Below are 41371 nucleotides of genomic sequence, written 5' to 3' on the forward strand. Positions count from 1 at the left end.
GTGAATAATGGTCCCGTTTATGTTCGCGTAGGGCGGCAAGAGTTGCTATATGGTTCACAAAGATTGATTTCCACTTTGGATTGGGTCAATACCCGTAGAACCTTTCAAGGGGTCAAAAGCTTCTGGCGCACACCGGAGTGGGATGTTGATGCATTCTGGGTACGTCCGATGATTACTGAAAAAGGTAATTTTGATAATTGGGATACACAACAGAATTTCTTTGGCTTATGGGCTACACACAAACCGAAACCCGGCCACTTAATCGATCTCTATTTCCTCAGTCTGGAAAACGATCGGAATCTTACGCCAGCCAATGTAGCGCGAGGAAACATTCTGCAGGGTGATTCCCATGTTCATACATTGGGTGGCCGCTTTGCCGGGAATTTTGACAACCTTCTTTATGAATTGGAAGGTATGTATCAATTCGGGCGACGCTCCAATCTGGATATTTCCGCCTTTGCCGTGGCTACTGGTGTAGGCTATCGTTTACCACTGCCGATGAATCCGCAAGGCTGGATACGTTATGATTTTGCTTCCGGCGATGGCAGCTCTACCGATGGCAGAAGCAATACATTCAATCAACTTTTTCCATTCGGTCATTATTATTTAGGTTTCCTGGATCGGGTTGGGCGCCAAAATATGCATGATATCAATGCGCAAATTACCTTGAACCCCATGCCATGGATTACCTTTATCTCCCAGTACCATCGATTCTATCTGGCGAATAATCGTGATTATTTATATAACGCGGCTGGCGTGGCCACACTCAGAGACATTACAGGTGAATCAGGTAGCCATATCGGGGACGAAGTAGATTTCCGGCTAAACCTGCATGTGAACCGTCATCAAGATGTATTGGTTGGCTATTCAAAAATGTGGAGTGGCGATTTCCTGAAAAAACAAGTCCCGGGAATCTCGCCTGACCTTTTCTATGTCCAATACAACATCCGTTTTTGATAATTTAGACAAGGAAATTTTAAATGATGCGCTGCTTTATTCTATTGGTATTTTTCTATATCACTGGTGTGGCAAATGCTCATGGCGGCACACCGGTTAAAGTGCCTGATACGATGGCCGAGCGTGTTAAGGCTTGTATCATTTGTCATGGCGCTGAGGATAAAGTAGGGCGCGATGCCTATTATCCTCGCATAGCAGGTAAACCCCAGGGGTATTTGTTTAATCAGTTACGCGATTTCAGGGATGCTCGGCGCTATTATCAGCCGATGGCCACTCTGCTGGAGAATATGACAGACGAGTACTTGTTGGAAATAGCTCAATATTTTTCTGCGCTACAGTTGCCCTATCCTGCACCTGAGCAGATTCATATGCAACCCGAAGAAATCAAGCTGGCAGAACGGCTTATCTATTCGGGGAAGCCAGAGAAGGATATTCCGGCATGCAGCGCCTGTCATGGCGATATTTTAATGGGCGTGGAGCCTGCTATTCCGGGTTTGCTAGGATTGTCTCGCGCGTATATTACGGCACAGCTCGGCGGATGGCGCAACGGAGGCATTATGCGGGGTCAGGCAGCGAATTGCATGTCTGAGATTGCGCAGCAGTTGACTGACGAAGAAGCCAATGCAATTGCGAAATGGCTGGCGAGTCAATCTGTTTCAGGAAAACCCAGTCCATTCAATGTGCTTTCATCTGAACTGGCACATCGTTGCAGCCAAACCATTCTGGAAAACGGAGGTGAGAAATGAGGCGTCTAACGATGATACTCATGGCCAGTAGCTGGATATGCGCTGCTTTGTTGTGGGGGGGGATCGTATTTGCTGCAGATACGGTTGCTGACGAACCTAAACACCCCACCGGAACGCAACAAGTAGTGCATGGCGCTTATTTGGCCCGCGTTGGCAATTGCATGGGATGCCATACGACTAAAAGTGGTCAGCCGTTTGCGGGTGGACGTCGCTTGTCGACATCATTCGGTATTTTTGTGACACCCAATATTACGCCCGACAAAGAAACGGGAGTTGGCCTTTGGAGTGAGGAAGATTTTTGGCAAGCGCTGCATCAGGGCAAGTCGCGTGATGGGCGGCTGCTTTATCCTGCTTTTCCCTATACCGAATATACTAAGGTAACGCGGCAAGATGCCAATGCAATTTTTGCTTATCTGCAATCGCTACCGGCTGTTTCGCAATCCAACCCGCCGCATGATATCTCCTTCCCCTATAACTTCCAACCATTGCTAGCCATCTGGCGCGCATTGTATTTTAAGGCAGGCGTTTATGAACCGAACCAATCCCAGAGTGAAGTCTGGAATCGTGGCGCTTATCTGGTGCAGGGATTAGGTCATTGTAATGCCTGCCATAGCACTCGTAATGTATTAGGCGCCAGTCAGGACGATGCGCTGACGGGAGGACAAATCATGGGTATGAATTGGTATGCGCCATCCCTGTCTTCGCAATTGGAAGCGGGTGTGGGCGATTGGGCTATCGAAGAAATCGTTGCATTGCTAAAAACGGGCATAACAAAACGCGCTGTAGCTTCAGGTCCCATGGCCACTGTCATAAGACAAAGCCTGCAATATGTATCGCAAGAGGATATTCACGCCATGGCAGTGTATCTAAAATCACTTACAGAAAATGAAAGCGGTAATGCACCTGGTGTCAGTTTCTCGGTGATGTCGGGTAGCTTACGGAAACATTTAGATTTGGGTGGGCAATTGTATGAAAAATATTGCCAAACATGTCATGGCGCTGACGGCAAAGGCATGCCGGGCATTTACCCTGCGCTGGCTGGTAATCGCAGTGTGACGATGAAGTCGCCATTGAACGCCATTCGCAGTGTGTTGAATGGTGGCTATCCAGCCACAACGACGGAAAATCCCCGGCCCTATGGAATGCCACCGTTCCAGCAGATTTTGCGTAATGAAGAAGCAGCACTCGTGGTGTCGTATATCCGCAATGCCTGGGGAAATCGTGGCAGCTTGGTGACGGCAGTGGATGTTGACCGAAGTAAAGGTGGGGAATATTAGTAGAAAACTAACATTGTATTATTGTTAGTAGGTCGCTGAAAAACTATCTGCGTAGCCGCTGCGGTGTTAAAAACAGGCTCAAAATGCTCATTTATTAAGCATAAACTGCGCTTTCTCGCCCGTTCTTGCCTTGCATCGGCTGCCTCGAATACGTTTTTCAACGGCCTGTTAGCGCTTAACTGACTCAGACAATCCCCCGACGATGCAGGGGACTGTCTGATTCACTCACCGGGTTGCAACGTAACCGGCACCTCAACTGTCTCACCTTTCCGCAGCACGGTGATCTTAACGGTATCGCCAACTTTATAACTATCGATGCGTGCAAGCAATTTATCCACTGAATCAATGGATTTTCCTTCAACGGCAATGATAATGTCGTTTGCGATGATGTTACCTTCCGGCGTGAGTGTTGCGCCTTTGAGGCCGGCTGAATCGGCTGCTGATCCAGGACTGATACTCAATATCACGACACCGGCTATTTTCAAGCGTTCTGTCAGGCGGCTATTGAGTTTTCCATCGACGGTAATGCCCATCGCCGGGCGAATATATTTGCCTCGGCTGATAACCTGGGGCACAACACGATTGACGGTGTCGACGGGTACGGCAAAACCAATGCCGGCACTGGCGCCGCTGGGGCTGTAAATGGCGGTATTGATGCCGATCAGACGGCCTGCGGAATCCAATAATGGGCCGCCGGAATTGCCCGGATTGATAGCAGCATCGGTTTGGATCAAGTTGTCGATGGTGCGTCCGTCGCCGCTGGGCAGCGCTCTATCCAGCGCTGAAATGATACCGGTTGTCAGTGTCCAGTCCAGACCGAAAGGGTTGCCGATGGCGAATACTTTCTGACCTACCTTGAGATCATGGCTGCTGCCGAGTGGAACGGGGGTCGGCCGTTGGAAGCCGACACCGATCCTTAGCACGGCAATATCATGTGCCGGGCTGGCGCCGACCAGGGATGCCTTATAATCGCGTCCGTCGGCCAGGCGCACAATGGCCTCGCTGGCGCCTTTAATGACATGAAAATTGGTAATGATATGCCCATGATCATCCCAGATAAAACCTGAGCCGTTACCGCTCGGGACGGAAAAAATATTGCGCGTCCATGCATCCATGACGCGCTGACGAGTGGTGATAAACACGACTGAGTCGCGTGAATTTTCAAATAACTCAATGGTGCTTTTTTCGTCTTCAGCCAGATTGCCACGTGCCTGGACTACCCGCGGTTCGGTATTTTCCTTGTCTTTGCCGGTAAAGTAATCCGGGTGAAGCGCATCCGGAAAGTAGTGATACAGGAAACTGTGCAGAAACAGCGTCAACAATACCACCGACAATGAAATCCAGATTAAACGGGGTAGAAATCCGTTATTGGGCATGAATGTTAGCTCCTTTATTTTTTGTTGATATTGACCATTGCGGTTATTTATTTGCTGTCTGTGCCCATCGCACCAGATCGTGTTCACTCATGGCGCCTGATTGCCGAGCAATTTCCCGGCCACCGTTAAATAGTACCAAAGTCGGGATGCTGCGAATGTTGTAACGAGCGGCCAGTCCCTGTTCTTCTTCCGTATTAACTTTAACCAGACGCATCGCCGGTTCCAGTGTGGCGGCTGCTTTGGCAAATGCCGGTGCCATCATGCGGCATGGACCGCACCACGGCGCCCAGAAGTCGACCAGTATCGAAATATTATTGTTGGCAATGTGCCGATTGAAGTTGCTTTCAGCGAGCTCAATCGGTTGCGCGGTAAACAATGTCTGATGGCAAGCGCCGCATTGGGGCGAGGCATCGAGGCGATCAGTCGGTACGCGATTGGTGGCATGGCAGTGTGGGCACACGATATGTAAAGACATGAGCGGTTTTTCCTTTTTATTTGTATTAAGGAGCCTTCTAAATAACGGTCATTTCGAGCATAGCGAAAAATCTATCGTTAACTCCAGAGAGATTCCTCGCTGTCGTTTGGGTTTGGAATGACAAAATGTGGATTATTTAGAGGCGCCTTACAAGCATTTTCCTAATCTTCATCCAGTTTAGTTGCTTTCAGGCGGGTGCGCAGTAGCTCAATTTCTTCGATCATATCGGCAACCAAGCCAGCCAATTCCGGATTGCATTCGAAATTTCTTTCAACCGTGATGATTCTTTTGACACGAATGAAGCTACGACTATCGAATAGCCATGAGGCAGGATCAGCAGTGCGTGGATCTTCATTCAGCAACAGGCCCCATTGAACGCGCTCAATCACCCATTCACGGCTGACCTGACAGCTTCTTGCCAGCTCATCCAGACTGAGCCTGGTATCCTCAAGTAAAATGACATCAATTTCGTGCGACATGGCTCAGACTCCGAGATGTTGGCGCGGATTGAACGCTAATTCCTGCGCCATGGTTTGGTAGAACTCGCGTTCTTTGGATGTGGTAACAGGTGGTAGCACAACTTCCAGCACCAGATACAGGTCGCCGGGATTGGCGGCAGGGATGCCGCGTCCTTTTAATCGCAGCTTGCGGCCTGATTGGGAATTTTCCGGCACTCGCACTTCCACCAGGCCGTCCGGCACTGGTATTTTAACTGTAGCACCCAGCGCAGCTTCCCAGGGCGCGATCGGCAGTGCGGCATAGACATCTTTGTTTTCAATCCGATAACGGCCGTGCGGTTTGAAGTGAACTTCCAGGAACAAGTCTCCGGCGGCCTCTCCAGCATGGCCTGGGCCACCCTGTCCGGCCAACCGGATTACCTGTCCGGCATGAACGCCTTTGGGAATGCGGACGTTTAGTGTACGTTCGGCGAGCACAGTGCGTCCTTGGTCGTCGAGTTTGGGCATGCGCAATGTCAGGCTGCGGGTTGCGCCGTGATAAGTATCTTCCAAGTCGAGCATGATTTTGGCGTGATGGTCTTCGCCGCGCATGCGATGGTGAGCCTGCCGGGCACCTCCGCCCATTTGTTTGCCGAATAATTCTGCAAAGAAATCACTGAAATCTGCAGTCTGGGCGCCGCTAAATCCCTGTCCGCTGAATTCAAAACCTGCGTCCCAGCCAGGTGGCGGTTGAAAATCGCTACCCGCCTGAAATCCTCGTTGTCCCAGTTGATCATAAGCCGCGCGTTTTTCCGGATCGGAAAGCACTGTATACGCTTCATTCACTTCTTTCATTTTGTGCTCGGCGTCGGTTTCCTTGGAAACATCCGGGTGATACTTACGCGCTGAACGGCGAAATGCTTTTTTGATTTCTTCTGCCGTTGCATCGCGTGAAACGCCAAGTGTCTGGTAATAGTCCTTGAATTCCAAATCGATTCTCCCTGTTTGTCACGCTGTCACATCAATATTATGATGGCTTTAAATCGGATCGTGAAGCTTATTTGCGAACATTAAATCTGCTATGTATTTGCGTTCAAATGGGTCCGCTGTGCTGATTTATCAAGTACATCAAGATACGCTTGTCATTAGCGAATGGTTAACTGGAATAAAGAAGCGCCTGCTTTCGATGTTCAGAACGGTCCGGTTATTTCGAATATCACGCCGTCTTCAGCCAACCCGGTTTTGCCGCGCTGTGAGCTGAAATATAAGCGCGAGCCATCGGGACTGAAGGCCGGCCCGGTGATTTCCGAATTATCATGACCGATGACTTGTAACACCGGAGCAATCTTATCCACGGTCAAGGCAACGATCTGCATGTTGCCTTTATCTTCGGTTACCAGCAATTCACCCGCCGCATTGCCGGTGATATTGTCAACACCCGTGAGTACAGGCCGTAAAAATAATGCTGCATTGTAAATAATCATGAGATGACGATAGCGAACATGATATGCCCATACGCGATCATCGCCTTTGGTCGCAAAGTAAACAACATCCTGGTGATACCAAATGCCTTCTCCGCCATTAAACCGAGTGCAATGGGCGATCTGTTTGCGCGTCGGTGTCGTGGTTGCCAGTGGATCGGGGAGAGGGTGCCAACGTACTTCACCGATACTTCCATCAATGACTTCAGCGACTTCTAAAACTCCGGTGTTCAAATCGGGATTGCCTGCGGCATCCAATGCATGTGCGGTATAACGGTACAGGCATCCATCCGACTCATCTTCAGTGAGATACAGCTGTTTTCTTTGCGTATCGACCGCCACTGCTTCATGCCTGAATAGCCCCAGCGCGTTTCTCATTTGCGCCGCTTTCTGACCAAACGGATCACATTCCCACACCCGGCCTTTTTCAATTTCCTCGCACGATAGCCAGGTTTGCCACGGCGTCTGCCCGCCTGCACAGTTGCGATTGGTATGACTCAAAATACTATAGGCATCAATGATTTCTCCTTGGCGACTGAACCGTAGCGCACCTACACCGCCTGTTTTATTGTCGATCTCGCTATTCGAAACATAAATCCATCCGCCCTCTGCGGTGGCAAAGATAGCTCCGCCATCTGGAGCCGCATGCCAACGATAGCCAAAAAGCGTTTGACCGGATTGCGCCACGATACGGGAGGTAAATCCTGCGGGCAAACGCACGCCGTTTGGATCGGGCGGCAGAAGCTCACCTAATGATGCTAGCGACAAAGAGGCCGCTTGGATGGGATTGGGTAACAGTGTGTTACCAAAAAACGCGCTTAATCCAATAAAACCGTATTGCAATAACCTGCGTCGTTGTGCGTCAAATGTGTTCATGGTATCAGTAACCTTAGTGAGCCATCCCACGAGTCATCGTTCTTGTGGTTATAGATAGTTTACAATACCGAATTATTAAATGACCATTAATTATGAGAATGATTCACAATGATTCAACTACTTAAACCGCTGGTATCTTTCTTGATGTTTTTGATTGTTACGCTGGCGATGAGCACGATTTTGTCGATCACGACCAGTTATCCAACTTGGTTATGCGCGATTTTTTCGCTAGTTTGTGCAGTACTGGTAGGTCGGTCTGCATGGAAACTGGTTGCCGGAGAGAAAATGAGTGTCGGGATTGCAGTCGTCAGCGGTGCGCTGATGCTCGGCGGACTATGCTTTGTGATTGGCTTTTTTGGTCCCATGGTGTTTGCTAAGGATACCAGTCAAGGGCCATTGATTGGGCTATTCATCGCTGCGCCACTAGGCGTGATTATGGGGGCAGTCGGTGGCTATCTCTATGTTTCTAGACAGTATGGCGACTGATAACACCTCGCTGCTTGCGGCGGGGTGCTTTATTGAATCTCGTTTTAGAAAAACTGGCAGGCCGTGAAGCTTAATTAACAGGCATGAACAAACACATCGCATCAACGTGGGTGTTTGATATGTCTTATCCCTACAAGGGAACAACTTTAAGGGAATAATTAAGCTAAAACATAAAAGTGGAAGAGATTAGCATCGGTATTGTCCTACATAATGGGTTGTGTTATTCTTTAAATTTTCATGCCAGTTCTGGCGTAACATGTTGAATATGTTATTATTGATCATGTTTTTATATGAAGTGGAATGGACGGTGTGAGTAGGGTCTGCAAATAAGTATGGTATTCTCGATTCCTTTATTCTTCCGGCATTAGAAAAATAAATCATATTTCCACATAACAACTGTCATAAGATGATGGGCTGATTGAGGTTGGTATTTTGAATGGGTGAGCGCGATTAATATGTCATATATTAGCAGGCCATTGAAAAACGTTTTTAAGGTGGTCGGTAGAAAACAGAAACAAACGAGAAATCACAGTTTATGTGTGATCAATGCACGTCTTGAGCCCGTTTTTAACACCGGTGAAACAGCAATGCAGATAGTTTTTCAACAGTCTGTTAAGTCTGATGCAGCGCCGTTGAGAGTCCATTCATCCAGAAAGAGTCATTGGCGTGACCGTCTGATGCGCCGATTGGTATTGTTTTTGAGTGTGTTGCTAGCCGGTTGTGCGATGGGGCCGGACTATCTGCGTCCTAAAATCGAAGTTGCCGAGAAATTTCGCATTCCGCATGCAGAAGGGGAATCTATCGCCACCATCGCATGGTGGGATGTATTTCAGGATGAAAATTTACAACGACTCATCAATCAAGCGCTATTAGGCAATAAGGAACTTAAGCAAGCCGAGGCCAGCATCGAGGAAATGCAAGCCCGCTTAAAAACCGCATTCATGGATTTTGTGCCCAACTTAGACGCAAGCGCATATGGACCTTTTATGGGTGACATGGGTGGATTTTCGCGCCCCGCTTTTCCAACCCCCTATAGTTATTATGGGATGACTACCATGAATTGGGAAATTGATCTGTGGGGTCGGATTCGCCGTTCGAATGAGGCTGCTCGGGCAGACTTGATGGCACGTGAAGAATATCGCCGTGGAATCGTTTTGTTGTTAATCAGCAATGTTGCGCAGTCATATTTTGATCTGTTGCAATTTCAAACTCAACTTGAAATAGCGCATCGCGCATTAGCTTCCTGGAAAGAATCTGTTGATATTTCTCGTGCGCAATTGGAAGGGGGTATTATCTCTCGATTGGATCTCGATCAATTTGATGCAGAATATTCGAATGCCGCAGCTCGAGTAGCTGAGATCGAACGACAGTTGACGCAGAAAGAGAATGAATTGAGCGTTCTACTGGGAGAAAATCCGCATACTATTCCACAGGGACATTCTTTGATAGAACAGACCGTCTTAGTTGAAGTGCCCGCGGGCATTCCCTCCGAATTGTTACAACGTCGCCCGGATATCCTGCAAGCCGAGCAAACACTAGCGGCATCCACAGCAAGAATCGGCGTAGCCAAAGCAGGGCGTTTCCCAAAGTTTTCGGTTACTGGGTTATTAGGTGTTGCGAGTCCAGCAATTTCTAATTTATTAATGTCTAACAGCCAGTTTGGTGTGGGTGGTTTAGGTCTGGCCGTCCCAATATTAAACGCCACTAGTCTCGGTTTTGAGCAACGCGCCGCAGAAGCGAGAGCACGGCAGGCTTTGGCACAATATGAACAAGCTATTTTGGTTGCATTCAAAGAAGTAGAAGATGCGCTAATCGCCATTCAAACGGTAAAAAGCCAACTGATAGCACGTAAAAAGCAAGTCGATGCCTTGCATTCAGCGCTGTATATTGCAGATCTGCGTTATAAAGGGGGTATTACGAGCTATGTGGACGTATTACTTGCCAAACGAAATTTATTCGATGCGGAATTTTCTCTAAGCGCTACACAACGCTTTCATCTGGTTTCCATTGTGCAGCTTTATAGAGCATTAGGGGGAGGGTGGTTACCCGAAAACTCATCTTCTGCGGTTCCGGTGAGTGTTAATAGCATTGAGGACAGGCGCACTTTTGAACGAGTTGCTGATCCTAAAATGATATCGCAATAAGGAGATTAGTATGGCGCACTATCAAATCGCAATCATTGTTGGCAGTTTACGGAAAGATTCCTATAACCGTAACCTTGCAACCGCCATTGCAAAACTGACACCCGTAGAATTTTCATGCAAGCAAGTATCAATTGGCGATTTACCGCTCTATAATCAGGATGATGATGTAACCCCAGCGGACTCAGTGAAGCGATTAAAAACCGAAATTTCTGCCGCCAATGGTTTGATATTTGTAACACCAGAATACAATCGTTCCATACCAGGAGTACTCAAGAATGTACTCGATCACGCCTCACGTCCTTATGGAGAAAATGCATGGAGTGGTAAACCGGCCGGTATATTAGGAGTTTCCATAGGCAGCAGTGGTACTGCAATGGCACAACAACATCTGCGCAATATTCTGGCGTATTTAGATGTGCCAACCATGGGACAGCCTGAAGCGTTTTTACAATTACGTGATGGAATGTTTGATTCTAACGGAGATCTTGGTGAAAGCAGCAAAAAACTGATGCAAAATTGGATTGATCGTTATGTTTTCTGGGTAAAAAAATATGGTAGCTAATTTTGTATCCAACTAGAAAATGTTAGTTTTAACTTCTCAGTCTACGATTCGAGTTATCGATGCTATTCCTTTAAATCAGCTGATTCCAATTTAATTTCTGGCGATTTGTATCCCATGACAAAAAAAACTATTTGCGGCGCCTATGCCAACCTATTTTTGCCGGTTTGTTATACCTGCATCGGGCTTTATATAACACTATTAGTGGGTTGTTCGGGGAAATCTCCGGCGCCACAAGCTCCACCTCCTGAGGTTGAAGTCATCACTGTAACATCGCAAGTGATTCCCGATGAAACTGATTTTATTGGTCAAGCCGAAGCATTCAGACCGGTAGAAATCCGCCCGCAAGTTAGCGGGATTATCAAGAAAATATCCTTTACTGAAGGCCGCAATGTAAAAAAAGGCGATAAATTATATTTAATCGATCCTGTTCCTTTTCGCGCTGTGTATCTCAGTAGTAAAGCAAGAGTGGATCAGGCAAAGGCACGCCTGACCCAAGCCAAGCAGGATTTGGCGCGTGTCCGTCCGTTGCTTGAGCAACAAGCTGTCAGCAAAAAGAATGTAGATGATGCTCAAGCCGAAGTATTATCTGCCGGAGCAGCACTTGAGGCTGCGAATAATGAAGTGATCAAAGCTAAATTCGACTTGGACAATACGGAGATTATTGCACCAGTCAATGGCCGTATTGGGCGCAGTCAGTTTTATGAGGGGCGGTTAGTCTCAGCACAAACAACATTGCTGACTACCATTGACCAACTGGATCCGATGTATGTCAATGTCAGCGTACCTGAAAGCTATATTTTACGTCGTCAACGTGAGCTAGCCGAGCAAAAAGTTCACCGTCCCGATATTTTCCAATTGCGTGGCATCATCACTTTTTCGGATGGTAGCATCTACCCTCATGAAGGATTGCTTGATTTTGCAGATGTCATGATACGGCCTGAAACAGGCACTTTACAGGGGCGATTTACATTTCCTAATCCACAAGGAAACTTATCTCCTGGAAACACAAATTTTTTCCCTGGACAGTTTGTAAAAATTCGTCTCAAGGGATTTACCCGCACCGGTGCCATCTTGATTCCACAACGTGCGGTACAACATGGATCTAGCGGCTCATTCGTGTATGTCATTGATGGGCAAAATAAAGCGCAGCTTCGGACGATTCGGGCCAGTACGTGGCATGGTAAAGAATGGTTGGTCGAGGAAGGTTTGCAGGCAGGAGATCGCATAGTGGTGGAAGGCTTTTTCCGTATCCTGCCTGGTGTTGAAGTAAATGCTATTCCTTATCAGCAGGAAAAAGCCTCATCGCCATCTTCAACTGGTGAAAACACTGCGCGGGATGCAACATGAACTCAAATTTCTTTATTGACCGCCCCATTTTTTCCTCGGTTTTATCCATTATCATTGTTGTTGTCGGACTGGTTTCCTTGAACAACCTACCGGTTGCGCAGTTCCCTCAGATTGTACCGCCCATGGTGCAAATCGAGGCCGATTATCCGGGTGCTAGTGCAGAAGTAGTGGCGGATACGGTAGCACGTCCTATTGAAGTGCAATTGCCGGGTATCGATAATCTACTATATTACGAATCGACCAGTACGAACGATGGTCATATGACCATGAAGCTTACGTTCGAGATTGGCACCGATGTAGATATCGCACAAGTCCAGACTCAGAACCGGCAACGTCTTGCCGAACCGCAATTACCCGATGAAGTCATTCGTCAAGGTATTACCGTGAAAAAGACCTCGCCGGATTTGCTGGCGGTGGTTGCGTTAAGTTCTACCGATCCTAAACACGACACCATTTTCTTGTCGAATTATGCAATATTGCGCATTCTCGACAATGTCAAACGACTTCCCGGTGTCGGTGATGCGATGATATTTGGCTCACAGAATTATTCCATGCGCTTGATCCTTGATCCCATCAGGATGGCGCAATTGAATATTACGCCGTCTGAGATTGCGGAAGTTGTGCGTGAGCAGAATCGTGATTTCCCGTCTGGCAGAATCGGACGGGAGCCGACGGCAAGCGGTACCGAATTAACCATTCCGGTGATCACGCAAGGTCGTATGAGTGACGTCAAGGAATTTGAAGACATGATCATTCGTGCCTACCCGGACGGTTCCATGGTTCGCATGCAAGATGTGGCAAAGATCGAGTTGGGTGCGCAGTCATATGACCTGGAAGGACGATGGAACGGAAAACCTAATACATTTTTGTTGACTTATCTATCGCCAGGTGCAAACGCGCTCGATACCGTCCGGCGGGTACGCGAAGAAATGGATAGACTGGCTCCAAGTTTTCCGGCAGGAGTTTCTTACGATATCCCCTACGACACGACCATATTTATTGAAGTATCGATACGTGAAGTACTCCATACGCTGGCTGAAGCGATGCTTCTAGTTATTCTGGTGGTTTTTCTGTTTTTGCAAAGCTGGCGCGCCACTCTGATTCCCGCTGTCGCGGTTCCGATTTCGTTAATCGGAACGCTTGCGGGTATGGAGGCACTGGGATTCTCAATCAATACCTTGACGCTCTTTGGTATGGTTCTGGCTATCGGTATCGTGGTCGATGATGCGATCGTAGTCGTGGAGAATGTCGAGCGACACATGAGCGAAAACGGACTTTCACCCAAAGAAGCAGCAAAGGTGGCGATGACCGAAGTCAGTGGACCGGTTATTGCAATTGTTTTGGTACTCGCTGCGGTGTTTATACCCGTTGCCTTCCTGAGCGGAATTACCGGGCAATTGTATAAGCAATTCGCCATTACCATTGCATTATCTGTAGCCATCTCTGGATTTGTAGCACTGACACTCAGTCCGGCATTGTGCGCTATCGTACTCAAACCAAGTCACGGAACGAATCGATTTTGGAAAATGTTCAATAGCTCTTTCGATTGGATGCAAGCTCGCTATGTTGGCGCGGTTGGGATTGTGATTAAGCGATCAGCGATCTTTCTGATCATTTTTGTGCTATTAATAGCGCTGCTTGCGGGATTGTTCAAGACGATTCCAAGTAGCTTCCTGCCGGAAGAAGACCAAGGGTATTTTATTACCATTGTGCAATTGCCGGATGGTGCTTCCATGGCGCGTACCATTGGTGTATTGGAAAAGGTCGAAAGTTTTTTTAATTCCAATCCAGCAGTTCACTCAACAGACACTCTGGCGGGGCAAAATGTTGTTTTCACCACTCGAGGTACGAATCAAGCAACAATGTTCATTCCACTGCATCACTGGGATACCCGAAAACATGCAAATGAGCAAGTACCAGGGCTTATTGCGGCTGCTTTTCAGGAATTTGCCAAAATTCCCGAAGCATTGATTCTTGCTTTCAATGCGCCTTCAATTCCAGGTTTGGGTACCACTGGCGGCTTTACGGCGCAATTGCAAGATCCAAGTGGTGGAGATTTTAACGAATTCGCCAACGCTGCTCAGGAATTCGTCGCCAAGGCAACGGCGCATCCGGCGATCGCGGTTGCCAACACTAATTTTCGTATCAGCTCTCCCAGATTATTTGCGAAAGTGGATCGGGAACGAGCCAAAGCTTTAGGGGTGCCCATTTCAGAAGTGTTCGATACCATGCAGGCTTATTTCGGCAATATGTATATCAATGATTTTTTAAAATTTGGTCGTGTTTACCGAGTTCAGACAGAAGCCTTGCCGGAATACCGTTCCAATCCGGAGGATATCAGCAAAGTCTATGTACGCGCCCGTTCGGGTTCGACACAAACCATGATTCCACTGGACACCGTGGTAACAACCGAATTTACCAGTGGTCCAGATCCGGTGACGCATTTTAACGGTTATAACTCGGCGCTCGTATTGGGTGGTGCAGCGCCAGGTTACAGTTCGGGACAAGCACTTGCAGCACTGGAAGAAGTGGCCAATGAAGTTCTGATACCGAAAGGCTATACCATTGATTGGAGCGGCATAACGCTGCAAGAACGTAAGGCGAGCGGGCAAGCCATTTACATATTCATTTTTGCTATGTTGATGGTATTTCTACTATTGGCCGCGCTATATGAAAGCTGGTCTGTGCCATTCGCCGTTATTTTGGCAATTCCCTTTGGGATATTGGGGGCGCTCTTGGCCATTTGGGTGCTAGGCATGACCAATGATGTTTATTTTCAAATCGGCTTGGTGACGCTGATTGGATTGGCTGCAAAAAACGCCATTCTGATTGTCGAATTTGCCAATCAACGGTTAGCCGAAGGAGCGCCACTGGTCGATGCGGCGCTGGATGCGGCACGATTACGTTTCCGCCCAATTATCATGACATCGATGGCTTTTATTCTAGGGGTGGTACCGCTCGTTATAGCCACCGGCGCCGGCGCAGCCAGCCGCAACTCGATCGGAACGGGGGTATTCGGAGGAATGCTAACAGCTACATTTTTAGCGATCTTTTTTGTGCCATTATTCTTTGTGCTGATCGGTAAAATCGGACGGCGCACCCCGCAAGCAGCTGATCAGATAAAACAAGTAGCACCTGGTCAGATAACACAGGTTGAAGATAAAGTGGACAATCCGCCAGCTGATGAAAAGCTATAGTAGTTCAAGATGATGGCTATTTAACCTTGCAGCATCAATAGTCAGCAATCACTTCACCATTTAATCAGCGAGAAGGAGTGCGCTATGAGTGACAAAAAAAAGTTAACTACCAATGCTGGGTGTCCAGTTGTCGACAATCAGAACGTCATGACAGCCGGACCACGCGGTCCGCAACTGCTGCAGGATGTTTGGTTTCTTGAAAAACTTGCACATTTTGACCGTGAAGTCATCCCTGAACGACGCATGCACGCGAAAGGCTCCGGCGCGTATGGAACGTTTACGGTCACGCATGATATTACCCAGTATACACGTGCCAAGATTTTCTCTACGATCGGTAAAAAAACCGATTTATTTGCGCGCTTTACTACCGTGGCCGGTGAACGTGGTGCAGCCGATGCGGAACGGGATATTCGCGGTTTTTCAGTGAAATTTTATACCGAGGAAGGCAATTGGGATCTGGTGGGTAATAATACGCCGGTATTTTTTCTGCGTGACCCATTGAAATTTCCCGATCTGAATCATGCCGTGAAACGCGATCCGCGCACCAATATGCGCAGTGCGAAAAACAACTGGGATTTCTGGACATCGCTGCCGGAAGCGTTACACCAGGTTACCATCGTCATGAGCGAGCGTGGCATCCCTGCCACATATCGCCATATGCACGGCTTTGGCAGCCATACCTTCAGTTTTATTAACGCCAAGAATGAACGCTGCTGGGTCAAGTTTCATTTGAAATCGCAACAAGGGACTCGCAACCTGACCGATGCGGAGGCTGAAGCGGTGATTGGCAAAGATCGGGAAAGTCATCAACGCGACTTGTTTGAAAGCCTGGAAAAAGGCGATTTCCCTAAGTGGACGATGTACGTGCAGATCATGCCGGAAGCGGATGCCGCTAAGGTTCCCTACAACCCGTTTGATCTCACCAAGATATGGCCGCATAAGGATTATCCATTGATCGAAGTCGGTGTCATGGAATTGAATCGCAACCCTGAAAACTTTTTCGCGGAAGTGGAACAGTCGGCTTTTAATCCCGGTAATATCGTGCCCGGTATCGGTTTTTCGCCGGATAAGATGTTGCAGGGACGGTTGTTTTCATACGGTGACGCCCAGCGTTATCGCCTGGGGGTGAATCATCATCTGATTCCGGTAAATGCGCCGCGTTGCCCGGCGCACAGCTACCATCGCGATGGTGCCATGCGTGTGGATGGAAATTTCGGTGGCACACTGAGTTACGAACCGAATAGCAGCGGTGAATGGCAGGAACAGCCGGATTTTGCCGAGCCGCCATTGAGTTTGGAGGGCGCGGCTGATCATTGGAATCACCGTGAGGATACCGATTATTACTCGCAGCCGGGTGCGCTGTTCCGTTTAATGACGCCGGCACAGCAGCAGGCTTTATTCGAGAATACCGCGCGTTCTATCAAAAGTGTGCCGCGCGAAATTCAAATTCGCCATATCAGCAACTGCCTCAAAGCTGATCCCGCCTATGGTGCAGGCATCGCACAGGCACTGGGTATTCCGCTGGGCGAAATCGGGAAGAAATAATTGTAAGCCGCGAGCAGCATACTTGTTTTGCAAGCGTTTATATGAGTAACTCTGTATGGATGCTGGGCGCTATTGCCAACTATAGAAAGCGGACAGAAAAACAAAGCTGACCATCTGATTGGTGTCCTGAGTTAATTTTGTGCCGTCGGTATAGCGCCAATTCCAAGTCCACTCATTGGTTTTGAAGTGATCGAGGATGTAATCCAGTCGCAGCCCCAGGTTTTTGCGCATCTCGTATTTTGCATGCAATCTCAAGCTGCCATATTGCGTTGAAATGTTGGGCACTGTGTTGATTTGCGGGTCGAGAATAACTTTCTGGTTGAATTTGTTTGTGAAATCCGAATAGAGTAAGCTTGCGCCGGTTTCAAGCTTGTCAGTGGGTTTGCCATTGATATCCAATCCAAAAGAAGTACCGATATCCTGCAGGTTGGCGTTCCAGACTTCGCGGAATCCGTTATCCGTAATAGGATTTCTGGATGTCTGGTCAATATGCGTTTCGTTCCTGGAGAACCAGGCGGTTGCTTGCCATGCCTCGGAGAAGGTATAGGTGGCGTCCAGTGAATAGTTTCGTGCCGAGCCTTTCCGTAGCCCTAAATCCGAGCCGGCGCGATGACCATAGTTATCGCGCGATTCATCAATGGCCAATTGCAGTGATAGCGATTCAATGGGGTCCCAATTAGCCATTAAGCGTATCTTGTCGCGCGCGCGGTCCGCGAGATTGAAGGGCGCAATCAGATTGAAGAAAGGGTCGCCTGTGCCTGTTGTGTTGGTGAAAAAGCTGGAACCGAAGCGATCACTATGAATATAGGCAATGGTGCCGGTTATGGTTTCCGATAATGAGCGGCGCAATTCAGCGCGATAAGAGATTTCATCGGTGCGGTGCCGATGGCTGGTATTCGTTGCAAAACCGCCGCGATCCCGATGATCATGGTCGATGCTGCCAATCAGGCGAAAATCTTTGGGTAATGCGTAGCTTGCTTCAAATTTGCTGGTAATTGTCCTGAAAGAACGTGGATTATTAAACCCGTGCCAACTATTGCCATTCAAGTCTAGTAAGGTTGCCATCGGATTATAGAGTAATACGGGTGTTTTATCATCGCGGTCCTCAAAACGAAAATTGGTATTGATGGATAACTTGGCAAGCGGTCTGGCTGTGAGCCCGGCTTGCAGCAAAGCAGTATCAATGCGGCCACCTAGATTGGCGCCAACGCCCGGTGCGGAAAATAGTGTGGGAGAGAAACTATCCGTTTGCGTGGCGCGAGTGTAAGCAGCTTTGAATGTGCCGCGTGTGCTGGGGGTGAAGTTGTAGCCGCCCGCCAGAAATGCCTGGTGTGATTGATTATCAGGGGCTAATGCAATAGGGGAAAATGCGCTGGGTGCATAGATGCCGCCCACGTCACTGCCGCCTGTGACATTCAATACCGAGTTTTTGTTGTTATACATGGTGCCATAGTAGCCGCCGGATAATTGTAGCTGTTTGCCGACGTAATCCAGCGAGGCGCCGAATTGGCGTATGGTCGAATTAATCGGTTCGGGGATGAATTCAAAGCCGCCAACAGCTCTGGGGCCCGGTGCGCCGAGCCGATTGCCGCGCCCAAACAGGCGCGCGCCATCTTTGTCTTCATTGCGGAAATGCAATTGGAATTCCAGGTTGCCCGGTAGGAATTTATTGTAGCCGAATCCAATCGATTGGCGCTCTGTCTTGAGTTGGGCCGGATCTCCGGAAGTCGGGGAGGTGGGCACGTGAACATCGGCAGTGCCGATGCCGGTAACCGCCGTATTGACAGTGAAAGGTTCATATCGCGGCGTCTGGCTGTAGTCGATAAAGTAGCCCCAGTTGCCTTGTTTATTGTGTTCAAACCGAACATCACGATTTTGTAATCCCAGATTGCGGCCCAGTAGTTTGAGCCAGGTTCCGGTTTCGTCATTGCGTCGTACAATGTCTACGTTAAAAATACCATAGGGCCCTTCATTGCGCAGGCCGGTATATTGGCCAAAACGGGCATTATCGTTAAACAGATAACCTGCGCCAAAGTTGACGGTGCTTTTAGGTTTTGTAAGTTCCTTAATTGGATCATGATCCGATGACCAGGCAGGTGCATTAATCAATACGAGCGTTACGGCAATGATTGATTGAGGAAATTTGTCTTTCAATATGCGGATGTTCATTGTGATATCCCTTCAATCAGCGTTGAAACATACTTTCATTGCGTACATTTTCATGATTGTTGCTGCCATGAACTTGGGTATGGCAATTGAGGCAACCCCTGGCCAAGGTATTTCTGGCGTATGACCCCGTCAATGTTCCGGAGCTGCCCTGATGGGTATTGGGTTCATGGCACTCTTGACACAAAAATGGCGAACGTGATCTCAGCAGATTGGGCGCAGTGGTGCCATGCGGATTGTGGCAAATGGCGCAATTTTCTTGTGCGGGCGGATGGTTATAAACAAATGGCCCGCGTTTTTCCATATGGCAGGTGAAACAGGTGTCATTGACATTGTCACGCACCATGTTGCTGGGTCCGGCAGAACCGTGCGGGTTGTGGCAATCGGAACAAATCACCTTGCCTTCACGGATGGGATGGCGGGAAGGGCGGTTAATCAGTGTGCGCAACTCTTTGTGGCAGTTAAAGCACACTTCTGCCTGGGTGATACGGTTGCGTACTTTGTCTTGCTCGGTATGTATTTGGTGGCAAGCCGTGCAAGCCGTATCGCGATTGGCATGCAAGCTGCCAGCCCAGTGCATGCGCTTGCCGCCTTGGTGGCATGCTAAGCAAGCTGCATTGCGTTCCTCAACGGGGTTGCGTGAATTCTTTCCGAAAGTCCGCTCAGGCATGAGTGCTTTGTCAGGGGAATCGACATGATTATTGCCTTCGCCATGACAGCTGGTGCATGTGGGAGTGCGATGATCCGCAACCGTGCCATGTTTGGTTTTTCCAATGCCAAGTATTGGCCTGTCACTATTTTCATCATGGCACACTGTGCATTTACCATCTCCCCTGAGTACATAGTCCGGCGGCGGATCGTCATCATCAAGATCGTCTTCTGCGAGCACATGTTGAGACAGTAGCGTGATACCGGATATGAGGGTGATGACCAATAGCCATGGCCGAATAGTGTATACATTGCTTAACATGCTTACCCACCCCTAAATTGGTTATTAACCACAGAATCATTGGTGAGTGCATTATTGGTTATGCAGTCAAAATTCTCGGTGAGTTTTCACACAGGAATGGAAGTGTTGGTGCTAGTCTGATCAATCAAGATGCTTTCCTGATCGGATTTGGCTGGTTACTTTACGAAATGGAGAATGAAGGTGCTGTAAGACGAAGATGATTTTCTGTTTGGAAAACTTTTAGCTTCCGTATAGTATACAAAAGGCGGGCTTTTTATAGGGCACTGGATATAGCATATTACGGCTAAACCCGCTTTAATTTCCTAGGATCTATTTTTAATTAATTTTCACTGGCAATTGGCGCCACTTTGAGCTTCAAGTCTTTATTTATCCGTTGAAGGCGTTTGATCATTTCTTTTCTCATTTGCTCTCGACCTATCGAGTGCTTCAGGCTACTGCCCATGCCATCAACCTGATCGGTAGAACTGCGAATGGAATAAAACACCAGGGTACCGTTCTTATAGGGCAGGCCGCTCATTGCTATATGGCTGGAGTTGTAGGAGTGTCCCACATAAAATTGCCGCGACAGAACAATGCCACCTTTCTCACTTATTGCTATTAGTCGATGGATCAGAATCGCGGTAGGTCGACCTTCGACGTGACGATTCAACCACAGAAATTGTTCATTTATTTTTGGAGGCAATGTGGTTGGGTAGTTCAGCCAGGCTTGCTGCAATTCAGGGAAGTATTGCGCCAACGCCTTACTATTGATTGCGGCAATGCGAAGTTCAGCACCAGGGTCGGTACTGCTCCTTTGTCGATCATAAGCTGCAATTCCTGCTAACCCCCTTTTTCTATAAGCTATAAACCGTTGCAACAGAAATTCCCGATATATTTCATTGGCGGCTTTTAAAAGAGTTTTATTATCCGCGCCTTGCAGATCAATTTTGAATGATTTTAACCTCTCAAATTCATGCTTTGAAAGGTTAAATGAATCTCCTGGTTTGGCGTTTAGAAAGCTCTTAGCTTCGCCAAGCTGTTCGTTGCTAAATCCGAATTGCTCAAAACTGCGAAGATCAGCATTTTCTGACAGCGGGCCACTGGCTATGAGGCCACTTTCAGTGTAAGTTAGATTACCTAACTTAATGTAATCAGCTATTTTGGTTAGTGCTACCGGTATTAGCATTGCTAGACCAATTCCAAGTTCTTTTTTGCTTGCTTCATTAACTTCGTAACTAACGATTTTGCCTTGCTCAAGCTGCTTTATTTGAGCAGGGCTGATATTGAAATTTTGTAAAGCTTGTTGAGGAGAAGGAATTTCCTGAGCATAAACAGTTAAATTCAAGGAACAAATAAAAAATAATGAAAGTACAAGCACCTTGTTGATTAACATACACACTCCGATATAGTCTTTAAGGGTTAGCAATTTAGAATCAATCAATTGGCTTTCTTGTATGCTCTTGAACTGAGTTCATTCCCCCCAGATGAGTATAATTTGAGCCCTTTGCAAAATACATGGTACTACCTGAAGCGCCTTCAGTTCAGATTTTTTTCGTGGAGTCCAAAGTTTCATAACATGAAGATATGAAATGGGGATGAAGATGGAATGATGGTGTAACCAACCTATTGAGTGGCGAGCTGGGCTATACCATGAGTCAATGGGCTTCATTTTTGATGAGACACTTCAGTGGAAATGTTTAGGGACTGCTGGTGTCATTACGATGCTCCTGCCTTGACGCTGCAAATATTTCCCAGACAACCATAAACATGGCTGCGATGGCCGGGCCGATGACAAGGCCGTTGAGTCCAAACATCTGAAGGCCACCGAGTGTAGAGATTAGCACAACATAGTTAGGCAACTTGGTATCCTTGCCTACTAAAGCAGGGCGCAAGAAATTATCTGCCATTCCCATTACGAGAGCGCCGAAGGTGATCAAAACCAAGCCCTGCCATATGGCACCAGTCGCCAGTAGATAAATCGCCACGGGTAGCCAGACCAGACTGGCTCCGATTGCAGGCAGTAGTGAAAGAAAGGCCATTATCACGCCCCATAGCAGCGGTGCGTGAATTCCCAGAAACCAGAAAATCAAGCCGCCGAGCATGCCTTGCAGTACAGCCACCAAAATACCGCCTTTAACCGTGGCACGAACGGCCGTGGTGAACTTGGCAAAGAGTGCGCGCTGCTGCTCGGCATGCAATGGGACTGCCTTCTTGATATTGTTGAACAATGCATTCCCATCTCGCAGAAAAAAGAACAGCAGATATAACATGATACAAAAATTGACGACGAAGTGAAATGTGAATTGACCGATGTTGAGGATCTGTGTCGCCAGAAACTGGCTACCCTGTCGAAGACCGGCGGTCAGTTTTTCCTGCACCGCACCAAGGTTCGTTAGTCCCAATTGCGCCATCATATTTTGAATCGAAGCGGGTAAAGCATCCCAGACCTGATGAAAGTAGAGACCAAAATCCAGTTTGTTGGAATGAATCATGTCATACAGGCTGGCAGCCTCCTGCATTAAAGACGTGGCAATCACCGTCAATGGCAGAATTACTAATACAATGATAATTAGGATTGTAGTAAGCGCAGCGGCACTTGGGCTTTGTTGCATTGGCCCTGATAATCGCCGAAACAGCGGCGCAAACACAATGGCCATCACTGTTCCCCAAAGAATCGCACCGAAAAATGGCCATAATATCCAAGCGAAGGCCAACGAAGCTGTAACGAGAAGCAACAGGAAAGTCTTCTCTTCGAATCTGTGCATACTAATTTCCTTTCAGTTGCTATCACTTCCCGATAATAATCGGGTATCCAATACTTCATCCATGGCACTGTCAGCAATAGTGCTGCAACAGATTGCATTTGCTAAAGGTCGAATGAATGACTATGGCAACAAACATTGATAATGCTTACTATGATTCCGTTTGTTTCATGGAATCGCGAAATGTTGTATATAACGCATTGATCGTGGCCAGTTGGTTTAGCGCACTCATTAAGGTCTTAGTAATGTCTGTAGTTTCTGCAGCTTGAGGTTTTTCGCTAGCGTCATTCGGTTTGAAAGACTTTCTCTTAGTCAGTTCACCGAGGACAAATCCGATACCGCCTGCTAATAGCAAACTTGCCGGAGCAGTCATTTGCTGTTGTGTTTTCTGAATAAGGGTATCAGCACGGATAATAACCATACGTTGACGTTGCAACGCTTGCAATTCCGCATCCTTGATTTGTGTTGCTAAAGATTTCGTTTCGTTTCCGTTCAGAATAGTATCTGTCATCAGGATTCCTCGCTGTTTCTGGGTGCAGACGACATGGATCGAAGCGTGCGAAAGGTTGCTGGGAATCGCAAATAATAGCCTTTGCTTCTTATCACGCCCCATAGAACCAGAGCAAGCAGTAGATTTAAAACGACGGTTAGCAGTATTAACAGGATGTGATCTGTCAGGATCTCATATCGGTCCAGCGCCAATATGACAGCCGCTAGGAATCCTAGCCACGCGACACTCAGCAAAACGACGATCATTATACCGGCTACAATAATGACCACTAAACTATTGCCCGCCTGTTGTGCTTCGAGTGCCGCGAGCCGGAAGTGCGCGTGACTCAATTCACGCAATTCATCCCATAACGACTGTACATCATCCGTTACGCTGGACTCATTTTTAGAATGACCATCCGCCGCAGCTTGCTCAGGTACCTCATTTTTTATCGCATTTGAATCCATCTTATTTCGCGATTATTTCAATAACCTGCTCAGAAGAAAACCCACTCCTACCGCAATACTTACCGATGTGATTGGGTTTTTGCGAATATAAATGGTACATTCCTTCATCAGTCGCTGCTCAGCATGTCTTAGTTGATCTCCTTTATCAACAATTTTATCAGCGGCTTGATTAGTTACCTGGGTGGCCTTATTAACCGCTTCATGCGCGAGATCATTCAATTCATCTCCTTTATCAACAATTTTATCTGCGACCTGATGGGTGGCATGAGTAGCTTTATCGATAGCTTCATGTGCTAAATGAGATGCTTTGTTTACAGTTTCCATGTGATGTTCCTCTTATCGTTTATCTGAATCGTGTGTTATTCAAGACTTACAGATTCATGAGATTTAATGGTTTAGCGATTGTTAAACCATTTGCTTAATAGAAACCCCACACCTATCGCGATACCTACCGACGTTACTGGATTTTCTCGAACATAATCGGTGGCTTCTTTCATCAATCGCTGCTCGACATGCTTCAATTGATCTCCTTTCTCGCTTACCGTATCAGCAACCTGTTGAGTGGCTTTGCTAGCCTTATCAACGGCTTTGCTGGTTGCTTTGCTGGCCTTTTCAACGGCTTCGTTTGTAAAATCAGTTACTGTATCTACAACTGTGTCGACATTTTTCATAGTAATACCTCTTGGTTTCTATTTAAACCATAAGTTATTTATGGTTCATGGGTTAATGATATTTGATCGATTAACGATGGCAGAACATCAAGAAATGCAATTGATAAAGGACTTTCAATCATTGTTGTGATCACTAGATCCGGATAATGGAGCGTGTATGATGTCTTCTACACCCCATGAGCAACAATATACGTATCACTCAATACAGTCGGTTCGGTAGCGAACGCAGGTAACATTAGAGTTATTGTTACATCTCAGTTAACAACATTTCGGAGACACGAAACACATTCAATGAACTAATCATGGAACAACAGAAACTACTTACAATTTACACAATAAGTGGAATAGGCCGACCTGCTTATCGATCTGAATTGATAATAGAAATTTCGCCCGTTAGCCTTAAAAAGGTCAGTACCAAATTGTGAAGGAGCGTCTAGTGGAGCGACGATAAACTATATAATGCTTCAGTAATGTATTCAACAGAAGATTTGATAAATATGTTGAATGGTCAGCAATGATAGTTGCTATCGCCGCGGCGTGGTGTGTCGTAGCCGAGAGAAAAGGTGATCGGATTGGTTTATTTCTACTTGTAACCTATTATGGTTGATATGGCCTATACCCAGTGTTGCTTGGGCACTAGCGTCAGTGCAAGTAATCTTGGTCGGCTTGAATATAAGAGGTGTACTGAAGTCTAACAATAATTCTTCCTCACGGATCGGGGCTTTCTCGGTTTGGTGAAAAAATTATCCCTCAAAATGAAACAACTTCACTACTGATTTTATGATTCCTTTATCGAGGCGCATTAAAGAAGCGATTAAGACTGGTTTGGCCATGGTGATCGCGTTTGCAATCGCCTTTTATTTCGACTGGGAAAAACCGGAATGGAGTGGTTTAGCGGTGCTAATGCTCGGCATGACTACTACGATGGGACAGTCATTGAATAAAAGTATTATGCGAATCGCAGGCACTGTGCTGGGAGTCATTGCCGGATTGGTTTATTTTGGTCTTTTTCCCCAGGATCGCTGGTTGCTTGTGATGTGTTACTCTTTGCATCTTGGTGTTTGCGCTTACATGATTGCGGGCAAAAAGAATCAATATTTCTGGCATGTTACAAGCTTTGTCACCATGACAGTTATCATTGGAGCAGGGGGGTCACCAAAAGAGGCTTTCCAGATTGCTATGGCGCGGCTCGAGGAAAATGTAACCGGAATCCTGGTTTATACATTGATAGTCGTGTTTCTTTGGCCACGACATAGTCTGGACGATCTGAAAGAATCAAGCCGAAAATTGCTGGTAACTCAAAGCAGGCTTTATCGAGCGTACTGTGATTTAATGATGCATGGTATTGGCGAGGAAACTCAGTCCCTGAAAAGGGAAGAATCGATTTTGCTGGCCAAGGTTGAGCGGGACTTTGGGGCAGGAAAGGCCGATAGCAATCTGGTTTTTGCGCAACGATATCAATGGCAGCACTTTCTTCATTTGTCGGAATCTTTGAGGGAAGCTCGTGAAATGTGGCGTCAAAGTTTTTCTGGAACCCAATCACTCGATTTACCTGAGCTAATTCCAAACCTTGAGTCTTTTTTATCAAGACTGGATTTACAATTTAAAGAGATCGAATGCTTGCTGGATGGAGAGATACCGAACCAATTGCCATCTCCATTCGATTTGACTATTGATAAAGACAAAATTCAAGCTCTACTCCCCTTTCAACGTGCAGCGGTAATATTGGTCAAATCAGAATTAGAGCGTTTGCAGGCTCTTAACCAGTCATTATTCGAATGTGTTCTGAGGTTTAGCGAGAATTATTCACTAGTTTCGTCGTCTCCTGTGCAGGAAGCTGCACATATTATGTCGACTATCGATCCTGATCGCTTGATGGGTGCAGTGCGAATGGTGATGCTTCTATGGGTATGTTTTCTCATTGGGATCTATGTTGATCCACCGGGACACGAAAGTTTCCTGTATCTCGCTGTTATCTTTGGTCAAAGCGCTTTGATGACTGGAAATAGTAATAGAGAATTGCTATTGTCATTTGCCATCGGCTCTATCGTAGCAGGAATATTGTATGTATTTGTTATGCCTAGTTTGTCTGGTTATATGGAATTGGGTATATTTATTTTTATTGTGACCTTCACTGCCAATTATCTGTTTTCATTACCACAGCAGAGTATGTCGCGGTTGGGTGCCATGCTTCCATTTATTACGCTTACGTTTCCTGAGAATCAACAGACCTACGATTTTGCTGCATTTGCTAACGGTGCAATGATGTTAATGTTGGCAGTCGCCATTAATATCGTTATGGATTATCTCTTCGCATCGTCTCGGCCTGAGAAGGCGTTTTTACACTTACTTACTCGGTTTTATCGATGTTGCAGCTTTTTGCTATCAGAGTTAACGCTTAACAAAGGACACGGGCAAAATTTCGAGAAATGCTGGAAAGCTAACTATTATTATAGCGACTTACTGTTTCTGCCCGAGAAGCTGGTGAAGTATGGGGAGCATATCGACTATCAAGCATTTCCCAGTAACAAACACGAACAAGTGCAAGCGCTCGTGATGAATTTGCAAGATATTGTATATCGAATCAAAACACTGATGGATGAAAAAGAGTATCCACAAGACAAACTGCTAGTCAGTCACTTAAGTAGCGATTTACAAGATTTATGTTTAAAGCTGAGCGAGCAATTCCACTGCTGGTTTGAAAATCCAACTGTTATTACATTTGAAAAAAGTTTTCAGATGTATTTGGCAACGAAGCTGGATAATATAGAAACCCGGTTTAGAGAAATAATGAGTCTATCCCCTGAAGAAGAATATAGTGATAATAGTAGTGAATATTTTCATCGACTTATCGGTATTTACCGGAGTCTGGTAGAGGCTGTTATCGGGCATGCACGTCTTGCAGAAGAATTTGACTTTGAGCAATGGCAAGAAGCCAGGTTCTAGATTAATTCAATGATTAATTGCATTTAAAATCATAAAGGATTATCTGAAAACACAGTTAGCTATATTGATTGTTGTAAAAGAAGGTTAAGTGGACAAATGGAATATCTCCCACACGAAATTGCTATTGGTGGCGTTTATTTACCACCCATGCTCATTGCAAGTATTCTTGGCGTACTAGTTACTATGTTGACAGTGGCGCTTCTCAACCGCCTACGGTTGTCGCGGTTCTTCTATTATCCACCACTCGTCTTTGTTGCGCTGGCTATCATCTACACTGGATTGATTGGAACGCTATTCGTTCCGGTATAAACGATGAGAATAAATATGGCAACAACGTGCATCGAACATCGTGTCAATTAGATTAGCTACAAAGTACTTATGGCCTACACATCGAAGAAACTAATACTCACAAGTACCGTATTTTTGCTTGCTGTCAGCGTGCTTGCGATCAAGTATTGGCACTATATTATCAATCCCTGGACTCGAGATGGACAAGTGCATGCGCAAGTTATTCAAGTTACGCCAAGAGTTACAGGGCCTATCGTCGAGCTTGCGGTTGTCGATAATCAATTTGTTAAAGCAGGACAGCTTCTTTTTCAAATAGATCCAAGCACCTTCGTTGCTTCTTTAAAATTTGCACGTGCAGAACTCGATAAAACCCAAGATGAAATTGAAGCCTTAAAAAAGCAAGTAGAGGCATCGCTAGCTGTCCGTGAGCAAAGAATTATCGAGGTTAAACAGGCATCGCTAGAGATTAGTGAAGTCAAAGCGCGATTAATGCAAGCTGATGCACAGTTCAAGCGCGTAAAAAAATTGGTTCCGGACCAAGCCATGTCCCAAAGAGAGTTGGAAGTTGCTCAGGCCGATTACATCGTGGCGCAGACTAGATATGATAGAGCAAAGATTAATTTATTAGATGCACAGGTTGCAGCCAAGCAAGCGGATGCAGATTTGGCGAAAGATCGAGCTAATCTCGGTGCGGATGGGGAGATGAATCCACGATTGCGCTCTGCACAGGCCAAATTAAGGGAAGCGGAATTAAATCTAGAGTTTACCCAGGTTCGAGCTTCCGTTGACGGTTATGTGACCAATCTAGTCCTCAGATTGGGCAGTCAGGCCGTCGCTGACCGCGCAGCTATGGCGCTGGTTGATGTCAATAGCTTTTGGGTTCATGGTTTTTTTCGGGAAAATTATATTGCCCCTATTCGACCGGGTAACAAAGCTGTTGTTACATTGATGACTTATCCAGGTATACCCATAATAGGGGAAGTTGAGAGTATCGCTTGGGGTATTGCTCAGCATGACGGTAGCGTCGGAGAAAAACTTTTACCCGACATCAGTCCGACCTTTGAGTGGATTCGATTAGCCCAACGAGTACCTGTACGCATTCGCCTTCTCGATGTTCCCGACACGATCAAACTGCGTGTGGGAACAACCGCCTCAGTGATGGTAATGACCGAAGCCGGAGAAAACAGTAATGTCGATTCAGTCGAAGCCGTTCCTCGCGCACTTCAATAAAAAATAAACGGGCTCGTAGTTGAACAACAGAAGTCAGATTGGCAGACAAGCATCGGAGATCGTTTACCGAGGAGTTGAATATATGACTTTTAAATTTGAAGCAGACACCGATCTTACGTAGAGCATTTATCGCTGCAATTGTTCCATTTATCGGCGCATGCGATAGTTTCTCGGCGGCCTGCTAGCTTGCAATAGTTTTGCCATGACCTCTGGTCAGATAGTTTTCCGACTGCATTTCCATCAAACGCGAAATCGTGCGTTCAAATTCAAAACTGGCATCCGCTTTGGCGTACAGGGATTGCAGTGGCACAGCCGCTGAGCACAGAAACTTGACGTTGTGTTCATATAGTGCGTCGATGAGCGTGATAAAACGCCGGGCTGCGTCGTTGTTTTCTTTATTGAACTCTGGAATCGCCACCATGATGATGGTGTGATAGGTGCGTGCAATCGCGAGATAGTCTGCCGGTCCCAGCGGATTTGCGCACAGGCGCTTAAACGAAAACACGGCAACGCCGCGCGCTGCTTTGGGTACAAACAATATGCGCCCCTGCACATTGAGTTCTTCGCTGGGAACCTTGGCTCGGTCTTCCACCCGGCGGTCGGTCAGGCGGAAGAAGATGGCCGACAATTGCGTCGTCGTTTCGGCATTGATCGGGTGGTAATAGGTTTGTGCGCCTTTCAAGCGGTTGTAACGATAATCAACCGGGCCATCCAACGCAATAATATCGAGTTTCTCCTTGATTTGTTCGATGAAAGGCAAAAAGCGCTGACGGTTTAAACCGTTCTTGTAAAGATCATCCGGTGGCCGGTTGGACGTGGCGACGACGATCACCCCTTGGGCAAACAGTTCATTGAATAGTCGAGTCAGCACCATCGCATCGGCGATGTCGGTCACCTGTAACTCGTCGAAACATAGCAACGTCGCCTCACCGGCTATTTTCCGTGCGACCGATGGAATCGGATCATCGTCACCGGCACGTCCGCCATGCTGGGCGCGCTCTTGCACTGAGAGATCATGCCATTCCTTAAGCCGGGCGTGGATATCCAGCATGAATTCATGAAAATGTACGCGCCGCTTTGATGCGATCGGAGCAACCGCATAAAACAGATCCATCAACATCGACTTGCCGCGTCCGACGCCACCGTACAGATAAATGCCTTGAGGGACGGGCTTGTTGCTACCCAGCCAGCGCGATAAACCGGCGGGCCACCTGAAATGGAAACCACTACTTTTGCTTGTTATCACCGGATAACTAATCAGTTCGCGGTGTAATCGTTCTAATGCAGCGACTGCATTGGCTTGATCGGTATCCGGTTTGAGCTCTCCGGCTTGTATCAGTGCGTGGTAGGCGGCTTGCGGCGTGGTGTCTTGAGGTGTGGTTTGCATGTTGGATTATGGCGATGATGATTCAGATATTGCAAATTTGGCCTGTCCGGCAAGCCAGACCAATATCAGAACCGGAAAACCCAATAGTGCCGTGACGATAAAGAAATTTTCATAACCATACGCATCGACGAATTGCCCGCTGAAACCGGCAATGAATTTGGGCAGCAACAACATCACCGAACTGAATAATGCATACTGGGTGGCCGAGTAGGCGGAATTGGTCAGGCCCGACAAATACGCAATGAAAGCGCTGGATGCAATGCCGGCCGACAGATTGTCGGCTGAGATGGTGAAAACCAACGCGCTGACATCATGGCCGCGGCCTGCCAGCCAGACAAACAGCAGATTGGTGGCAGCCGATAACACGGCGCCCAGGAACAGCGTGCGCATGATGCCGATTTTGACGGTCAGCAGACCACCGATGGCTGCTCCGGCGATGGTCATGATGACACCGTATACTTTCGAAATGGTGGCGACTTCCTCTTTGCTGTAGCCCATATCCACATAAAACGGATTGCTCATCACGCCCATCACCACATCGGAAATACGATAGATGGCAATCAAACCTAAGATCAGCAATGCTTGTTTGCCGTGACGCACGATGAAATCGCGGAAAGGTGCGATTAATGCGCCGTACAGCCACACCAGCATGGCGTTGATGCGGGGATGGAGATGCCAATGCGCAATCGCCTGTTGCGCAATGGTTTCGTTGTCTGAAATCAACCGGCTGTAGGGGACATCCGGTTCGCGGATGATCAGCGTGGTAATGATGCCGACCGCCATGCTGGCGGCCATGACCAGGTAAGCGAAGCGCCAGGGCGCATGGTCATACGTGGTTGAAACATCAATCGTCGCTGCAATCCACAACACACCAGCCGAGGCCAGAATCATCGCGATGCGGTAGCCCGCTTGATACGTCGCCGCCATGGCGCCCTGCAATTCGACCGCGACTGCTTCAATACGATACGCATCGAGTGCAATATCCTGGGTGGCGGACGCAAAGGCAACCGCGAGTGCGAAAAATACCAGTTGCGTCAGACTGACAACGGGATCGGTAAATGCCATGCCGACCAAGGCGGCAGCGATGACAATTTGCGACAGTAACAGCCAGGCACGGCGCCGACCGAGGAGGCGGGTCAGCAGCGGCAGTGGGAGCCGATCGACCAGCGGCGACCACAGCCACTTAAAACTGTATGCCAAGCCGATCCAGCTCAGGTGGCCAATGGTGGTGCGGTCGATACCGGCTTCGCGCAGCCAGAACGACAGGGTGCCCATGATGAGCAGCAGCGGCAGACCGGCGGAAAATCCTAGCGACAGCATACCCAGCACGCGCGGATGCGTATAAACCCGCATTGCCTGCAACCAACTGGAAAACTCGGTGGATGTCATAAGGTACGATCGTAGTCGATGATTAACGGTGCATGATCCGAGAAACGCTCGGTTTTGTAAATGGAAGTATTGCGTGCTTTTTGCGCTATCGCGGGTGTGGCAATCTGATAATCGATGCGCCAACCGACGTTCTTGGCCCAGGCTTGTCCGCGATTGGACCACCAAGTGTATTGATCCGGTTCGGAATTGAGCTGCCGGAATACATCGACAAACCCAATGTCATCAAAAACATTCGACAACCAAGTGCGTTCTTCCGGCAGAAAACCGGAATTTTTCTGGTTGGAGCGCCAGTTTTTCAGGTCAATTTCCTTGTGTGCAATATTCCAATCGCCGCACAAAATAATTTCGCGACCGTTGGCCATCAGTGTTTTCAGGATCGGAAAGAATTTTTCCATAAAGAAGAATTTCGCAACTTGCCGGTGTTCGCCGCTGGATCCGGACGGCAAATAGAGTGAAATAATGCTCAAATTGCCGAAATCCACCTGGATAAAACGGCCTTCGGCATCGATTTCAGGGATTCCGACGCCTTCGATGATGTTGTCCGGCTGACTGCGGCAATAAATCCCGACGCCGCTATAACCTTTTTGCATTGCACAATGAAAGTAGCCCCGGTAGCTATCCGGTGATAGCATCTCCGTGGAAAGATCGGGCAGTTGCGCCTTGAGTTCCTGCACGCACACAATATCCGCCGGTTGTGCCGCCAACCATTCAAAAAAGCCTTTTTTTGCGGCTGCGCGGATGCCATTCAGGTTAAGCGTTATAATTTGCATATCGTTATTTTTAGGGTAATCCAGTTTATGTCCGATTTCCGGCAGGCATTTATTCAGTTCGCCATTGAACGCAACGTGTTGTGCTTCGGTGAATTTAAAACCAAAGCGGGGCGCATGTCGCCTTATTTCTTTAACGCAGGCCTATTCAACGACGGCGATTCTCTGCGTAAGCTCGGACAATTTTACGCCAAAGCGATTGTCGCTGCCCAGCTTCCGTTCGACATGCTGTTTGGCCCCGCGTACAAAGGCATTCCGCTGGTCAGTACGATTGCTATCGCGTTGGCTGAAATGGGACATAACTATCCGTTCTGCTTTAACCGCAAGGAAGCGAAAGATCATGGCGAAGGCGGCGTATTGGTCGGCGCGCCGCTTGCCGGACGGGTACTGATTGTCGACGACGTGATTTCCGCGGGCACTTCGGTGCGTGAGTCGGTTGAGCTGATTAAAGCCTCGGGTGCGTTACCTGGGGGTGTGGTGATTGCGCTGGATCGTATGGAACGTGGGACTGGAGAGTTATCGGCGGTGCAGGAAGTGCAGCAGATGCATGGGTTTTCGGTGACTTCGATTATTAATTTGGATGATCTGGTGGAATATTTGCAGAATCACGTTGCGCTTGTGCAGCATTTGCAGGCGGTGCAGCGGTACCGAGAGCAGTATGGAGTGAACTAATAGCGTTGCGAAAATCATGGAATTTGATTGTATGCAGCAACTTGCTGTGCGGGTATTCAAACCTTTTATTCATTGTCGGATTCCCCATTAAGTACTGCTGATTAGATTTAGTTTTGCGAATTATTGATTATTTGACACTCTATCTAATTTGCAGTACTTTTATCTTATATATGTATATTAAAGCACTTATATCTTGCCACATGCTGAAAGTAGTAATTCCGCTATGTTTCACTTCATTCAGATTCTACCAGTCTGCACGCTGGTCTGGCCTGTGAATCGTTCTTCTTTCCATGATTGTTATGCTTTTCTATCATGATGAATAGTGCACCGCGCACTGTCAATCTTGATTCGCAAAGTCTGGACAAAGTGATTAAAGCGCTTTCGGATGTGGTGAAAGACTTCAGCCTTACCCGTCGCGAGCGGATTAGCTACTGGGGATTAATGCTTAGTGCTGATTTGGCAATCGCGCATTTTCTTATTACGTTTATTTGGCTATTTGGTTCGATATTTGTTCTCAATTTTGTTGATAAGAGTATTGTAGACCCCACTGTCACCCCTTCTGATTGGTTCAAGAATGTACTTGGATTGTTATTTCTTTTGTCACTATTGGCTCTTTTCCTGTCCACATTAGTGGGCGTGCCGTCGCTACTGTTTAGCATTTCGTTGATCTGCAAAACATTCCGGGAGCGAGCGAAGCTAGAATTGTTGGGAATTACTGAGTTAACGAAGTCGTTGTGGAAGGAGAGCAGACGCAGTCGGTGGCTAAGTCGCCTTCGAAGTGGATTCCTGGTTTTTATAATTGCGTACATGATAATAGGAGCCGTTTCTGTCTCAATCTCTGTAAAAGCGCTCACGCTTAGACCTGATCTTGCGTCTGAACTTGAATCTGCACTACACCCATTAGGGATTATTGATTCTGGTAGGATTGCTGTTGGCGTGGCGGTTTGGTTGGCAATCATGCTATTCATCGCGAGATATCTGCGTAACCAGCGCGAACAGATAGACTTGGCGGCTAACGCGGGGCAATTGAGATCTGTGCTAGAGAAGATGCTGCAGCATGCTGGTGTGGCAGGAAAAGTTGAAGTACCGGCCGAATTTATTGAACAGGCTGCGAAGATCGAGTCAGTACAGATAGCCAGAACCCGCAAGACCGCAATTCTCAAGAGCGCGGACATTCGTATTAGCGGCTATTATGCGATCATGTTCGAGGAGGGTGCTGCTCGACAACGTTCAATGTTGGGCATTGCAGATCGGATTGAGTTGCAGGATTTGGAAGCAAAGCTAAGTACAGAAGATGTAGAATCCTTCTCGTCCTTAGGATCACTTTCTCAAGGCGTTGAAACAATATTACGAAGCTTGACTGAAAGTGGGCGTGTTGAAATTGAATTTGTGATAAATCGTGAAAATCGCATCATTCGAGTTACAGCAGTGAGGTCATCCATTGAAGATGCTGCTTGCACACCAACAGGAGTAAATGGTGGTTGATCAAGCATCGACACTCGAGCCATACGCGATCCAATTCTCGAGTACAGGCAAGGCAAGTCGGCATGAGCTCCCACCTGAAGCGCAGACAGTGTTATTCGAAGTGTTGGATATCTTGGCTGCTAATCCAGATGCTTTTCCAGGTCGAACGCGGGCGATTAGCCGCGATGGCAACATTCGATTGTATTTACATCCTTCCCCGGCTTTACAAGTGACCTTTGAACTAGATAGTGCACGCAAGGTACTGTATTTGCTACACTTCGTTGCGCCAAAAATTCAAGTTATTAAGCCCGTTTTTATCAGCTACAGCCATAAAGATGCTTTGTGGTTGGAGAAGCTCAAGCAGTTTCTGCAACCCCTTGAGGACAAAGAATTGATTCGGATTTGGGATGACACAGAAATTCGACCGGGATCAGACTGGCTGAACGAGATTCGCATTGCCTTGGAATCTGCGAGGGTCGCCGTGTTCTTGGTTACGCAGAATTTCCTTAATTCCACCTTCATTCGCGAAAAGGAACTGCCGGAGCTACTGGAGGCAGCCCAGAATCGCGGTTGTGTGATTTTCTGGATTGCAGTGAGTTCAACTACTTTCGAGGATTCTCTGCTGGCTAAGTTTCAAGGTGCTAATTCTCCAGATAAACCACTCGATCTACTGTCTGAGGGTGAACAGAATCGCGTACTTGCTGAGATCTATAAAAAAATGAAGTTGGCTGTAATGACGGATTGAACTCTTAATATTGCATGTAATTATTTGATTATATCTCAATACTGGATTTGTCTATTTACTCGAATGGAGCAGATGCTTCCGAAAATAGGATTAATTTGCTCCATCGGGGAAGATTCTTATTTTTAGCTGCTGCAATCGCCACCTTTTTTGCCATTAATGGCTACGTTTTCTTTCTGAAAAACTAATGCATTGCTCTCATTTGTAGCACCAACTTGGTGCACCTCTAAGAGAGCGTTTGCTTTGCCATTAGTACACTTTCCCCGAGTTGTTGACTTAAAGCTTATTTTGACCGGTGCGTATGATGCTGGATTAAACACGACATCAATTAAGTCAGGCAAACTGGCACCTGGTGCCGGAATGGAGAAAGTCGTTGCAAGGTTGACCGATCCGGTGGCAGGTTTTGCGCCACTGATCACGTCTTGAGTTTTCGCGCCGAAAATTGTGGGAGTATTGAGAAAATCAAAATTATTGTTAATAAGATCCTGAATGGATTGCGCAAATCCTAGTGCTTTGGTGGCAATCAGTGTAACCGAAACCTGAGCTTTGCCATTGGGGAGTGCGCACTCCAGCACGACGCCATGCACTTTGGTGCCGATAGATTGCCCTGTTTGGGCTTGGATGTGTTTATCGGCTATCCCAGCGTAATCAACCAAAGCGAAATTAATTCCATCGCCACCAGCCCAACCAGAATAATCTTTTACAGGCGGGAAAAACTGGGGTGGATCGTTCAAGATTCCTTGTGCGCTTAGGAAATCAGACAGGGGGCGTTTGGTCACATTGACGCAGCTATCGTCAATGAGTGAATCAGCTTTGCCGGATAATGGAAATAGAATTGCCAGCGCTGCTGTACAAACAAGCATGCGTTTCCATCGTTGAATCGCGAGTGGCTTATTCATGTTTTTTTACTCCTAAATAGTTGTCGTTCACCGCTTTTCCCCACCCAATCCATTGTTAATACTAATCTTCATCCGCTTAATATCTTAGGTTGGTGTTTTTCCTTTCTATTGGCATGGGTTTGGGAATTAAAGCACACTGTAAATGGAAGAACAAGCAAAGCAAAGGCAAAGAAAACCGGTGACGATGCTGTTAGAACGTTGATCGAGTAGACTTGATTCGATCTGCCTGTATAACATACAGATCAAGAAGGAAGATGGGAAAATAACTACTTTATCAAGTAGTTGTTGGCGACTTCACTATGCAATGAAGCCACCAATTGATTGATTAGGGGAATGCAATAAATTTATCCGCCCCAAAAACGAAAATCTCCGGTATCCAGATGAATGAAATTAGAAGACGGATAATAACCCACGCCACCTGCTTGCAGGGACATGGCAACAGTGCGCAGATCGGAAAGTCTACGACTCGGCAAACGGATATCGATGGCTCTCCCATGCGTGTGCATGCTGTTTTTAGCAACACCGCCGTTTTGCTCTGCTAATTTGGCATTGGTGGCAGGTGAGCGGTACGCGGAAATCACGTGAAATTCCTGATTGGTGCCCAGTTTGCGTTGCAGCAAATGCAGAATATCGAATAGCTCAGGATCTATCTTATAGCGGTCGCCGGTACGATGATCGCGCAGCACGTGATTGATTGCGCGCATGCCTTCGGGGATATAGCGGCCATTGGCCCAATAGGTGGCGCGGGTGCGCTCGCCGGTGTGTAAGTTAAGGAAACTCAGTTTTTTCTCGAAAGGTCTTTTGAATGCTGCGTGTACGGATGTTGCTGCTAGGGGGAGTGTCAGTAGTGTGCATGCGCCTAATCCTGCTTTTAGAAAACGGCGGCGGCTATGCACCAGTTCTGTTTCTGATAAATTTTGATTCAAAAATTTTGGTATCAGCATCGTATTTTTTTCTCCGGAAAATTTTTGTTATTGTTTTGGTTAATAACACTACCAACCGGCATATTGCAATGCGCGTAAATCCCGGCCGTAAATATCGGGTGAAAAATGTACCTGGTCTTGCTCATCAGCCCAGGCCGTAATATACACTAAGTAAATGGGCAGTTGTTTAGGTAAATGCACGGTCATGGTCTTGTCGCTGTCCATGTCGGCGAGAAATTTGTCGGATACCGTTTGCCCGCCCATTAGGAAAGCAGCCAGTTCCAGCGGTTTTTCCAAGCGGATGCAGCCCGAACTGAATGCACGAATATCCTTTTGAAACAGTGACTTGGATGGTGTGTCGTGCAGATAAATGTCAAAGCCATTGGAAAACATGAACTTTATTCTGCCTAATGCATTACCTGCTCCCGGGTCCTGGCGCAATACATAAGGAAATCCTTTTTTTATGGCATGCCAGTCTATCGTATGCGGATCAAGTGCTTCGGCGTCACGGCTATGGTTTGGGTAAACTTTGAATCCACCGGTAGTAAAAAAAGATGGATTTTTCTGTTGCTTCGGCAATAAATCCTTGAGTGCGATACTGGCAGGCACATTCCAGTAGGGATTCAAAACCATGTACGAGAGCGCGCCATTAAAACTAGGGGTCGAACGATAATCCAGTCCAACGATAATTCGCATATTGAGCATGTGTTTGCCTTGTTCAGCGGCGGTGAGCCGGAAGCCGGCCGTGTTAACCAACACATAACGTTTGCCGAGATCTCTTGGAAGCCAGCGCAGGCGCTCCATATTGATGCGCAATTGGCGTATTTTCCAGGTAAGCGGGATATTGAAAGCGCGTACGGTATTTTTCCCGATGGCGCCGTCAGGGTTCAAGCCATGCTGAACCTGGAATGCCTTGATTGCAGTGACCAGTTCGTCATCGTAATGCTCGCTTTCCTTTGCAGTGATGTGATATTCGGCCATGCCGTCAACCGCATAGGCTTGAGCAATTCGTTGGCGGATCAGTGGAATGTCGGCATGCGTATCCCCCGGACGAATGGTTGAGGTACTGGGAATATGAATCCACTCCGGATGATGACTGATCAGCGCTTGGTAACGGATCAGTGTCTGCTTGAGTAATTGGTAGCTGGGTTTCTGGGGAAATAAACCATCAAGTGATTGCTGCAGTAGCCCGGTTTTGACTGCCTCCTGCAAGAACGCTACCGCATCAAAATCGGGTTGCCGGATATGCCAATCGGGGTCAGCGGCGGCGGCCGACAGTCGGCCACGTGATAAATCCTTGGCTAGCCGCATTATCGCATGCGTCGTGCGTAGCTCCAGTTCGATGGCTGCCGGTAGAGATTGTTTGGCTTGCTGCTGTAATTGCCGTAATTGTTGCAGTTGATAATCCTGGCTATCCAATCCTTCATTGTCTGCATTGGCAATGAAAGTAAGTGCTGTTTCAAGCAAAGATAAGTCGGCTTCTGTTTTTATCCATACCGATTGATAATTTCGAGCCGCATAAAATCGTTGTAAGTTTGCAATCCCAGCTTTGTTAAGTGCGAGCGAGGCAGGCTTTGACAACTGCTGTTCTAATTCTTTGGCGTCAATGAATACGGCATAAGAAATTGAGGGAATGCATAGAAAAACAGTATAAAAAATAAACCGAAAGGTTGGTAAGAGGGATGTGATTGGATAATACGACACGCGGTGATTCCTTTATTGTTACAGGTTTTTATTGGGAGAATGGCAAATTCTAACATCCATTCCTTCATCTCTATTTTTCGATCAGCAGAACTATACCCATCCATCTTGTAGCATGACACTGCCTACTAAATGCATGGCAGCTTCGGTACTTTGAGCGATTTCAACCGCCAGCCATTCACGATCCACTTGATGGCTATCCAAACGCGATGACTGTTGATCGAGTTCATCATTTGTCGCAGTACGACCTAATGTTTGGGTATAAATCGTTTGCACATAATCCGCGTTGGACAAATCATCCAAACCGGCATGCTGCTGAAACCAATCCAGAATACTGCGATGACTTACCTGAGCATCCAATGCTTCTCGCCCTAATTGCCATTCCTCCAGAGTGGCATCCCGATCAAAGAAACTATGTACCAGGCGCGCTAGAATGTCTTCGGTCTGATTATGTGCAATTGCTACTGTTTCACCGCTGTCGAAAGCGATCATCTCAGCGTTTTTGAGGCTCAGCATGGCGCCATCATTGAGGCGAGTCAATTCCAGACGATTATTGACAAATTCAAGGTGAACATCGTCACGATTGCCCAACATATGCAATACATCAAAACCTTCGCCACCATCTGCATTTAAAGCCAATCCCAACGGTAAATAGTCTTGATCGTTACCAGCGCCCGCAATGACTTCGCGGGTTACATCGAGCCGGATAATATTGGGATCCGTTTCCAGACCGGACAGCAATTCATCGCTGGTTTTATCTTGGAATGCCGCTGCTTCGGACAGGTTGTGGAAAGCAGTTAAAATATCATCCGTAGTGGCTGCTTGCCAGTTTTGTACGGCATCACCTTCAATAGCTGTCAGGTCACGTCCCAGCCAGGTTTTAACCAGATGATGTGCGACCGCTTCAACGTTGGAATAAGCGATGGACAAACTGGGGCCGGTGGCGAAACGGATCAACTCAACATCGGTTAATGTATCGACTTCACCGTTACTTTGCGTGAGCGTGATTACGCCATCATGCGCTTCAACTTGATAATCCGATAATTGTTCCTCTTGAAATGCGCTATCAAAACCCAAACCACCATTGAGTTGATCGTTGCCGGTACCGCCACTCAATAAGTCATTGCCGCTGCCACCGAAAACAATATCATCGCCGGCATCGCCGGAAGTCTGGTCATTGCCGACCAGGCTACCGACCGTATCATTACCGCCGCTACCAAACAAAATGTCGTCGTCGGTACCCAGCACGATATTCTGGTTTTGATTATCGCCGACAACGAAGTTTTCACCGTTACCGCCGACAACCCGAACAGCGCCGATAATGGATGCGAATGAAACGTTATCCAGTTGAATGACGGTATTGGATGGAAGGTTCCTGGCATCAATGATCACGATTTGTTTATCGTCGTCATTGATATTTGATCCGGTAATAATAATGGGGGCACCGGATGCCTGGTCATTGCTGATCGATGGCGTGATGGCCTGTACGGTGACACGCTCATCTGTGGCCAATGTCGATAGGAAATCCTGGGCACGATGGATGATTTCCTGAGTTAAGGCACTGTCTGAACCGGTTTTTTGTTGAATGCGCTGGGTTAGATCATCGATAGCCGCTGGTAAATTCAATAGCTGTGATTTACCGGCAACATTCAAACCCACACCGGCAGACAAACTGACAGTCAGTAAGGAATCGCCATTTGAATTACGGATAACGGGGATATCTGCATATTGACGGAATAAGCTGTTCGGATCGTCTTGGCGGTTAGCGCTCACTGGCAGAACGGTAGTGATGACTGTGCCATCGGGTTGTGTTGTGGTGCTGGTAGTGGCGCCATCAATAATCGTGGTGGGTGGCGGGGTAGGGGTACCGCCACCACCGCCCGATGAAGCAGCCACGTTGGAGGCGGTGATGCCATTTCCGGTGAGATCGGCGACGACGACTGCAGCGTCAGCGCCTGCCGCCCAATCTTCTGCGGCAGCCAGGTTGTAGGTGGTGGTGCCTGTTGATGACGTACCGTTTTTATTGACGATCTGATTAATGGCGGCTCTGTCGGTCGCGCTCAATGTCAGCGTAAAAGCCGTGCCGGAGGTGATTTCGACGTCTGCCGTATCGGTCAACGTATAAGTTGCTCCGCCTTCACCGGTGAAGGTGAATTTATTGGCGACGATGTCGGCTGCGCCGCCGGCTTTCAGGAAATCGCTGCCGGTTACCACCAACGCGCCGGTGCTGGCGTTGTAAGTCGATGAGGTAATTATTGGCACTGCCACGTTGGAGACAGTGATGCCGTTGCCGGTGGCGTCGACCACGTTGACAACCGCATCGGCGCCTGCCGCCCAATCTTCAGCAGCGGCTAGATTATAGGTGGTGGCATCGGTAGAGCTGGTGCCGTTTTTATTGACGATCTGGTTAATGGCGGCTTTGTCGGTCGCGCTCAATGTCAGCGTAAAAGCTGTGCCGGAGGTGATTTCGACGTTTGCCGTATCGGTCAACGTATAAGTTGCTCCGCCTTCACCGGTGAACGTGAATTTATTGGCGACGATGTCATTGGTGG

35 protein-coding genes are annotated in these 41371 nt (G+C 47.4%); 15 read left to right on the forward strand and 20 right to left on the reverse strand.

Going from position 1 to position 41371, the window contains the following annotated elements; genetic code table 11:
* The 3 genes from C8R34_RS12050 to C8R34_RS12060 form a co-directional block, all read left to right on the forward strand.
* Positions 1-957, forward strand: a 957-nt coding sequence (locus C8R34_RS12050; protein ID WP_181415501.1) for an alginate export family protein, incomplete at its 5' end; no start/stop codon positions are given.
* 23 nt (positions 958-980) lie between these two features.
* A complete protein-coding gene (locus tag C8R34_RS12055; protein WP_110341027.1) occupies positions 981-1703 on the forward strand; it encodes a c-type cytochrome in 723 nt (240 codons plus the stop codon).
* A complete protein-coding gene (locus C8R34_RS12060; RefSeq protein WP_110341028.1) occupies positions 1700-2980 on the forward strand; it encodes a cytochrome c in 1281 nt (426 codons plus the stop codon). Before C8R34_RS12055 ends, C8R34_RS12060 begins: the two co-directional genes overlap by 4 nt.
* Before the next feature lie 221 nt (positions 2981-3201).
* Here the strand turns inward: C8R34_RS12060 and C8R34_RS12065 are convergent, their stop codons facing one another.
* From C8R34_RS12065 to C8R34_RS12085, 5 genes are all read right to left on the reverse strand, one after another.
* A complete protein-coding gene (locus C8R34_RS12065) occupies positions 3202-4356 on the reverse strand; it encodes a S1C family serine protease (protein WP_110341030.1) in 1155 nt (384 codons plus the stop codon).
* 43 nt (positions 4357-4399) lie between these two features.
* A complete protein-coding gene (trxC, locus tag C8R34_RS12070) occupies positions 4400-4831 on the reverse strand; it encodes a thioredoxin TrxC (RefSeq protein ID WP_110341032.1) in 432 nt (143 codons plus the stop codon).
* Positions 4832-4992: 161 nt separating this feature from the next.
* On the reverse strand, positions 4993-5310 hold the full coding sequence (locus C8R34_RS12075) for a chaperone modulator CbpM (protein WP_110341034.1): 318 nt from the start codon (positions 5308-5310) through the stop codon (positions 4993-4995).
* A gap of 3 nt (positions 5311-5313) precedes the next feature.
* Entirely contained in the window at positions 5314-6258 is a 945-nt protein-coding gene (locus C8R34_RS12080) for a DnaJ C-terminal domain-containing protein (protein ID WP_110341036.1), read from the reverse strand.
* 200 nt (positions 6259-6458) lie between these two features.
* Positions 6459-7625, reverse strand: a complete 1167-nt coding sequence (locus C8R34_RS12085) for an alkaline phosphatase PhoX (RefSeq protein ID WP_110341038.1) — start codon at positions 7623-7625, stop codon at positions 6459-6461.
* Between the two features lie 108 nt (positions 7626-7733).
* On the opposite strand from C8R34_RS12085, the gene C8R34_RS12090 reads away from it, so the two are divergent.
* From C8R34_RS12090 to C8R34_RS12115, 6 genes are all read left to right on the forward strand, one after another.
* Positions 7734-8111, forward strand: a complete 378-nt coding sequence (locus tag C8R34_RS12090) for a multidrug ABC transporter permease (RefSeq protein WP_110341040.1) — start codon at positions 7734-7736, stop codon at positions 8109-8111.
* Positions 8112-8587: 476 nt separating this feature from the next.
* Positions 8588-10255 (forward strand): efflux transporter outer membrane subunit, encoded by a 1668-nt coding sequence (locus C8R34_RS12095; RefSeq protein ID WP_258364486.1) that lies wholly within the window; start codon positions 8588-8590, stop codon positions 10253-10255.
* Positions 10256-10265: 10 nt separating this feature from the next.
* Entirely contained in the window at positions 10266-10817 is a 552-nt protein-coding gene (locus C8R34_RS12100; protein ID WP_110341042.1) for an NADPH-dependent FMN reductase, read from the forward strand.
* Positions 10818-10931: 114 nt separating this feature from the next.
* On the forward strand, positions 10932-12164 hold the full coding sequence (locus C8R34_RS12105) for an efflux RND transporter periplasmic adaptor subunit (RefSeq protein WP_110341044.1): 1233 nt from the start codon (positions 10932-10934) through the stop codon (positions 12162-12164).
* On the forward strand, positions 12161-15361 hold the full coding sequence (locus C8R34_RS12110; protein WP_110341046.1) for a multidrug efflux RND transporter permease subunit: 3201 nt from the start codon (positions 12161-12163) through the stop codon (positions 15359-15361). The genes C8R34_RS12105 and C8R34_RS12110 overlap by 4 nt, the downstream gene beginning before the upstream one ends.
* An 84-nt stretch (positions 15362-15445) precedes the next feature.
* Positions 15446-16906: a catalase gene (locus tag C8R34_RS12115; RefSeq protein ID WP_110341048.1), complete on the forward strand. Its 1461-nt coding sequence runs from the start codon at positions 15446-15448 to the stop codon at positions 16904-16906.
* Positions 16907-16975: 69 nt separating this feature from the next.
* Here C8R34_RS12115 and C8R34_RS12120 read toward each other — a convergent pair whose 3' ends face one another.
* The 8 genes from C8R34_RS12120 to C8R34_RS12155 all read right to left on the reverse strand — a co-directional run bounded on the left by C8R34_RS12120 (position 16976) and on the right by C8R34_RS12155 (position 24411).
* On the reverse strand, positions 16976-19075 hold the full coding sequence (locus C8R34_RS12120) for an MtrB/PioB family decaheme-associated outer membrane protein (RefSeq protein WP_110341050.1): 2100 nt from the start codon (positions 19073-19075) through the stop codon (positions 16976-16978).
* A 16-nt stretch (positions 19076-19091) separates the two neighbouring features.
* The gene (locus C8R34_RS12125) at positions 19092-20042 is read right to left on the reverse strand and encodes a DmsE family decaheme c-type cytochrome (RefSeq protein ID WP_165872570.1); all 951 of its coding nucleotides are present in this window, start codon (positions 20040-20042) and stop codon (positions 19092-19094) included.
* Positions 20043-20361: 319 nt separating this feature from the next.
* Positions 20362-21462 carry a hypothetical protein gene (locus C8R34_RS12130; RefSeq protein ID WP_258364487.1) on the reverse strand — a complete coding sequence of 367 codons (1101 nt, stop codon included), beginning with the start codon at positions 21460-21462 and terminating at the stop codon, positions 20362-20364.
* A gap of 256 nt (positions 21463-21718) precedes the next feature.
* Positions 21719-22786: an AI-2E family transporter gene (locus C8R34_RS12135; RefSeq protein WP_110341053.1), complete on the reverse strand. Its 1068-nt coding sequence runs from the start codon at positions 22784-22786 to the stop codon at positions 21719-21721.
* 148 nt (positions 22787-22934) lie between these two features.
* Entirely contained in the window at positions 22935-23294 is a 360-nt protein-coding gene (locus C8R34_RS12140; protein ID WP_110341055.1) for a hypothetical protein, read from the reverse strand.
* Positions 23294-23740, reverse strand: a complete 447-nt coding sequence (locus tag C8R34_RS12145; RefSeq protein WP_110341057.1) for a phage holin family protein — start codon at positions 23738-23740, stop codon at positions 23294-23296. The genes C8R34_RS12140 and C8R34_RS12145 overlap by 1 nt, the downstream gene beginning before the upstream one ends.
* A 12-nt stretch (positions 23741-23752) precedes the next feature.
* Positions 23753-24064 carry a hypothetical protein gene (locus C8R34_RS12150; RefSeq protein WP_258364488.1) on the reverse strand — a complete coding sequence of 104 codons (312 nt, stop codon included), beginning with the start codon at positions 24062-24064 and terminating at the stop codon, positions 23753-23755.
* Positions 24065-24135: 71 nt separating this feature from the next.
* Entirely contained in the window at positions 24136-24411 is a 276-nt protein-coding gene (locus C8R34_RS12155; protein WP_110341059.1) for a YqjD family protein, read from the reverse strand.
* Positions 24412-25191: 780 nt separating this feature from the next.
* Between C8R34_RS12155 and C8R34_RS12160 the strand changes: the two genes are divergently transcribed.
* The 3 genes from C8R34_RS12160 (at position 25192) to C8R34_RS12170 (ending at position 28875) form a co-directional block, all read left to right on the forward strand.
* A complete protein-coding gene (locus tag C8R34_RS12160; RefSeq protein ID WP_110341061.1) occupies positions 25192-27357 on the forward strand; it encodes an FUSC family protein in 2166 nt (721 codons plus the stop codon).
* Positions 27358-27453: 96 nt separating this feature from the next.
* Positions 27454-27666, forward strand: a complete 213-nt coding sequence (locus tag C8R34_RS12165) for a DUF1656 domain-containing protein (RefSeq protein ID WP_110341063.1) — start codon at positions 27454-27456, stop codon at positions 27664-27666.
* 69 nt (positions 27667-27735) lie between these two features.
* On the forward strand, positions 27736-28875 hold the full coding sequence (locus C8R34_RS12170) for an HlyD family secretion protein (protein WP_110341065.1): 1140 nt from the start codon (positions 27736-27738) through the stop codon (positions 28873-28875).
* Positions 28876-29056: 181 nt separating this feature from the next.
* Here the strand turns inward: C8R34_RS12170 and zapE are convergent, their stop codons facing one another.
* From zapE to C8R34_RS12185, 3 genes are read right to left on the reverse strand one after another with little or no spacing between them, the layout of a single operon-like run.
* Positions 29057-30262, reverse strand: coding sequence for a cell division protein ZapE (gene zapE, locus C8R34_RS12175; protein WP_110341067.1), 1206 nt, complete (start codon positions 30260-30262; stop codon positions 29057-29059).
* 6 nt (positions 30263-30268) lie between these two features.
* Positions 30269-31651: an MFS transporter gene (locus C8R34_RS12180; RefSeq protein ID WP_110341069.1), complete on the reverse strand. Its 1383-nt coding sequence runs from the start codon at positions 31649-31651 to the stop codon at positions 30269-30271.
* Entirely contained in the window at positions 31648-32421 is a 774-nt protein-coding gene (locus C8R34_RS12185; protein WP_110341071.1) for an exodeoxyribonuclease III, read from the reverse strand. The genes C8R34_RS12180 and C8R34_RS12185 overlap by 4 nt, the downstream gene beginning before the upstream one ends.
* 27 nt (positions 32422-32448) lie before the next feature.
* Here C8R34_RS12185 and pyrE point away from each other — a divergent pair, with 27 nt between their 5' ends.
* From pyrE to C8R34_RS12200, 3 genes are all read left to right on the forward strand, one after another.
* The gene (gene pyrE, locus C8R34_RS12190) at positions 32449-33090 is read left to right on the forward strand and encodes an orotate phosphoribosyltransferase (protein ID WP_110341073.1); all 642 of its coding nucleotides are present in this window, start codon (positions 32449-32451) and stop codon (positions 33088-33090) included.
* 312 nt (positions 33091-33402) lie between these two features.
* Positions 33403-34575 (forward strand): hypothetical protein, encoded by a 1173-nt coding sequence (locus tag C8R34_RS12195; protein ID WP_110341075.1) that lies wholly within the window; start codon positions 33403-33405, stop codon positions 34573-34575.
* Positions 34565-35299 carry a toll/interleukin-1 receptor domain-containing protein gene (locus C8R34_RS12200; protein WP_110341077.1) on the forward strand — a complete coding sequence of 245 codons (735 nt, stop codon included), beginning with the start codon at positions 34565-34567 and terminating at the stop codon, positions 35297-35299. Before C8R34_RS12195 ends, C8R34_RS12200 begins: the two co-directional genes overlap by 11 nt.
* Positions 35300-35421: 122 nt before the next feature.
* On the opposite strand, the gene C8R34_RS12205 is transcribed toward C8R34_RS12200, so the two are convergent.
* The 4 genes from C8R34_RS12205 to C8R34_RS12220 all read right to left on the reverse strand — a co-directional run.
* Positions 35422-36195 (reverse strand): hypothetical protein, encoded by a 774-nt coding sequence (locus C8R34_RS12205; protein ID WP_110341079.1) that lies wholly within the window; start codon positions 36193-36195, stop codon positions 35422-35424.
* A 344-nt stretch (positions 36196-36539) separates the two neighbouring features.
* Positions 36540-37139, reverse strand: a complete 600-nt coding sequence (locus C8R34_RS12210) for a DUF882 domain-containing protein (protein ID WP_258364489.1) — start codon at positions 37137-37139, stop codon at positions 36540-36542.
* Positions 37140-37187: 48 nt separating this feature from the next.
* A complete protein-coding gene (locus C8R34_RS12215; RefSeq protein WP_110341081.1) occupies positions 37188-38822 on the reverse strand; it encodes a murein L,D-transpeptidase in 1635 nt (544 codons plus the stop codon).
* Positions 38823-38912: 90 nt separating this feature from the next.
* A partial coding sequence (locus tag C8R34_RS12220) for a DUF4214 domain-containing protein (protein WP_146207587.1) occupies positions 38913-41371 on the reverse strand: 2459 nt, incomplete at its 5' end.

Origin of the sequence: Nitrosomonas sp. Nm84 (assembly GCF_003201565.1) — a bacterium.
Taxonomy (GTDB): Bacteria; Pseudomonadota; Gammaproteobacteria; order Burkholderiales; family Nitrosomonadaceae; genus Nitrosomonas.

What these genes read in the sequence shown, in the direction of transcription:
- C8R34_RS12185 (WP_110341071.1), bottom strand. Translation starts at nt 32,421, where the DNA reads ATGCAAATTATAACGCTTAACCTGAATGGCATCCGCGCAGCCGCAAAA.
- C8R34_RS12055 (WP_110341027.1), top strand. Translation starts at nt 981, where the DNA reads ATGATGCGCTGCTTTATTCTATTGGTATTTTTCTATATCACTGGTGTG.
- C8R34_RS12155 (WP_110341059.1), bottom strand. Translation starts at nt 24,411, where the DNA reads ATGAAAAATGTCGACACAGTTGTAGATACAGTAACTGATTTTACAAAC.
- C8R34_RS12110 (WP_110341046.1), top strand. Translation starts at nt 12,161, where the DNA reads ATGAACTCAAATTTCTTTATTGACCGCCCCATTTTTTCCTCGGTTTTA.
- C8R34_RS12195 (WP_110341075.1), top strand. Translation starts at nt 33,403, where the DNA reads ATGATGAATAGTGCACCGCGCACTGTCAATCTTGATTCGCAAAGTCTG.
- C8R34_RS12150 (WP_258364488.1), bottom strand. Translation starts at nt 24,064, where the DNA reads ATGGAAACTGTAAACAAAGCATCTCATTTAGCACATGAAGCTATCGAT.
- C8R34_RS12105 (WP_110341044.1), top strand. Translation starts at nt 10,932, where the DNA reads ATGACAAAAAAAACTATTTGCGGCGCCTATGCCAACCTATTTTTGCCG.
- C8R34_RS12165 (WP_110341063.1), top strand. Translation starts at nt 27,454, where the DNA reads ATGGAATATCTCCCACACGAAATTGCTATTGGTGGCGTTTATTTACCA.
- C8R34_RS12060 (WP_110341028.1), top strand. Translation starts at nt 1,700, where the DNA reads ATGAGGCGTCTAACGATGATACTCATGGCCAGTAGCTGGATATGCGCT.
- C8R34_RS12100 (WP_110341042.1), top strand. Translation starts at nt 10,266, where the DNA reads ATGGCGCACTATCAAATCGCAATCATTGTTGGCAGTTTACGGAAAGAT.
- C8R34_RS12125 (WP_165872570.1), bottom strand. Translation starts at nt 20,042, where the DNA reads ATGTTAAGCAATGTATACACTATTCGGCCATGGCTATTGGTCATCACC.
- C8R34_RS12205 (WP_110341079.1), bottom strand. Translation starts at nt 36,195, where the DNA reads ATGAATAAGCCACTCGCGATTCAACGATGGAAACGCATGCTTGTTTGT.
- zapE (WP_110341067.1), bottom strand. Translation starts at nt 30,262, where the DNA reads ATGCAAACCACACCTCAAGACACCACGCCGCAAGCCGCCTACCACGCA.
- C8R34_RS12180 (WP_110341069.1), bottom strand. Translation starts at nt 31,651, where the DNA reads ATGACATCCACCGAGTTTTCCAGTTGGTTGCAGGCAATGCGGGTTTAT.
- C8R34_RS12065 (WP_110341030.1), bottom strand. Translation starts at nt 4,356, where the DNA reads ATGCCCAATAACGGATTTCTACCCCGTTTAATCTGGATTTCATTGTCG.
- trxC (WP_110341032.1), bottom strand. Translation starts at nt 4,831, where the DNA reads ATGTCTTTACATATCGTGTGCCCACACTGCCATGCCACCAATCGCGTA.
- pyrE (WP_110341073.1), top strand. Translation starts at nt 32,449, where the DNA reads ATGTCCGATTTCCGGCAGGCATTTATTCAGTTCGCCATTGAACGCAAC.
- C8R34_RS12120 (WP_110341050.1), bottom strand. Translation starts at nt 19,075, where the DNA reads ATGAACATCCGCATATTGAAAGACAAATTTCCTCAATCAATCATTGCC.
- C8R34_RS12085 (WP_110341038.1), bottom strand. Translation starts at nt 7,625, where the DNA reads ATGAACACATTTGACGCACAACGACGCAGGTTATTGCAATACGGTTTT.
- C8R34_RS12135 (WP_110341053.1), bottom strand. Translation starts at nt 22,786, where the DNA reads ATGCACAGATTCGAAGAGAAGACTTTCCTGTTGCTTCTCGTTACAGCT.
- C8R34_RS12090 (WP_110341040.1), top strand. Translation starts at nt 7,734, where the DNA reads ATGATTCAACTACTTAAACCGCTGGTATCTTTCTTGATGTTTTTGATT.
- C8R34_RS12140 (WP_110341055.1), bottom strand. Translation starts at nt 23,294, where the DNA reads ATGACAGATACTATTCTGAACGGAAACGAAACGAAATCTTTAGCAACA.
- C8R34_RS12115 (WP_110341048.1), top strand. Translation starts at nt 15,446, where the DNA reads ATGAGTGACAAAAAAAAGTTAACTACCAATGCTGGGTGTCCAGTTGTC.
- C8R34_RS12145 (WP_110341057.1), bottom strand. Translation starts at nt 23,740, where the DNA reads ATGGATTCAAATGCGATAAAAAATGAGGTACCTGAGCAAGCTGCGGCG.
- C8R34_RS12170 (WP_110341065.1), top strand. Translation starts at nt 27,736, where the DNA reads ATGGCCTACACATCGAAGAAACTAATACTCACAAGTACCGTATTTTTG.
- C8R34_RS12160 (WP_110341061.1), top strand. Translation starts at nt 25,192, where the DNA reads ATGATTCCTTTATCGAGGCGCATTAAAGAAGCGATTAAGACTGGTTTG.
- C8R34_RS12210 (WP_258364489.1), bottom strand. Translation starts at nt 37,139, where the DNA reads ATGCTGATACCAAAATTTTTGAATCAAAATTTATCAGAAACAGAACTG.
- C8R34_RS12075 (WP_110341034.1), bottom strand. Translation starts at nt 5,310, where the DNA reads ATGTCGCACGAAATTGATGTCATTTTACTTGAGGATACCAGGCTCAGT.
- C8R34_RS12200 (WP_110341077.1), top strand. Translation starts at nt 34,565, where the DNA reads ATGGTGGTTGATCAAGCATCGACACTCGAGCCATACGCGATCCAATTC.